At 56.6% G+C, this 55,997-nt stretch carries 56 protein-coding genes and 1 other RNA gene (2 of these 57 cut by a window edge); 26 read left to right on the forward strand and 31 right to left on the reverse strand.

Annotation, left to right across the window (positions count from 1 at the left end; genetic code table 11):
• The 9 genes from ftsW to SMB34_RS18015 form a co-directional block, all read right to left on the reverse strand.
• Positions 1-429 carry the beginning of a putative lipid II flippase FtsW gene (gene ftsW / locus SMB34_RS17975; protein WP_037992162.1) on the reverse strand. Its footprint begins 714 nt before the window's first position, so the window shows 429 of its 1,143 coding nt (coding positions 1-429); the start codon lies at positions 427-429; its stop codon lies beyond the left edge, outside the window.
• Entirely contained in the window at positions 426-1,835 is a 1,410-nt protein-coding gene (murD, locus tag SMB34_RS17980; RefSeq protein ID WP_037992164.1) for a UDP-N-acetylmuramoyl-L-alanine--D-glutamate ligase, read from the reverse strand. The genes ftsW and murD overlap by 4 nt, the downstream gene beginning before the upstream one ends.
• Positions 1,836-1,862: 27 nt before the next feature.
• Positions 1,863-2,951: a phospho-N-acetylmuramoyl-pentapeptide-transferase gene (mraY, locus tag SMB34_RS17985; RefSeq protein WP_037992165.1), complete on the reverse strand. Its 1,089-nt coding sequence runs from the start codon at positions 2,949-2,951 to the stop codon at positions 1,863-1,865.
• A gap of 24 nt (positions 2,952-2,975) precedes the next feature.
• Positions 2,976-4,406 carry a UDP-N-acetylmuramoyl-tripeptide--D-alanyl-D-alanine ligase gene (locus SMB34_RS17990; protein WP_037992167.1) on the reverse strand — a complete coding sequence of 477 codons (1,431 nt, stop codon included), beginning with the start codon at positions 4,404-4,406 and terminating at the stop codon, positions 2,976-2,978.
• Positions 4,407-4,471: 65 nt separating this feature from the next.
• Entirely contained in the window at positions 4,472-5,932 is a 1,461-nt protein-coding gene (locus SMB34_RS17995; RefSeq protein ID WP_037992168.1) for a UDP-N-acetylmuramoyl-L-alanyl-D-glutamate--2,6-diaminopimelate ligase, read from the reverse strand.
• A complete protein-coding gene (locus SMB34_RS18000; RefSeq protein ID WP_007089736.1) occupies positions 5,919-7,637 on the reverse strand; it encodes a peptidoglycan D,D-transpeptidase FtsI family protein in 1,719 nt (572 codons plus the stop codon). Before SMB34_RS18000 ends, SMB34_RS17995 begins: the two co-directional genes overlap by 14 nt.
• Positions 7,634-8,077 carry a cell division protein FtsL gene (ftsL, locus tag SMB34_RS18005; RefSeq protein WP_007089735.1) on the reverse strand — a complete coding sequence of 148 codons (444 nt, stop codon included), beginning with the start codon at positions 8,075-8,077 and terminating at the stop codon, positions 7,634-7,636. The genes SMB34_RS18000 and ftsL overlap by 4 nt, the downstream gene beginning before the upstream one ends.
• Positions 8,074-9,057, reverse strand: a complete 984-nt coding sequence (gene rsmH, locus SMB34_RS18010) for a 16S rRNA (cytosine(1402)-N(4))-methyltransferase RsmH (protein ID WP_051682406.1) — start codon at positions 9,055-9,057, stop codon at positions 8,074-8,076. The genes ftsL and rsmH overlap by 4 nt, the downstream gene beginning before the upstream one ends.
• Positions 9,057-9,593, reverse strand: a complete 537-nt coding sequence (locus SMB34_RS18015; protein ID WP_037992169.1) for a division/cell wall cluster transcriptional repressor MraZ — start codon at positions 9,591-9,593, stop codon at positions 9,057-9,059. The genes rsmH and SMB34_RS18015 overlap by 1 nt, the downstream gene beginning before the upstream one ends.
• 615 nt (positions 9,594-10,208) lie before the next feature.
• Between SMB34_RS18015 and SMB34_RS18020 the strand changes: the two genes are divergently transcribed.
• Both SMB34_RS18020 and corA read left to right on the forward strand, forming a co-directional pair.
• On the forward strand, positions 10,209-10,874 hold the full coding sequence (locus SMB34_RS18020; RefSeq protein ID WP_174441862.1) for an EF-hand domain-containing protein: 666 nt from the start codon (positions 10,209-10,211) through the stop codon (positions 10,872-10,874).
• A gap of 152 nt (positions 10,875-11,026) precedes the next feature.
• The gene (corA, locus tag SMB34_RS18025; RefSeq protein ID WP_037992170.1) at positions 11,027-12,070 is read left to right on the forward strand and encodes a magnesium/cobalt transporter CorA; all 1,044 of its coding nucleotides are present in this window, start codon (positions 11,027-11,029) and stop codon (positions 12,068-12,070) included.
• Here corA and SMB34_RS18030 read toward each other — a convergent pair.
• Complete coding sequence (locus SMB34_RS18030) at positions 12,067-13,062, reverse strand: GlxA family transcriptional regulator (RefSeq protein WP_037992171.1); 996 nt, start codon at positions 13,060-13,062, stop codon at positions 12,067-12,069. The two genes, corA and SMB34_RS18030, sit on opposite strands and share 4 nt — an antisense overlap.
• 99 nt (positions 13,063-13,161) lie before the next feature.
• Here SMB34_RS18030 and SMB34_RS18035 point away from each other — a divergent pair, with 99 nt between their 5' ends.
• The gene (locus SMB34_RS18035; RefSeq protein WP_037992172.1) at positions 13,162-13,734 is read left to right on the forward strand and encodes a cysteine hydrolase family protein; all 573 of its coding nucleotides are present in this window, start codon (positions 13,162-13,164) and stop codon (positions 13,732-13,734) included.
• Between the two features lie 70 nt (positions 13,735-13,804).
• Positions 13,805-14,425 (forward strand): pyridoxamine 5'-phosphate oxidase family protein, encoded by a 621-nt coding sequence (locus SMB34_RS18040; RefSeq protein WP_037992174.1) that lies wholly within the window; start codon positions 13,805-13,807, stop codon positions 14,423-14,425.
• A 54-nt stretch (positions 14,426-14,479) separates the two neighbouring features.
• Here the strand turns inward: SMB34_RS18040 and rnpB are convergent.
• Positions 14,480-14,875: RNase P RNA component class A (gene rnpB, locus SMB34_RS20805), an RNA gene on the reverse strand.
• A 199-nt stretch (positions 14,876-15,074) separates the two neighbouring features.
• Between rnpB and SMB34_RS18050 the strand changes: the two genes are divergently transcribed.
• A complete protein-coding gene (locus tag SMB34_RS18050; protein WP_167332784.1) occupies positions 15,075-15,887 on the forward strand; it encodes a substrate-binding periplasmic protein in 813 nt (270 codons plus the stop codon).
• Here the strand turns inward: SMB34_RS18050 and SMB34_RS18055 are convergent.
• From SMB34_RS18055 to SMB34_RS18075, 5 genes are all read right to left on the reverse strand, one after another.
• Complete coding sequence (locus tag SMB34_RS18055; RefSeq protein ID WP_037992177.1) at positions 15,881-16,600, reverse strand: N-acetylmuramoyl-L-alanine amidase; 720 nt, start codon at positions 16,598-16,600, stop codon at positions 15,881-15,883. The two genes, SMB34_RS18050 and SMB34_RS18055, sit on opposite strands and share 7 nt — an antisense overlap.
• A gap of 6 nt (positions 16,601-16,606) precedes the next feature.
• Positions 16,607-17,479: a DMT family transporter gene (locus tag SMB34_RS18060; protein ID WP_007089723.1), complete on the reverse strand. Its 873-nt coding sequence runs from the start codon at positions 17,477-17,479 to the stop codon at positions 16,607-16,609.
• 156 nt (positions 17,480-17,635) lie between these two features.
• A complete protein-coding gene (locus SMB34_RS20950; protein ID WP_063094751.1) occupies positions 17,636-17,818 on the reverse strand; it encodes a hypothetical protein in 183 nt (60 codons plus the stop codon).
• 93 nt (positions 17,819-17,911) lie between these two features.
• Entirely contained in the window at positions 17,912-19,744 is a 1,833-nt protein-coding gene (locus tag SMB34_RS18070; protein ID WP_037992270.1) for an ATP-binding cassette domain-containing protein, read from the reverse strand.
• Between the two features lie 129 nt (positions 19,745-19,873).
• Positions 19,874-20,686, reverse strand: a complete 813-nt coding sequence (locus SMB34_RS18075) for a TerB family tellurite resistance protein (protein ID WP_007089721.1) — start codon at positions 20,684-20,686, stop codon at positions 19,874-19,876.
• A 367-nt stretch (positions 20,687-21,053) separates the two neighbouring features.
• Between SMB34_RS18075 and SMB34_RS18080 the strand changes: the two genes are divergently transcribed.
• Both SMB34_RS18080 and SMB34_RS18085 read left to right on the forward strand, forming a co-directional pair.
• Entirely contained in the window at positions 21,054-23,018 is a 1,965-nt protein-coding gene (locus tag SMB34_RS18080; RefSeq protein WP_051682407.1) for a methyl-accepting chemotaxis protein, read from the forward strand.
• Between the two features lie 136 nt (positions 23,019-23,154).
• The gene (locus SMB34_RS18085) at positions 23,155-23,679 is read left to right on the forward strand and encodes a winged helix DNA-binding protein (RefSeq protein WP_007089717.1); all 525 of its coding nucleotides are present in this window, start codon (positions 23,155-23,157) and stop codon (positions 23,677-23,679) included.
• Between the two features lie 77 nt (positions 23,680-23,756).
• On the opposite strand, the gene SMB34_RS18090 is transcribed toward SMB34_RS18085, so the two are convergent.
• Positions 23,757-24,506 (reverse strand): SDR family oxidoreductase, encoded by a 750-nt coding sequence (locus SMB34_RS18090; protein WP_037992181.1) that lies wholly within the window; start codon positions 24,504-24,506, stop codon positions 23,757-23,759.
• Between the two features lie 258 nt (positions 24,507-24,764).
• On the opposite strand from SMB34_RS18090, the gene SMB34_RS18095 reads away from it, so the two are divergent.
• From SMB34_RS18095 to SMB34_RS18130, 8 genes are all read left to right on the forward strand, one after another.
• A complete protein-coding gene (locus SMB34_RS18095; protein ID WP_037992183.1) occupies positions 24,765-25,739 on the forward strand; it encodes a TRAP transporter substrate-binding protein in 975 nt (324 codons plus the stop codon).
• A gap of 126 nt (positions 25,740-25,865) precedes the next feature.
• Positions 25,866-26,378, forward strand: coding sequence for a TRAP transporter small permease (locus SMB34_RS18100; protein WP_037992184.1), 513 nt, complete (start codon positions 25,866-25,868; stop codon positions 26,376-26,378).
• Between the two features lie 10 nt (positions 26,379-26,388).
• On the forward strand, positions 26,389-27,690 hold the full coding sequence (locus SMB34_RS18105; protein ID WP_037992186.1) for a TRAP transporter large permease: 1,302 nt from the start codon (positions 26,389-26,391) through the stop codon (positions 27,688-27,690).
• Between the two features lie 68 nt (positions 27,691-27,758).
• Positions 27,759-31,412 (forward strand): hydantoinase B/oxoprolinase family protein, encoded by a 3,654-nt coding sequence (locus SMB34_RS18110; RefSeq protein WP_037992188.1) that lies wholly within the window; start codon positions 27,759-27,761, stop codon positions 31,410-31,412.
• A 184-nt stretch (positions 31,413-31,596) separates the two neighbouring features.
• The gene (locus tag SMB34_RS18115) at positions 31,597-31,881 is read left to right on the forward strand and encodes a toxin-antitoxin system TumE family protein (protein WP_037992189.1); all 285 of its coding nucleotides are present in this window, start codon (positions 31,597-31,599) and stop codon (positions 31,879-31,881) included.
• Positions 31,878-32,246, forward strand: coding sequence for an HVO_A0114 family putative DNA-binding protein (locus tag SMB34_RS18120; protein ID WP_037992190.1), 369 nt, complete (start codon positions 31,878-31,880; stop codon positions 32,244-32,246). The genes SMB34_RS18115 and SMB34_RS18120 overlap by 4 nt, the downstream gene beginning before the upstream one ends.
• A 60-nt stretch (positions 32,247-32,306) precedes the next feature.
• Complete coding sequence (locus SMB34_RS18125) at positions 32,307-33,986, forward strand: FMN-binding glutamate synthase family protein (RefSeq protein WP_007089709.1); 1,680 nt, start codon at positions 32,307-32,309, stop codon at positions 33,984-33,986.
• Positions 33,987-34,019: 33 nt separating this feature from the next.
• Positions 34,020-34,373, forward strand: coding sequence for a VOC family protein (locus SMB34_RS18130; RefSeq protein WP_037992192.1), 354 nt, complete (start codon positions 34,020-34,022; stop codon positions 34,371-34,373).
• On the opposite strand, the gene SMB34_RS18135 is transcribed toward SMB34_RS18130, so the two are convergent.
• Together SMB34_RS18135 and SMB34_RS18140 are read right to left on the reverse strand one after the other, a co-directional pair.
• Positions 34,364-35,275: a hypothetical protein gene (locus tag SMB34_RS18135; RefSeq protein ID WP_037992194.1), complete on the reverse strand. Its 912-nt coding sequence runs from the start codon at positions 35,273-35,275 to the stop codon at positions 34,364-34,366. The two genes, SMB34_RS18130 and SMB34_RS18135, sit on opposite strands and share 10 nt — an antisense overlap.
• Positions 35,276-35,315: 40 nt before the next feature.
• Complete coding sequence (locus SMB34_RS18140; RefSeq protein WP_037992195.1) at positions 35,316-35,840, reverse strand: hypothetical protein; 525 nt, start codon at positions 35,838-35,840, stop codon at positions 35,316-35,318.
• 333 nt (positions 35,841-36,173) lie between these two features.
• On the opposite strand from SMB34_RS18140, the gene SMB34_RS18145 reads away from it, so the two are divergent.
• Complete coding sequence (locus SMB34_RS18145) at positions 36,174-36,557, forward strand: hypothetical protein (protein ID WP_037992196.1); 384 nt, start codon at positions 36,174-36,176, stop codon at positions 36,555-36,557.
• 65 nt (positions 36,558-36,622) lie between these two features.
• Here SMB34_RS18145 and SMB34_RS18150 read toward each other — a convergent pair whose 3' ends face one another.
• The 4 genes from SMB34_RS18150 to SMB34_RS20790 form a co-directional block, all read right to left on the reverse strand.
• The gene (locus tag SMB34_RS18150) at positions 36,623-36,991 is read right to left on the reverse strand and encodes a DUF4870 family protein (protein WP_037992274.1); all 369 of its coding nucleotides are present in this window, start codon (positions 36,989-36,991) and stop codon (positions 36,623-36,625) included.
• Positions 36,992-37,295: 304 nt separating this feature from the next.
• A complete protein-coding gene (locus SMB34_RS18155; protein WP_037992198.1) occupies positions 37,296-37,772 on the reverse strand; it encodes a GNAT family N-acetyltransferase in 477 nt (158 codons plus the stop codon).
• A 233-nt stretch (positions 37,773-38,005) separates the two neighbouring features.
• Complete coding sequence (locus tag SMB34_RS18160; RefSeq protein WP_037992199.1) at positions 38,006-39,004, reverse strand: sensor domain-containing diguanylate cyclase; 999 nt, start codon at positions 39,002-39,004, stop codon at positions 38,006-38,008.
• Positions 39,005-39,095: 91 nt separating this feature from the next.
• Positions 39,096-40,517 carry a branched-chain amino acid ABC transporter permease gene (locus SMB34_RS20790; protein ID WP_156962712.1) on the reverse strand — a complete coding sequence of 474 codons (1,422 nt, stop codon included), beginning with the start codon at positions 40,515-40,517 and terminating at the stop codon, positions 39,096-39,098.
• Positions 40,518-40,702: 185 nt separating this feature from the next.
• On the opposite strand from SMB34_RS20790, the gene SMB34_RS18170 reads away from it, so the two are divergent.
• On the forward strand, positions 40,703-41,410 hold the full coding sequence (locus SMB34_RS18170) for a TIGR00266 family protein (protein ID WP_037992200.1): 708 nt from the start codon (positions 40,703-40,705) through the stop codon (positions 41,408-41,410).
• Here SMB34_RS18170 and SMB34_RS18175 read toward each other — a convergent pair.
• Positions 41,407-42,306, reverse strand: a complete 900-nt coding sequence (locus SMB34_RS18175) for a LysR substrate-binding domain-containing protein (RefSeq protein ID WP_037992202.1) — start codon at positions 42,304-42,306, stop codon at positions 41,407-41,409. The genes SMB34_RS18170 and SMB34_RS18175 overlap by 4 nt on opposite strands.
• A 244-nt stretch (positions 42,307-42,550) precedes the next feature.
• On the opposite strand from SMB34_RS18175, the gene choX reads away from it, so the two are divergent.
• Together choX and SMB34_RS18185 are read left to right on the forward strand one after the other, a co-directional pair.
• A complete protein-coding gene (gene choX / locus SMB34_RS18180) occupies positions 42,551-43,507 on the forward strand; it encodes a choline ABC transporter substrate-binding protein (RefSeq protein ID WP_240478870.1) in 957 nt (318 codons plus the stop codon).
• A gap of 197 nt (positions 43,508-43,704) precedes the next feature.
• Positions 43,705-45,108: an FAD-linked oxidase C-terminal domain-containing protein gene (locus tag SMB34_RS18185; RefSeq protein ID WP_037992205.1), complete on the forward strand. Its 1,404-nt coding sequence runs from the start codon at positions 43,705-43,707 to the stop codon at positions 45,106-45,108.
• 82 nt (positions 45,109-45,190) lie between these two features.
• Here SMB34_RS18185 and SMB34_RS18190 read toward each other — a convergent pair whose 3' ends face one another.
• From SMB34_RS18190 to SMB34_RS18195, 3 genes are read right to left on the reverse strand one after another with little or no spacing between them, the layout of a single operon-like run.
• Positions 45,191-45,880, reverse strand: coding sequence for a lipid A deacylase LpxR family protein (locus tag SMB34_RS18190; protein WP_240478871.1), 690 nt, complete (start codon positions 45,878-45,880; stop codon positions 45,191-45,193).
• A complete protein-coding gene (locus SMB34_RS21485; RefSeq protein ID WP_051682410.1) occupies positions 45,795-46,097 on the reverse strand; it encodes a lipid A-modifier LpxR family protein in 303 nt (100 codons plus the stop codon). Before SMB34_RS21485 ends, SMB34_RS18190 begins: the two co-directional genes overlap by 86 nt.
• Positions 46,094-47,002: a LysR family transcriptional regulator gene (locus SMB34_RS18195; protein ID WP_037992206.1), complete on the reverse strand. Its 909-nt coding sequence runs from the start codon at positions 47,000-47,002 to the stop codon at positions 46,094-46,096. The genes SMB34_RS21485 and SMB34_RS18195 overlap by 4 nt, the downstream gene beginning before the upstream one ends.
• A 166-nt stretch (positions 47,003-47,168) precedes the next feature.
• Between SMB34_RS18195 and SMB34_RS18200 the strand changes: the two genes are divergently transcribed.
• Positions 47,169-48,080 (forward strand): DMT family transporter, encoded by a 912-nt coding sequence (locus SMB34_RS18200; RefSeq protein ID WP_037992207.1) that lies wholly within the window; start codon positions 47,169-47,171, stop codon positions 48,078-48,080.
• Positions 48,081-48,197: 117 nt separating this feature from the next.
• Here the strand turns inward: SMB34_RS18200 and SMB34_RS20800 are convergent, their stop codons facing one another.
• Complete coding sequence (locus tag SMB34_RS20800) at positions 48,198-48,563, reverse strand: hypothetical protein (protein WP_051682411.1); 366 nt, start codon at positions 48,561-48,563, stop codon at positions 48,198-48,200.
• A 423-nt stretch (positions 48,564-48,986) separates the two neighbouring features.
• On the opposite strand from SMB34_RS20800, the gene SMB34_RS21580 reads away from it, so the two are divergent.
• The 4 genes from SMB34_RS21580 (at position 48,987) to SMB34_RS18225 (ending at position 50,415) form a co-directional block, all read left to right on the forward strand.
• On the forward strand, positions 48,987-49,157 hold the full coding sequence (locus SMB34_RS21580) for a DUF3309 family protein (RefSeq protein ID WP_167332785.1): 171 nt from the start codon (positions 48,987-48,989) through the stop codon (positions 49,155-49,157).
• A 212-nt stretch (positions 49,158-49,369) separates the two neighbouring features.
• Positions 49,370-49,567, forward strand: coding sequence for a hypothetical protein (locus SMB34_RS18215; RefSeq protein WP_007089689.1), 198 nt, complete (start codon positions 49,370-49,372; stop codon positions 49,565-49,567).
• A 117-nt stretch (positions 49,568-49,684) separates the two neighbouring features.
• Complete coding sequence (locus SMB34_RS18220) at positions 49,685-50,065, forward strand: hypothetical protein (protein ID WP_007089688.1); 381 nt, start codon at positions 49,685-49,687, stop codon at positions 50,063-50,065.
• A gap of 131 nt (positions 50,066-50,196) precedes the next feature.
• Positions 50,197-50,415 carry a hypothetical protein gene (locus SMB34_RS18225; protein ID WP_007089687.1) on the forward strand — a complete coding sequence of 73 codons (219 nt, stop codon included), beginning with the start codon at positions 50,197-50,199 and terminating at the stop codon, positions 50,413-50,415.
• A gap of 35 nt (positions 50,416-50,450) precedes the next feature.
• On the opposite strand, the gene SMB34_RS18230 is transcribed toward SMB34_RS18225, so the two are convergent.
• Positions 50,451-51,185, reverse strand: coding sequence for a Crp/Fnr family transcriptional regulator (locus SMB34_RS18230; protein WP_037992278.1), 735 nt, complete (start codon positions 51,183-51,185; stop codon positions 50,451-50,453).
• Positions 51,186-51,344: 159 nt separating this feature from the next.
• Between SMB34_RS18230 and SMB34_RS18235 the strand changes: the two genes are divergently transcribed.
• Positions 51,345-51,584 (forward strand): hypothetical protein, encoded by a 240-nt coding sequence (locus tag SMB34_RS18235; RefSeq protein ID WP_007089685.1) that lies wholly within the window; start codon positions 51,345-51,347, stop codon positions 51,582-51,584.
• 154 nt (positions 51,585-51,738) lie between these two features.
• On the opposite strand, the gene SMB34_RS18240 is transcribed toward SMB34_RS18235, so the two are convergent.
• Positions 51,739-52,119, reverse strand: coding sequence for a hypothetical protein (locus tag SMB34_RS18240; RefSeq protein WP_007089684.1), 381 nt, complete (start codon positions 52,117-52,119; stop codon positions 51,739-51,741).
• Positions 52,120-52,299: 180 nt separating this feature from the next.
• Positions 52,300-53,136 carry a DUF2189 domain-containing protein gene (locus tag SMB34_RS18245; protein ID WP_007089683.1) on the reverse strand — a complete coding sequence of 279 codons (837 nt, stop codon included), beginning with the start codon at positions 53,134-53,136 and terminating at the stop codon, positions 52,300-52,302.
• Between the two features lie 402 nt (positions 53,137-53,538).
• On the opposite strand from SMB34_RS18245, the gene SMB34_RS18250 reads away from it, so the two are divergent.
• Positions 53,539-55,997, forward strand: the 5' portion of a protein-coding gene (locus tag SMB34_RS18250) for an AsmA family protein (protein ID WP_037992210.1). Its footprint extends 1,141 nt past the window's final position; the window shows 2,459 of its 3,600 coding nt (coding positions 1-2,459); the start codon lies at positions 53,539-53,541; its stop codon lies off the right edge, out of view.

Genomic DNA, 55,997 nt, shown 5'->3' on the forward strand with positions numbered 1-55,997 from the left:
GACGGCAAAGGCCGGTTTGAGGAATTCGGAGGGTTGCAGGGTGATCCCGGCCAGATGAATCCAGCGCACCGCCCCCTTGATCTCGGAACCCACGAACGGGGTGATGATCAGAAGGCAGATGACGCCCAGAAACATGATCGAGGCCAGACGCCGCACCCATTTGATCGAGAGCAGCGAAATGCCAAAGGCGCAGATCGCGGCCAGACCGAGAAACACGAACTGGCGACGGACGAAATGGAAGCTGTCGACATTGATGCGGTCCGCCACCGGCGGGCTTGCCGACATGACGAGCAGTGCGCCGATCCCCATCAGCAGGATCACGGCGGCCAGCATCCAGCGATCAATCGTCCACCACCAGATGCCAAGTACCGAGGTATCGGCACGTGAAAAGGCGATGTTGCTGTTGCTGTTGCCAAACAGGGATTTCATGGTTTCTCCTGCCCGGCGGTATTGGCCAGTGCGATAAACAGATCGCGGAAGGCATCGCCGCGGGCTTCGAAACTTTTGAATTGATCGAACGATGCGCAGGCCGGCGAGAGCAGCACGACCGGCATATCGACCGCACGCGACTGGATGGCGTCCTTGGCATCAAGGAAGGCCGCCGCCGTGGCGCGATCAAGGGTTTCGCATTTCTGCCATGGCAGATCATTGCCGAATGTTTCGGCAAAGGCATCGGCGGCCGCACCGATCAGATAGGCCTTTTTGATCTGCGGATAAAACGCCTGAAGGCCGTCAATGCCGCCTTCCTTGGGCTTGCCACCCAAAATCCAGTAGATGTCGCGATAGGCCGAAAGGGCCTTGGCGGTGGCTTCGGCGTTGGTGGCCTTGCTGTCATTCACAAAGGTGACGCCATCGACCATGCCCAGCCGTTCCTGCCGATGGGCGAGGCCGGGGAAGGTCATGATGCCTTCGATGATCTGGGATGCCGCCACCCCGCGCGCCCGGCAAAGGGCATAGGCAAACGCGATATTTTGCCAGTTATGGACGCCGGGCATATGGGCAACCGTGACCAGATCCATGATCCGGGTTTGTGCGCCCGTGAGGTCATCGATCAGCCAGCCATTTTCAACGTAAATGCCATGCGGGGTGGGTTTATGGACCGAGACCTCGATCACGCGCCGACCACCTTCGCGGGCGAGTTCGACCGCCATGCGCGCGCACGGATCATCATCGACCGAGATCACCGCCCATTTCGGGCCCTTGTTGCGCGCAAAGACAAGGCGTTTGGCCCCAATATAGCCATCCATGCCGCCATGCCGATCCAGATGATCGGGGGTAATGTTGAGCAAACCACAGGCATCGAAACTGGCGTCATGAAGCAGTTCGAGCTGATAGGAGGAGAGTTCAAGCACAAAGCAATCGTCCGCACCGGCGGGATCAAAGCCCAGGGCCGGATTGCCGAGATTACCACCCGCCTGGGTCTTGATCCCGGCGTTCGACAGGATATGGGCGGTAAGGGCCGTCGTGGTTGATTTGCCGTTGGTGCCGGTGATCGCGATGCTGGGCACGTCGGGAAGGGCGGTGCAGAGCAGTTCGACATCACAGATGATCGGCTTGCCCGCACGGCGGGCCTTTTCAGCCGCCGGGTGCGGGGTCGGGAAGGTGGACGGGATGCCGGGGCTGATGACCAGCATGTCGGGTTCGGTCCAGTCACATTCCGCCAGATTGATCGGGGCGAGGCCAAAGGCCTCCAGCTGGCCACGGCTTTCGGCATTGTCATCCCACGCCCAGACGATGGCCCCGCCATTGACCAGTGCCTTGACACTGGCCAGGCCGGATTTTCCCAGACCCAGAACCGCGATGGTTTTGCCGCGCAGATGTGACAGGTCGATCAAGGCGGGGTGTCCTTAACTTAACGGAGTTTAACGGAGTTTAAGTGTGGCCAGCCCGACAAGGGCCAGAATGACGGCGATGATCCAGAAGCGGATGACGATGGTCGGTTCCTGCCAGCCCTTTTTTTCGAAATGGTGATGCAGCGGCGCCATGCGAAATACGCGTTTGCCGGTCAGTTTGAACGAGCCGACCTGAATGATCACCGACAGGGTTTCAAGGACAAACAGACCGCCAATGATGGCAAGGACCAGTTCGTGTTTGGTGACAACCGAAACCGCACCGAGCGCACCGCCGAGGGCCAGCGACCCGGTATCGCCCATGAACACCATCGCAGGTGGGGCGTTATACCACAGGAAGCCAAGACCCGCGCCGACAAGGGCACCGAGGAAGATGGTCAGTTCGCCCGATCCGGCGACATAGTGGACCTGTAAGTATTCGGCAAACTGGATGTTGCCGATCAGATAGGTGATGAGCGCGAAGCTGGCCGCGGCAATCATCACGGGCACGATGGCAAGGCCATCAAGGCCGTCGGTCAGGTTGACGGAGTTGGACGCGCCGACCATGACAAACATCGCAAAGGGCACAAAGAACCAGCCGAGATCAAGCAGGTAGTTTTTAAAGAACGGGAAGGCCAGTGCGGTCGAGAGCGGATCGGCGGTGTTGGTGGAAATCCACCATGCAGCCGCCGCAGCAATGGAAAATTGCCCCAGCAGTTTCAGTTTGCCCGGCAGGCCCTTGGTGTTTTTCTTCGATACTTTCAGGAAATCATCAAGGAAGCCAAGGAAGCCATAGCCGATGGTGACCAGCAGCACCGCCCAGACATAGGCATTGGACAGATCCGCCCACAGCAATGTGCCGATGGAGGTGCACAGCAACAGCAAAAGGCCGCCCATGGTTGGCGTGCCCTTTTTGGTCAGAAGGTGGCTTTCGGGGCCGTCATCGCGGATCGGCTGGCCTTCGCTTTGTTTGGAGCGCAGCCAGTTGATCAGGGACGGGCCCAGCACGAAGGCCAGAATAAGGGATGTGATAATCGCCCCGCCGGTCCGAAACGTGATGTAACGAAACAGGTTGAAGATCGGAAACTGGTCGGCCAGCGGATAAAGCAGATTATAGAGCATCGCCCCGGGGGTTCCTTCTGCGTCTTAGTTTTTGGATGCGGCGCCAGATGCGCCATCCGATGATTTTAAGGCCGAGACAATTTTCGAAACGTAAATGCCAAGCGATCCTTTGATCAAAACCACGTCACCGGCCTGCAAATCGGCCTTGATCGGCGCGATTGCGTCTTCGGCGGTGTCAAAATGGCCAGCAAGAAGGTCGGCAGGCAGGGTTTCCGTCAGGTTGGCCATTAACGGGCCGACCGTATAAACACGTTCGATGCCAAGGGCAACCAGCGGCTGATGCAGGTCTGCATGCAGTTTTTGCGCATCATCGCCCAGTTCGCGCATATCGCCCAGAACCGCGATTTTGCGCCCCGATCCTTCGGGTTTGCTTTGGGCCAGCACGCTTAAACCCGCCATCATCGAGGTCGGGTTGGCGTTATAGGCATCGTCAATCAGGGTATAGGTGCCATCAGCCCCATTGGGCAGCGGCAGAATGTGGGTTTCGCCGCGGCCGGCGGGCGGGGTGAAATCGGCCAGATCCTGTGCGGCGCGCAGCACATCGCCGCCGATTGCATCAACGCAGGCGAGAACCGCAAGCGAGTTCATGACCCAGTGTTCGCCGGGGCAGCCGATGAAATATTCGATATCGCGGCCCCCAATGCGGGCGCGCACGGCAGAACCATTGGCGACAATGTTGGCTTCGAACAGGCGGTAATCGGCCATGGCATCGGTGCCAAAGCATTTGATGTTTTTAATGCCGAGTTCCTTGGCGCGCCGCGCCAATGCAAAATAATGCATGTTGTCGCGGTTGAGGATCACGGTGCCGTCGGTATCCAGGCCATCGAAGATTTCAGCCTTGGCCTGCGCGATTTCGGCCTCGTCCTTGAAGAATTCGGTATGCGCGCCGACGACCGTGGTGATCAGGGCGACCTTGGGCCGGACCATTTTCACAAGCGGGCTGATTTCGCCGGGATGGTTCATGCCGATTTCAAACACGCCATATTCGGCTGCCACCGGCAGGGTGGCGAGGCTCATGGGGACACCCCAATGATTGTTGAAGCTGGCGGGGCTGGCGTGGGTCTGGCCCTGTTCGTTCAGAACGTATTTAAGGGCCTCTTTGGTGCCGGTTTTGCCGACAGAGCCGGTGATCGCGACGATTTTGGCGGTGCTGCGTTCGCGCCCGGCAAGGCCAAGGCGGACCATGGCATCGAGCGTATCATCGACCACAAGGGCCGGTGCGCCATTGCCAAGGGTTTTGGTGTCCGACACCATGGCGGCGGCACAACCGTTATCAAGGGCGGCCTGGGCGAATTTGTGACCATCGAAATTGGGGCCTTTGAGCGCGATAAACAGATCGCCCTTTGCGGCCTTGCGGCTGTCAATTGATACGCCGGACGCCTGCCAGTTGCCGGTTGCCTTGCCCCCGGTGGCTTTTTCGGCGTCTTTTGCCGTCCATAAAACAGCCTTGGTCATTTTTGGGTTTCTTTCGTATCCGCATCCAGCACGATCTTTGGCGTCGTGGCTGGTTTTAAAATCAATCAGTTACCGCCCAGAAGGATGTTGCGCGCGACCGCGGCATCATCGAACGGCAGAACCGTATCGCCGACAATCTGGCCTCTTTCATGGCCTTTTCCGGCAATAATAAGAATATCGTTGCGTTGCAGAATGCCGATGCCGCGTTTGATCGCCTCGGCCCGGTCACCGATTTCAACCGCACCGTCGCAGGCGGCCTTGATCGCAGCGCGGATTTTGGCGGGGTCTTCGCTTCGGGGGTTGTCATCGGTGATGATGGCGATATCAGCGTTTTCCTTGACCACGCGGCCCATTTCCGGGCGTTTCCCGGTGTCACGGTCCCCGCCTGCGCCAAAGACGCAGATGATGCGGCCCTTGGCATGCGGACGGACAGCCTTGATCACGGTTTCAAGCGCATCAGGGGTGTGGGCGTAATCGACAAAGACCGGCGCGCCGAAGCTGGTTTTGCCAACCAGTTCCATGCGGCCCCGCACACCTTCGAGCTTTTCAAGGGCGGCAACCGCATCATCGACATCAGCCCCCGACGCAATGACGATGCCAAGGGCGGCAAGCGCGTTCATCACCTGGAACGAACCCATCAGCGGCAGATGCACACCATATTCGCCCTTTTCGATGGCGAGCTTGAGCTTGGTGCCGGTGGCATCGGGCTTGGCTTCGAGCAGTTTGATGTCATCGGCGGCCAGGCCATAGGACATCACCGAAATGCCGCGTCCTTCGCACATCGAGCGCAGGATTTTGAATTGCGGGACATCGGCATTGAGAACTGCCGTGCCGTTTTCGGCCAGAAGATCGGCAAACAGGCGGGCCTTGGCGGCGAAGTATTTTTCGAAATTGCCGTGATAATCAAGGTGATCACGGGTCAGGTTGGTAAAGGCGGCAACCGTGACTTTCACCCCGTCAAGACGATGCTGATCAAGCCCGTGCGAGGAGGCTTCCATCGCGACGTGGGTGACACCGATTTCAGCCATTTCATTAAGGCTTTGATGGAGTGCCACCGGATCGGGCGTGGTCAGCGAGCCGGGGATTTTGGCCCCGGCGGCACGAATGCCAAGGGTTCCGATGGAGCCCGACATATTGCCCATGATGGTCCAGAGCTGTTCGGTGAAAACGGCGGTGGAGGTTTTGCCGTTCGTCCCCGTGATCGCCGCGATATTGGCCGGTTGTTTGCCATAAAAACGCGCGGCCAGCTGGGCGTAACGCTGTCGCGGGTTTTCCACCGGGATCAGCGGAACCGTTGCGGCGACGGGTTTGGGCGTGCCGTCCTTTGCCAGGATGGCGGCCGCACCAAGACGGATCGCATCGTCGATATATTTCGATCCGTCGGTTTTGGCACCAGACAGGGCGGCAAACAGATAGCCATCCTTCACGGTGCGTGAGTCTGCTGTCAGGCCCGTAATGTTCGGGTCCTGTCCGTCGGCATGTTTAAGTGCCGCTTGATCACCTGCCATGAGTTCAGAAAGACGCAAGTTTGCGCTCCCCCTTGCGAAGGTCGATCTGCAGCGCTTGCTCAATCTCCGGCGCCTTCGCATTCGCCGGTTCAATGCCCAGAAGGGGAGCAATACGTGTCACAACCTTGCCTACTGCCGGGGCGGACACCCAACCGGCTGTGGCAAATCCATAGGTTTCTTTTGTGCCTTTGGGCTCGTCCAGCGTCACCAGAACCACATATTTCGGGTCCTGCATCGGGAAGGCGGCGACAAAGGTCGACATGCGGGCGTTCTTGACATAGCGCCCGTTCACGAGTTTTTCCGACGTCCCGGTTTTACCCCCAAGGAAGTAACCCGGAACTTCAGCCTTTTTGCCCGATCCATCGGTCACGACGAGGCGCATCAAACGCCGCATCTTGTCCGAGGTTTGCCGGGAAATAATACGTTCGCCCGCCGGTGCACCGTCCTGTTTGAGGATCGTTGCCGGGCGCAAAATGCCGCCATTTGCAAGGGCGGAAATGCCGCTGACAACCTGAAGGGGTGTCACGGCAAGACCATGACCAAAGGAAATGGTCATGGTGTTCACTTCGCGCCACGGATTGGGCACAAGCGGGGAACCGACTTCGGGCAGCTCGATTTTCGGGGTATCGAGAATACCGAATTTCTTGAGATATTTGCGCTGGGTCTCGGTCCCGAAATCAAGGGCGATGCGGGCCGACCCAATGTTTGACGAATATTTGATGATTTCGGCGACCGACAACCAGCGGTTTTCGCCGCGATAGTCGCTAATCGCGAAGCGCCCGACGCGGATCGGCTGGGAGGCGTCATACATGCTTTGCAGATTGACCGTACCGGTTTCAAGCGCAATGGCGGTGTTAAACAGTTTGAACACCGAGCCCATTTCATAAACGCCCAGCGTTGCGCGGTTAAAGCGCGCGTCGGCGGGGGCCTGACCGGGGCGGTGCGGATCAAAATCGGGCAGCGACATCATGCCGAGCACTTCGCCGGTATAGATATCCATGACCATGCCGGTCGCCCCGACCGCATCATAGGTTTTCATCGCGCTTTCGACTTCTTCCTCAAGCGCGTATTGAATGCGGGTATCAAGGGAGAGTTGCAGCGGGCCGTTATTGATGCGCAGTTCGTTATCAAACTTGCGTTCGACACCGGCGATGCCGTTATTGTCGATATCGGTAAAGCCCAGCACATGGGCAAACAGGCGACCATGCGGATAGACGCGGCGTTCTTCGCGCTGGAAATTAAGCCCCGGCACGCCCAGCGAGTTGACGGCATATTGCTGTTCAGGCGTCAGATTGCGCCTGATCCAGACGAAGGCCTTTTGCGAGCTTAAATGACGGATCAGGGTATCGCGATCGAGTTCGGGCAGGACGGTCAGCAATTGATCAGCCGATCCGACCGGGTCCTTGATCACGCGCGCATCGGCATAAAGCGAATTGGTCGGAAGATCGGTCGCAATCAGCATGCCGTTGCGATCAACGATATCGGCGCGTTCGGTTTTAAGTTCGCGGGTATCCGATCCCGATGCCATTTCGGGTTCGTTGCCCTGACGCAGAACGGTGGCATCGACCAGACCCGCCGTGATCCAGACAAAGCCAACGGCAAACATCGCACCGGTAATGAAGATGCGGTTGCGCGCGGTTTCAATCGCGTGACGTTCGCGTTGGTCGGGGCTGAGTTCCGGGCGGTCACCGCGCAGCCAGTATGAGAAACGATGGAAGCTCATTGTCCGCCCTCCTGCGCATCGGACCGGGTTGCGGCAAGGGAGGGGGCATTGATGATCATGGCTTCGGCGGCCTCGTCCGGGGCCAGTTCATCGGGGCGCGCACGCGGGACCGGCAGGAAGGCGACGGCCTCGCCGAATTTATCAAGACGGTATTGATGCAGATCGGCGTCTTCAGGCAGGTCATCGATGCTGGCCATCTGAAGCGGGGCGATCTGATCGAGTTTAAGGTAAGTCTTGGCCAGGCTTTCGATGCGTTGCGGATTGTTCAGGTAGCTCCATTCCGCTTCGAGGACGTGGATGCTTTCCTGTTCATTGAGGATTTCCGACTGAATGGCGGAATAGCGTTTTTCAAGGCGTTCGACTTCGTGCGACACCCAATAGGTGCCAGCCCCAATAACGATGGTCAGAAACAGTCCGATAAAGGTCATGGCGCGGGTCATTTGCGCCCCCCTTGAGTTGCTGGCTGTTCATTGCGGGCAACCGCGCGCAGTTTGGCCGAACGCGCACGCGGATTGGCGCGCAGTTCATCTTTTTGCGCGGTCACGGCCTTGCGGGTGAGGGTGGTGAAGGTCGGGGTTGCGACCTCTGGCTCGCCCGGAAGGCGGCGCGACATTTTCGACGGATCGCCGGACCGTTCCTTCATGAAGGTTTTGACACTGCGGTCTTCGAGCGAATGGAAGGTCACGACCACCAGACGGCCACCGGGTTTGAGCAGGTTTTCAGCCGCCTGCATGGCGCGTTCGAGTTCGCCGAGCTCGTCATTGACGTAAATGCGAAGGCCCTGGAAGGTGCGGGTGGCGGGATCAATGCCGTCCTTGGATTTGCGCACGACCGACCGCACCGCGCGGGCCAGTTGCAGGGTGGTTTCAAACGGGGCCTCGGCGCGCATTTCAATGATTTTATGCGCGACCTTGCGCGATGCGCGTTCCTCGCCATAGCGATAGATGACGTTGGCGATGTCTTCTTCGTCGGCGGTGTTGATGAAATCAGCCGCCGTCGGGCCGGACATCGACATGCGCATATCGAGCGGCCCGTCTTCGCGGAAGGAAAATCCGCGGTCGGCCTGATCAAGCTGCATGGAGGATACGCCGATATCAAGGACGATGCCGTCAACCTGATCAACGCCAGCAGCGGGCAGAAGGGTGCCCATATCGCCAAAGCAGCCTTCGAGCATGTGGAAGCGATTGGCATAATCGGCTTCCATTGCTCTTCCGGTGGCAACGGCGGTCGGGTCGCGGTCAATGGCGTAAAGTTCGCAGTCCGCATGATCGAGAATGGCGCGGGAATATCCACCCGCGCCAAAAGTGCCGTCCACCATGATCTCGCCCGCCCTGGGGGCCAGGGCATCGAGAACTTCGCGCAATAGCACCGGCTTGTGCGGGCCATCGCCTGTGGCGAAGCTGAGGTCATGGATGCTCATCACGCGCTCCCCCCATCATCTGGTCCCTCTTCATCCGGGGCGATTTCGCCGGTCGGGGCAGCGGGGCGGCTGCCCGGCGCGAAATCGGATGCCGGTTTGAGTTTGAGGGTCGATCCGCGATTGAAGGTGCGGGTGCGGCTGGCGTCCTGCAGCGGTTTGAAGATTTCCGGGTTCCAGATGCGGAAGGTGCGGCCACGGCCGACAAAGGCGACCTGATCTTCGATGCGGGCGAATTCGATCAGTTCCGGGGGCAGGATGATGCGGCCTTCGCCGTCAAACGGCAGCATGTGGGATGCGCCAAGAATGGTATCGGCAAGGTCGTCGGCCTCGTCCGAGAACATCGCGAGTTCGTCAATCGACGCGGCAATGCGGTCCATGTGGCTTTCGCCACAGCCTTCAAGGGCGGCTTCCTTGTGGGATTGATACAGATAGATGCCAGCGAAGGTTTCGCGTTCCAGGGTCGCGCGGAACCGCTTGGGCACGGAGACGCGCCCTTTTCGGTCCAGCTTGTGAATGTGCGTTCCTGTGAACAGCACTTCGCCATTCCCCTGATCAAAAAACCATTTCGAACCGCCAGAGAGTGATCAGTTTCCGCGCCGAAATGGATATGCCCCGCATGACACCGTAAATGTGCCTAGTTATGGGGTACCATGGGATTTGATGGGGGTCAATGGGAATTGATGGGATCAAATAGGGTGATAATGTGGTTTCCTGCGGCTTTGCGGCAGATCGTAATGGGGTGAAAATGGGCCAAAAGTAACCGTTTTCCGGGTGATTTTTACCTGTTGCCCATGAAAGCCCATAGATGCCCCCACGCGCGCCCATGCAAATCCATTCGCAGACCTTTTTTGATCGGCATGGGATTTGACGGGATGACGGAGAGGCATTTCACGCAACATGGCGATGATCCGGTTTGGGGGCCGATCCCGGCTTCGGGGATTGGCATTTGATCGTTAATCGGTTTTGATGGGGCAATGTTGCCCGCGATCTGGTCCGTGCTGATATGCTATGATGGTGATCCTGATGCGGGGCGGCGTCAGGACAGGCGAAGGGAACGAGTGTTGCGGAAAAAAGCTGCCATATTGTTAATGACGTGTGCCGTTGTGGCGGTTTTGAGCCTTCGGGGGCCGGTGCATGCCCAGAGCCTTCAGATGGATAAGGGTAGTGCGACAATTTCGCCCGAAGTCACATCGCCGGAAATGCGCCAGTTATTGCCACTGATCATGAAGCAGTTGCAGAATAATCCGCAATTGATGGGGCAGTTCGGGCTTGGCGGCTTGGGCGCGCTTAACGGATTGGGCGGGCTTGAGGATGGCGAGGGTCTGCCGACGGGGACTGGCACCAACGGCACGGGTGCGGCGGCAATCCCCGGGCTTGAGGATGCGATTGCCAAGGCGCTGGCCAATCAGAATGCGGCGAGTGCCGCCGCGACCGGCATCCCCGAACAGGTAACAATGTATCGCCAGCAATATCATCCGATCGATATGGATCATGACGGGCGGATCAGTGCGGATGAGGCGGCGGCCTATGCCAGTTGGATGTTCCGGCGGCGTGATATCAATGGCGACAGTGTTCTGGTGGGGCGTGAATTTGCCGCGGTCGAGGCATTGCCGGGCACGGCGGAAGCCAACCGCCAGCGGTTGCGGACCGAAAGCCGACGGCTCGAATTGCTGTTTGGCAGTGTTGACGCCAATTCTGACAAAATGATCAGCAAGGATGAGTTCCTGACCTATGCCAAGGCGCAGTTTGATGAAAAACGCGGGAACGATGCGGATATTGATCCGTTTGCGTTTCAGACGGTTCTGCCGTTTCAATAGCGCGATGATGTGCCTTGGCGGTGTTTAACCGATTTGTCATGGCTTGGCGCGTGACAGAACGGGGCCTTCGGGCCTATGACAGGAAGCGCACAAGCCCGAAATAGACCGGCACCCGGCAATGTCCGGTCAACCGGCGCGGATGGAGAGTGACCATGGACAGCAACGAATTTTTTGCCCCGGCCCGGACCCCGTCCGACGATACCGCCGCACCGGCGGATGATGCTGCATTGGTCAGTAGCGACGATGCTGTTGATGGCGAGGTTAACAGCGCGGGAAGTGTGGCAAAGCCGCCAAAGGCGGAGCGCACGCCGGTCTGGATCGACCTTTTGAACCCGTCCGATGATGAAATCCACGAGATCGAAAAACGGTTCGATATTGAAGTCCCGACCCGCGAGGAAATGCAGGAGATCGAGCTTTCATCGCGATTGTATGACGAAGACGGCGCGCTTTTCATGACGGTATCGGTGCTAAACAAGGCCAATAGTGACGAGCCGGAAACCACCGCGATCACCTTTATCCTGGTCAAGAAAACCCTGATCACACTGCGTTATGCCGATCCGGTGCCGTTCAAGACCTTTATCCGGCGGGTCAATCGCAGCCCGTCGCTGGCATCGAGTGCCGAGGCGGTTCTGTTCGGGTTGCTGGAACAGATTGTTGACCGGCTGGCCGATATCATGGAACAGGCGGCAGCCGACCTTGAAGGGTTGTCAAACATCGTTTTCGCCAATCCCGATGACCCGGCCCATGATCAGGATCACCGCGCGGTTTTGCGCCGCATCGGGCGGGCTGGGAACCTTTCGGGCAAGGCCAAAGACAGCTTGCTGAACCTGCATCGGTTGGGGCTGTTTCTGTCAACACAGACGCGGCTTAAAAAGGATGCCAAGACGCGGCTTAAAACCATTTCGCGCGATATCGTGTCGATCACCGAACATGCCAATTTCATCGCCAACAAGGTGACATTCCTGCTTGATGCGACGCTGGGCATGATCAATCTGGAACAGAACAATATCATCAAGATTTTCTCGGTCGCCGCCGCCGCCTTCCTGCCGCCGACCCTGATTGCCAGCATTTATGGCATGAATTTCAGCGTCATGCCGGAGCTTGACTGGCAGTTTGGTTATCCGCTGGCGATTGGCCTGATGGTGCTGTCGGCTGTTCTTCCGCTTTGGTATTTCAAGCGGAAAGGGTGGCTTTAGGTGGTGGCTTTGAACCGTTCGCGATAGTCGCTGGGTGCCACGCCCAGATGTTTGACGAAGCAGCGGCGCATGCGTTCGTCATCGCCAAAGCCGCAATTAAGCGCGATCTTGCTGATGCGTTTGTCGGTTTGTTCAAGGGCCGTTCTGGCGGCTTCGAGGCGCATCAGTTTGACCGCGCGCGCCGGGCTTAGGCCGGTGGCGGATTTGTAAGTGCGTGAAAAGTTGCGCGGGCTCATGCCCGTCTGTTCGGCGAGGTCTTCGACCGAAAGGCGGGTTTGAAGGTTTTGCGTGATCCAGCCATGCAGGGCATCAAAGCGCCCGGTATTGTCATTGGCCTGATGTTCAAGCGGCAGGCTGAATTGTGATTGGCCGCCGGGGCGGCGGATGAAGACGATCAGGCTGCGCGCAACGGCAAGGGCCGCGTCCCGGCCAAGATCCTGTTCGATCATCGCGACCGCCATATCAATCCCGGTTGTTACCCCGGCCGAGGTCCAGACCGGGCCATCGCGGACAAAGATCGGATCGGGGGCGACACGGCTTTGCGGGAACATGGCTTGCAGGCGGTCGCACCAGCGCCAGTGCGTGACACAGGCTCTATCATCAAGCATTCCGGCAGCGCCGAGAATAAACGCCCCGATACAGACCGACCCGATGCGGGCAATTTTACCCCGGTATTTTTCAAGCCAGCCGATCAGATTGGCATCGCCAAGGGCATCAAGCATTTCATCGGACCCGGCGGCGATCAGGGTGTGGATTTCACCCGGATCAAGATCGGCAAGGGCGACGGTATCAAGCGCGATGCCGGTATCGGTCATGACCGGGCCGCCGTGGCTTGAGGCCAATATGGTGCGATAAAGCGGGGTGCCGGTTGCCGGATCGCGGGCCTCGTGAAATGCCTGTAAGGGGCCGGTGACATCGAGCATCACGGTTTGCGGGGTGAGGATGAAAACGATGAGGCGCGGGAGCCGGGGCGGATTGGGTAGACGGGGCATCAAGGGGCTTTGTCCTGAAATGAGGGCTTATTGTCATTTATGCCATTTGGCGATCGGATAATCTAGGGCCAACAGACACGCAAACCGGAGAGATGGATAATGACCGAAACCAAAACCGCAAATACCGCCCTGATCCTGATTGACTGGCAGCAGGGTTTTGCCGATCTGGATTATTGGGGGCAGCGCAATAATCCAGGGGCGGAGGCCAATGGCGCGGCGCTTCTGGCGCATTGGCGGGCAAAGGGCGCACCGGTTATTCATGTGCGTCATGATTCAACAACCCCGATATCGCGCCTGCATCCCGATCATCCGGGGCATGAATTTATTGAGTTTGCCACACCGAAGGATGGTGAGCCGGTTTATGGCAAGCAGGTCAATTCGGCGTTTATCGGAACGCGCCTTGAGGCCGATTTGCGGGCGCGCGGGATCAACCGGATCGTTTGTTGTGGGATATCGACCGATCATTGCGTGAATACGACAACGCGGATGGGGGCGAACCTTGGCTTTGAGGTGACGATTGTCAGTGATGCCTGTTTTGCGTTTGAGCGCAAATTGCCCGATGGGCGGGTGTTTGGTGCCGATCTTGTGCATGATGTGGCACTGGCGAGCCTGAATGGCGAGTTTGCCAAGGTTTGCACGACAGATCAGGTGATCGGGGGGGATTGCGATTGACTTGCATCTGGGTTTGTCGCAGTTTTGCCGCCCGTCACCATGATAATCGTCCCCTGAAAAGGTTTGCCCCATGACCAAGATCGATACTGCCGAGAAGCTGCGCGAGATTTACGGAATGCCGATGGAATTGGCGGTTGCCAAGGCATTGACGAAACTGGACCCGCATTGCCGGCATTTTATCGAACTGGCACCCTTTGCGGTGATTTCATCGGCCGATGCCAAGGGCAATGCCGATGTCAGCCCGCGCGGCGACGGGCCGGGCTTTATCAAGGTGCTTGATGACAATACGCTTCTGATGCCGGATCGTCCGGGCAACAATCGCGTTGATACGTTATCGAACATCATTGAAAACCCGAATGTCGGGATGCTGTTTTTCGTGCCCGGTTTCAACGATACGCTGCGTGTGAATGGCACGGCGGAAATCCATAATGATCCGGCATTGCTGGCGCATTTTGCCGATACGCCAAAACCGCCGATCACGGTGATCAAAATCCGGGTCGCGGAAGCGTTCCTGCATTGTGCGAAATCGTTGATGCGGTCCAAACTCTGGAGCATTGATAGCCAGGTGGATCGCAAGGTGATGCCGACCCTTGGCAAGATCATCAAGGATCAGACGGCAGCGAGTTTCGACGTTGGCACCCAGGAAGATGCCGATAAGTATTTCGCGCAATCCATCGCCGAACGCGGTTAAGGCATTCACGGCGGGGCATGTCCCCGCCGATGTCATATCGGGCAAAAAAGAAAATAAACCAGATGGCCTGTAAGCCGGGTTCTGTCCATGCGGCGAACCGCACTGGATGGCCATTCATCTGGGACGCCCGTCGCCGGACGCCTCCTGCAACCAACCCGAATGGTGGCGCGGAAACCCGCCTGCCGACAATGCCGAAGCATCCGGCCGACCATTCCTATTAGGTTTTGCTCCCGGTGGGGTTTACCATGCGTCCCGCATTGCTGAAGGACCGGTGCGCTCTTACCGCACCCTTTCACCCTTTCCTGATGGCTTGCGCGATCAGGTGGTTTGCTTTCTGTGGCACTTTCCCTAGGGTCGCCCCCGCCAGCCGTTAACTGGCACCGTATTTCCATGGAGCCCGGACTTTCCTCCCCCGTTCCGAAGAACAGGGGCGGCCATCCGGCCATCTGGTGGGCGTGATGTAGGTGACATTGACCCCGTCGTCAAGAAAAAGCAGTTTGTACAGGGACTTATACGATCGTTATCCGAACCATGCCAAAAACGCATGGAAGCCCGGAAATCTGCGGGTTTGCCATATCCCTCTTAAGGGGGTATGTCGTGTTTTCAGGCTCATATTGATGATGCCGGATTTTCATTTGAAGGATTGGCCATGCGTGCGGCGCTTTGGATTTCAGGCGCAATATTGATCTTTTGTGCTGTGTCTTTTGGGGCGCAGGCGAAAGACGTGCGTCTGTGCTATGACGACTGGCCGCCTTATGCCTATGACGATCAGGGTGTTGCGCGCGGGCTTGCGGTGGATCTGGCGACCCGGTTCCTTGAAAATGCCGGGCATTCCGTCAGTTTTGTCGCGATGCCGATGGCGCGGTGCCGTTTCTCGCTGCGGCAGGGGGCGGTGGATGGCGTTTTGCTTGATGATCTTGCCAAGGCTGATGAAACCGGGCTTGTGATATCGTCCCAGTCCCTGGTTAGCAAGGTGACGGTGGCCGTGGTCAATTCGGGCTTTTGCCTTGGGACCTATCAGGGGGTGCGCAGCCTTGATAACACCAACTGGCTTAAAGTGATCGGGCAGTCCTATCCGGCGGAAATCCTTGCCAACGAAACCATGCATCCGGTGGAAGTTGCCGAATATGCCAAGGGGTTCGAGATGCTTAAACGGCACCATGTCGATGTGCTGTTTAGCGATCTGGCCTTTCTGCGTTTTGCTGGCGGGGATCAGAAAAGCCTGACGGGGTTCAAGGTGCTTTTGCCTGCGGTCGAGATTGAGGAGCGGTATTTGAGCCTGCGGTCCGATCTGGCGCCGGTGCTGAACGATTTTGACCGTGAAATGGCGCGCGGGCTTCTGACCGGGGTGGTGGATGGTATCTATCACCGGCATCTCGGCTTTAGCCGGGTCGGTTTTGCCCGCTATGTCGGGTTATCGGATGTGCCGATTGCCAATCCGGGCGGGCTGATCGTTCAGTAAAGTCCGGCTTTATCGAGCAATGCGCGCAGGATTGCGGCGCATTCACCGTCCACCTTCCCCGAAATATCGGCAGGCCGCCAGTGACGCTGAAAGGCGATGCGGCGTTTAAGCGCGTCATTCGGGCCATATCCCAGACGGTCGAGCATCGCATCGAATTCGGTTTCGGTGCAGGCTTCATCGCCCTTTGTGATATCGGGCGTTGCCCATAATCCGATGCCGTTCGCGGCCAGCCTGTCCCACGGGAACAGTTCGCCCGGGTCTTCCTTGCGGTCCGGGGCCATGTCGGAATGGGCGATGATGCGATCCGGTCGGATATCGTGGCGGGTCAGGATATCGCGGCATAGTGCGATGACGGCGTCGATCTGGATGTCGGGAAAGGGACGATAACCGAATTCATGGCCGGGATTGACGATTTCAATGCCGATGGAACTGGAATTCACATCATCGCATTCCTGCCACTGACCGCGCCCGGCATGCCATGCGCGTTTATCCTCGTCCACCAGACGGAAAATGGTGCCGTCTTCCTCGACCAGATAATGGCTTGAGACCGAGGCCGCCGGATCACACAGGCGATCAAGGGCGGCCTTACCGCTTTGCATGCCGGTATAATGCAGGACGAGGATATCAATCGGTACGCCATCGGGCCTGTCGCCGTAATTGGGCGAGGGGCGGGCGATGATGCGGTTCTTGAAATCCGTGTTTCCAGCAGACATCTCGGGTCAGTCCATTCCCTGTTCCTGTTGCTGCGGCGGTTTGCGCAGCATGATCACGCCAACCCCGGCCAGAACCGTCAGGCCGCCGATGATTTTAAGGGTGCTGATCGGTTCGTTAAAGACAATGAACGATCCGGCAACACTGATCACCGGGGCCAGCAACGACCACGGCACCACCACATTCACATCCTGCGTTTTCAGCAAATGATACCAGAAGCCATAGGCCACGATGGACGACATCACGACGGTGAAACTCGTATTGGCCCATGCGACCCAGCTTGCATTGAACACCGCCTCAACCGCAGCCGGTTCGAGGAACAGCGAGAGGATCAGCAATTGCGGGGCGGCCATCAAAGCCATCCAGCCATTGAGCTGGAAGGTGTCGATATTGCCGAGTTTTTTGATCATGACATTGGCAACCGCCCACATGAAGGCGGCAAACACCACCAGCAACAGGGGCAATTGCAGGTCGGTCATGGTCGGGTCCCAGAACATGATCATCACCCCGACAAAGGCCAGCGTCATGCCCGAAAGCCGTTTCCAGCCCAGCCGGTCATTGAAGAAATAGGTCGCCAGCATCGAGGAGAACGGCACGCCAAGCAGAACGATAATCGCCACCGGCCCGGCATCAAGCATCGAGAGCGCAAAGAACAGCACGCCGAAATGGCCGGTGCCAAAGATGACCGACAGAATGGCGAGACGGCCAAAGCGGCCAGACGGCATTTTGGTGAAGGGCAGCAGCAGGATCGCAACCGATCCAAAACGGATCGCGGTCAGCATCAGGGGCGGTATTTCACTGACCGCGCCTTTGACGGTCAGCATATTGACGCCCCAGATCACGGCAACGGACAGGGCCATCAGAACGGCTTTGAGGGGCATGGCAGGGGCTTTCGGCAAAGCGCATCGGCGCTGGTGGCGCGTTTGCGGGTTTATCGGTATGCCCCTTCATCGGATGGAAAGAGCAACCCGACAAGTGAATTGTTTTCAGTTGTCGGGTAAATTGTGACCGATCCGAATAGTGCCGTAAAGCATTGGTTACCAAGAGTTAAGCTTGGCCCTTACTTGGTCCATGTCATGGCATTTGCCCGATGCGATGTCATCCTGCCCGCAGCGGATATTTTTCAGCACGTAAAGCTGATACATGATGTCATCCATGCTGGCATCATCGGGAAGCCTCGAAATCGCGTCGATTGCATCCTGTTTTACCGTGCCGCGCATACCGATTTCCCCGTAATGTTCCGTCAGAAGATTACGGTTTCAGTCGAAAAGCTGCAAGTGGTGTGGGCCTGCCTTTGGGCGGCGGTCCCGGGCTTATGACAGCCCGAGTTCCTCGCGGAGCATTTCGAGTTCGAGCCAGCGTTCTTCGCCCGCTTCGAGTTCGGCGCGGGCCGCTGCCATGCGGTCGACCTTTTTCTGGAAGGCATCCGGGTCCTTGGTGAACAGGCTGCCATCCGAAAGGGCGGCTTCGATTTCGGCAATCTCGGCCTCAAGCTTGGCGATCTGGCCGGGCAGATTGTCGTATTCGCGCTGGTCCTTGTAGCTCATCTTGCCGGTTGGTTTGGGCTTGGCGGCCTGTGACGAGACGGATTTTTTGCCGCCTTTGCCCGATGTGCTGCCCAGCTTTTCCTCGGCGACAGCCGGGGCGGCGGACAGTTTGCGTTGGGCGATATAATCGGAATAGCCGCCGGGATATTCGGTGGCGATGCCGTTGCCTTCCATCACGATGGACGAGGTCACGACGCGATCAAGGAAATCACGGTCGTGGCTGACAAGAAGCAGGGTCCCTTCGTAGTCGGCCAGCATTTCCTGCAACAGATCAAGCGTATCCATATCCAGATCGTTGGTCGGTTCGTCCATGATCAGAAGGTTGGTCGGCTTGGCAAGCTGTTTGGCGAGAAGCAGACGGTTGCGTTCGCCACCCGACAGGGCACCGACAGGGCTGCGCGCCTGTTTTTCGTCGAACAGGAAATCGCGCAGATAGCTTACGACATGGCGCGGATTGCCGCGCACCATGACCTGGTCGCCGCCGATATCGCACAGCGTATCCCACAGGGTCATATTGTCATCAAGGGCCGCGCGTTTCTGATCGAAATAGCTGGCATTCAGATTGGTGCCGATCTTGATCGTGCCGCTATCGGGTTCAAGTTGCCCGGTCAGCATTTTAAGCAGGGTGGTTTTGCCCGCCCCGTTCGGGCCGATGATGCCGACCTTGTCGCCGCGCAGGATGCGGGTCGAGAAACCGGTCAGGATCGTTCTGTCGCCAAAGGATTTGGTGATGTCGGTGGCCTCGATCACGACCTTGCCCGATGTGCTGCCGGCGTCAGCCGCCAGCGACACATTGCCGATGCGTTCGATCTGCTGCGACCGGGTTTCGCGCATGTCCCACAGGCGGCGCAGACGGCCCTGGTTGCGTTTGCGGCGCGCCGAGATGCCCTGCACGGACCAGACGGTTTCCTGGGCGATCAGTTTATCAAGCTTGGCGCGTTCTTCGGCTTCCTTGCGGAAGATTTCCTCGGACCATTCTTCGAATTTCGAGAAGTTCTGATCGGTGCGGTGCATGACGCCGCGATCAATCCACAGGATGCCGGTTGAAATCGCGTTCAGGAAGGCGCGGTCGTGCGAGATGACGACAACCGCACCGCGGAAGTTTTTGATTTCGCCCTCAAGCCATTCGATGGTCGGCAGGTCAAGATGGTTGGTCGGCTCGTCGAGCAGAAGGACCTGCGGATCGGCGATCAGAGCGCGCGCGATTGCCGCCCGGCGGCCTTCGCCGCCCGAGAGTTTGGTCGGGTCGGCCTGCGGATCGATATTGACCGAGTCCAGCAGCATATAGACGCGATAGGCATAATCGATTTCATGCTCGTCGAGCGCGGACAGAACATATTCCTCGACCGTCGCAAAGCCGTCGAATTTCGGTTCCTGATTAAGATAGGCGATCTTGCAGCCCGGCTGAACGAAGCGTTCGCCGCCATCGGCTTCGATTTCGCCAGCGATGATTTTAAGCAGGGTCGATTTCCCGCCGCCATTGCGCCCGACAAGGCACAGGCGATCCCGATCCCCGATGGCAAAGGAAACATCGGAAAACAGATCGTTGCCGCCAAAGGTCAGACGGATATCGTTTATATTGATCAGCGGTGGCGCCATGGAAAAACCGATAAGCTTGAGGTCATGAAAACTGGCCCCCTGCAAACCGCAAATCGCGGCATCTTGCAAGGGAAATCATTACATGCAGGGCAGGGGTGCGTCGCAAGTGGCTGTTATCAGGGCGTGACCCTAGCGGATATTGCGTTCCTTGCGGATCTGATCCCAGGCGGCATTGATGCGGGCCATCTTGTGATTTGCCTGTTCGATGAATTCGGGCGGCATGCCCTTGGCGATCAGGGTGTCGGGATGGTTTTCGCGCGACAGTTTGCGATGGGCGGCCTTGAGGTCATCGTCGCTGGCATCGCGGCCCAGCCCAAGCTGTTCATAGGGATCGGGGCCGCCGGGGCTGGTATAGGCGTGGTGCACGCGATCAAAATCAATATCGGCAAAGCCGAAAATGGTTGCGACCTTGTGCAGGAAGTCCTTTTCGGCCGGGTGCAGGGCACCATCGGCCAGCGCGATCTGATACAGCGCTTCGAGGATGCCTTCGAGCAAAGCACGTTCGCCGCGGAACAGAAGGGCGATCTGCCGGGCGTAGGGTTCAAAGCCGTCGGATGACTTGCGCGCCATGTCAAATAGGCGGCCGACATTCTTTTCCTCGCCGGGCGGGATGTGGAAAACGCGCTTGAAGGCGTTGATTTCATCACGCGACACCACGCCATCGACCTTGGCCATCTTGGCCGAAAGCACGACAACGGCGGTGGCAAAGGCGACCTGACGCGCATCCTGCCCGCCGGGGAAGCTGCCCTGTGTACTGCCGCTATAGCCGCCAATGCGGGCGGTGCGGATATTGTGCTTGATCCTGTCGACGACATGACCAGCCGCCGCCCCCAGAATGGCGCCAAGCGGCCCGCCAAGAGCAAAGCCCGCAGTGCCGCCGATGATTTTACCCCAGATGCTCATACTTCTGATCAGGCTCTTGGTTGCGAAAAGGACATTCATTTATCGCCGTATCGGCCAGATGCCGACAGGCAAAGCGCATTAGATAGTACAGGTGAAGCAGGAAGCCAGTCTTTTCATTCAGGGAATCGTTGCAGTGTACCGGACGCGGTGGCGGCAGGGGGTAAATGTCGCGTCCTTTCAAGGGTCTGAGGCCTTGGCAAGTGGCGTCTTTCCGTCCGGCATGCACCATTGTAATAAAACAGTAACCCAACCGGAGATGAAAACGCATAGGTGCAGCCCAAGATAGCACTCATGCATCAGATGCAGGGCAATAGGGCGGAAAACGCGTGACCTACTATACCAAAGTGTATAGTACTATACCTAGGGTTAGTTTCCTGTTGAATATAAGTCTCTTGGGAGATTCGTAATGAGCTTTTTGTCGCGCATGAAGCTGATCTATCAGATTTCGTTGATAGGTTTAGCTGCGCTTTCTATTTTTGCGATCGTTGCCGTGGTTCTGTTTGTCGCGGATTATCAGCGTCAAACTGCGGAAATGACTGCTGAGGAAGCCGTCGATGACCGATTGATCGTTGACGGGATCGCCCGGGAATTTCTGAACGCCCGGAGGCGTGAAAAAGACTTTCTGCTGCGGTTGGATGAAAAATACGCCGCCGACCACGCGGAAACGGTTGCGATTGTTCAGGCCGGTTTGAAAAAGCTGGCCAATGATTCGGCCCTTGATCCGTTTGATGATGAAATTTCGTCCATCGAGACTTCGTTTGACAATTATGCCACTGAGTTCCAGACGATTGCCAATCTGCAACGCGAAATCGGTCTGAATGAAGAAAGCGGCCTGCTTGGCAGTCTGCGCGCGTCCGTTCACAATGTCGAGGAAGCGCTGGACCAGTACAAAGCCGACAAGCTGACAATCATCATGTTGATGATGCGCCGCCACGAGAAGGATTTCCTGGCGCGGATTGATCCGAAATATGTTGCGCGCATTGATGACCGTCTGGCGGAATTTGGTCCGGCATTGACCGCCGCCGACAGTATTCCTGCTGCGGAAAAGCAAAAGATTGCCGATCTGATGAAATCCTATGTGACGGATTTCAAGGCGCTGGCGGCGGGGATCCTTCAGCGCGAGGAAGAATTGGGCAAGCTGAGCGACTATTACGCTGCGGCAGAACCGGTTCTGGAACAGCTTAGTGCCGATATAGCGGCCATCGCAGCCACGAAGAAGGCGGAGGCAAACGCCATTTCGCAGCGTAGCCTGATCACGACGGTCGTGATGTTTGTTGTGGGGGCGTTGGCGTTGCTGGTGCTGTCCGTATTGCTATCAAAAGCAATTGTGCGCGCGATCGCCGGACTGACGACAAAGATGACGCGGTTGGCGCATAACGACTTTGATGTCGACATCAATGAAGTCAATCGGGCCGACGAGATCGGCGAGATGGGTCGGGCGGTTCTGGTGTTCCGTGAAAACGGGATCGAACGCGTCAAGCTTGAAGCCGCCCAGCGCGAGGCGGATGAACGCCGCCGTAAACGCCTGGAAACCCAGGAGCGGTATATCCGCGAGTTTGATCAGGCGGTGGTGGCCGTCATGGCCGAGGTTGGCGGTGCCGTTGACCAGCTGCATCAAGTGTCAAATGTGCTGCGCAAAAGTGCGGATACTGCGGCAAACCAGTCCCTGGCGGTGTCATCGGGGACCGAGGAAGCATCGGCGAATGTGCAGCTTGTCGCGACGGCGGCGACCGAGCTTGCGGCATCCATCAACGAGATTTCCGGTCAGGTCAGTGAAACATCGAACATGGCGCAATCAGCGACCGAGCGTGCGCGCCATACCAATGAAAACATTCAGGGGCTGAATGATGCCGCGCTCAAGATCGGGGAGGTCATTGGCCTGATCAGCGATATCGCCGGGCAGACCAACCTTCTGGCGCTTAATGCCACCATCGAGGCCGCACGTGCCGGTGATGCCGGCAAGGGGTTTGCGGTTGTGGCAAGCGAGGTCAAGAACCTTGCCAACCAGACGGCCAAGGCCACCGATGAAATCACCAGCCAGATTAACGGTATCCAGCAGGCGACCGGATTGGCGGTTGAGGCGATTGACGAGATCGTGCGGATGATTTCCGACATCAGCGAACGGGCATCGGCCGTTGCCGCCGCGGTCGAACAGCAGACGGTCGCGACCAGCGAGATTTCGCAGAATGTCGAGCAGGCCGCCGCCGGGACCGAGGAAATATCCGCCGCCATGCAGGGCGTATCGGCAGCAGTTGCCGAAACCAATGTTGCCGCCAATGACGTGCATGGTTCGGCCGATAATCTTAGCACGCAAAGCGGCAATTTGCGCGGTCAGATTGACGGGTTCCTGGAACGCATGCGATCACTTTGACGGTGAAATGTCGACATTAATGTGCAGCCCGGCCTTGTCCGGGCTGCTTTTTTTGCGATAAAATCCCGACAAAGCGTATAAGTGAATGCCGCAAAGCGCATCGCGAAAGTTAACACCGGGATTTCAGGAACGCCGCATGACCGACACACCACGGACCGACAAACCACGTATCGTATCATCGTCACATCTTGTATCGGAACGCGCGGCCGAGCTTTCCGAGCTTGAATTTGCCCTGATCCTGTCGGGGAATGCGTTTAACCGCTGGATGGTGCGGTGCATGCGCGCGGCGGGCATGCCCGATGTTTCGGTGCTGGATATCCTTGTTCTGCATAACGTCAATTCACGCGAACGGGAAAAAAGCCTGTCGGAGGTCTGTTTCGTCCTGAATGTCGAAGACAGCCATCTGGTGAATTATTCGCTTAAGAAACTGCGTAAGCTGGGGCTGGTTGACGGGATCAAGCGCGGCAAGGAAGTGCATTATTCGACCACCAAGGACGGCCGCGCGATGTGCGAGAAATACCGCGAGGTCCGCGAAGCCTGTCTGGTGGAGACGTTCCAGCGGCTGGGGGTCAATCACGAGGAAGTCGGTGATGTGGCCAAGACGCTGCGCGCGATTTCGGGCGTGTATGATCAGGCATCGCGCGCGGCGAGTGCGATGTGATTGACTTCCAGAGTTTCTGAAGAACAGACAAAGGGCAGCGCGATGGGTATCGGGGCTGCCTTTTTCATGTCTGCGTTTTAGGGCTGCGGCAGAAGGGTTCGGTTATGGGTCGGGGACATGATGATTTCGTTGAAGCAAACCCGTGCCGGGGCAGCGACGACATAGGCGACCATATCGGCCAGATCGTCGGGTTTTAGCATCAGGGCGCGTTCGTCTTCTTTGATCGGGACGGGGCGTTGGTCAAGGATCGGGGTGGCGACTTCGCCGGGGCTTATGCAGCAGCAGCGGATATTGTTGTGCATTTCTTCCTGATTGATGCTGTGCGACAGGTCGACAACGCCGCGTTTGGACGCGACATAGGCCGGGCCCGCGACGGGGAATTCATGCTTTGCCGCCCATGACGCGATATTGATGATCAACCCGTCCTGTTGATCACGCATGAAGGGCAGGGTTGCGCAAACCGTGTTCGCCACACCATTGAGATTGACCGCGACGATGCGGTGCCAGTCGGCAATATCAAGATCGCGCCAATGCCGTTTGGGGGTGTTCATGCCCGCACAATTGATCAGGACATTGATTTTGCCCAAGGACGCCTGAATGTTGCGCGCGGCGTCCGCGACCTGATCGCTGTTGCTGATATCAAGCGGGTGGATTTCGACCTTGCCGCCCTCTGACGTGATTTCGTTTGCGACCTTTTGGAGCGTTTCTTCGCGCCGTGCGGACAGGGCGACATGTGCGCCTGCCGCGGCAAGCGATTTTGCGATTGCCTCGCCAATGCCGCTACCGGCACCGGTGATCCAGACTGATTTCCCTGAAAGATTCTGCATTCGCTTTTTCCCGTTTGTGATTTGGCGGGAGCCTAGCATACGGCCATAAATCGAGGAATATCATATTGATGGCGCGCACTGGCGGGGCAATGCCGATAAAATATCCTGCGTCGTTTCCCGTATTATGCATATCAGCCATGAAATAACATTGACAATTTATCAGTAAAATGTGACCGTTCTGTTGGGAGGCTACTTCGGAGTCACGAGATGCGCGAAAAAATGCATGTCGGCCTCATCACACACAGGGAGACTTGACTGATGCTTAAAAAGGCACTTTCCACCGTCGCAGTTGCCGCAATCACGATGTCGGCCGGTTTTGCCATGGCCGCCGAAAAATGGGATATGGCGACCCCGTATCCGGACGCGACATTCCACACCCAGAACATCATCGAATTTGCCAAGGACGTGAAAGAAGCGACCGGCGGTGAGCTTGACATCACCGTTCACTCCGGTGGTTCGCTGTTCAAGCACCCGGACATCAAGCGTTCGGTGCAGCGCGGTCTGGTTCCGGCCGGTGAAACCCTGATTTCGCTTTTGTCGAATGAAGACCCGGTTTACGGCGTTGACGCGATCCCGTTCCTCGCGACCAGCTATGACGAAGCCAAAAAGCTTTGGGAAGCATCGCGCCCGGCGATTGAAGAAAAACTGGCCGGTGATGGCCTTAAGGTCCTTTATGCGGTCGCATGGCCGGCACAGGGTCTTTATACCGCCAAGCCCGTCAGCACGGTTGATGACCTTAAAGGCATGAAGTTCCGTGCCTATAACTCGGCAACGTCGAAACTGGCGGATCTGACCGGCATGGTCGGCACCCAGGTTGAAGTGCCGGAAATCCCGACCGCCTTTGCGACCGGCATTGTCGAAGCGATGATGACCTCCCCCTCGACCGGTGCGAATTCCAAGGCATGGGACTTTGTCGAAAACTTCTATGACGTTCAGGCATGGCTTCCGAAAAACATGGTGATCGTCAATGCCAAGGCATTTGACGGTCTGTCGCCGGAAGTACAGAAAGCCGTCATGGACGCAGCCGCCAAAGCCGAAACGCGCGGCTGGGAGATGAGCATGGCCGAAACCGATGCGCAGAAAAAGGTTCTTGCCGATAACGGCATGAATGTTGCCGCACCGAGTGACGAACTGAAAGCCGGTCTTGCCAAGGTTGGCGAACAGATGGTTGCCGATTGGCAGGCAGAAGCCGGTGATACCGGGGCTGCCATCATCGACGCCTTCAAGAAGTAAGCGCGAACCAACTTTTCCGATCCGGGTGAAACCGCCCGGATCGGGACGCCCCGCCGAAATTCATGATATGACTGTCCGTATTGTCAGCCACCACTGGGAAATCCCGCGGGCGGAAAGGGGACTGCTGTGCGCAGATCATTAGATTATTTGTTCAAATTCAGTGCGGGGTTAGCAGCCATTTTTCTGGTTGCCATCGCATTGCTGATCCTGGCCTCGTCGCTGGGCCGGTTTGTCGGAATTGCCGTGCATGATGCCAACGAGCTTGCCGGTTTCTCGCTTGCGGCGGGGACGTTCCTCGCACTTGGTCCGGCGCTTCGGGCGGGCACCCATATCCGGGTTCTGATCGTGTTATCGCACCTTAAGGGCGGTTTGCGCCGGGGGATCGAGAGCATCACCTTGGCGGCAGCAAGTTTCTTGGGCGGGTATTTCGCCTACTGGATGGCGGTTCTGGCCGAGGAAAGTTTTTCATATGGCGATACGTCGCCCGGTGTTCTGGCCTTTCCGCTTTGGATACCGCAGGCCGCCATGGCGTTCGGGCTGATTGTTTTTACCATCGCCATGCTTGAAGCATTGTTTGATGTGGCACGTGGTCGTGCGCCCGGCTTTGCATCGCGTGAAACCAGCGAACTGACGGAATAGGGGGACGGTCATGGAAGTACTTGAAATCGGCCTGATCCTTATGGGGTTGATGTTCCTGTTTCTGGGGGCGGGGCTTTGGGTGGCATTGTCGTTATTTGCGGTCGGTGTCATCGGACTTGAATTTTTCACCAGCGCGCAGACCGGACCGATCATTGCGACAACCGCTTGGTCGGGGCTTGCAAGCTGGTCGCTGGCGCCGCTGCCGCTGTTTATCTGGATGGGGGAAATCCTGTTTAGGTCGCGGTTGTCCGAGGATATGTTTACCGGCTTGGCACCTTGGCTGAACAAGCTTCCGGGGCGGTTGCTGCATGTCAATATTCTGGGCTGCGGCATTTTTGCCGCCGTATCGGGTTCGTCGGCGGCGACGGCGGCCACGATTGGCCGGATGTCGATCCCGGAACTGCGCAAGCAGGGCTATGCCGACAGGCTGATCCTTGGCACGCTGGCCGGGTCGGGGACGCTTGGGCTTCTGATCCCGCCATCGATCATCCTGATCGTGTATGGCGTTTCGGCCGAGCTTTCGATTGCGCGTCTGTTTATTGCCGGCATTCTGCCCGGTGCGATGCTGATCATCCTGTTCATGGGCTTTGTCATGATCTGGGCGACGGCGAACAAGGACAAGATGCCGCCTGCCGGGCCGGATATGGGCTTTATGGAAAAGGTCCGGGCGTCTGGCCGCCTGATCCCGGTGATTGTGCTGATTGCCAGCGTGATCGGGTCGATCTATGGCGGGATTGCCACCCCGACAGAGGCCGCGGCCTTTGGCGTGGTTGGTGCGCTGATCCTGTCCGCCATCAGCGGGTCGCTTAACCGGGCGAGCTTTATCGACGGCCTGATGGGGGCGACGCGCACATCGTGCATGATCGGTTTCATCCTTGCCGGGGCGGCGGTTTTGACCGTCACCATGGGCTTTACCGGCATTCCGCGCGAGCTTGCGGCATGGATCGCGGAAATGAACCTTTCGCCCTATGCGTTGCTGGCCGCGCTGACGGTGTTCTTTATCGTGCTGGGCTGCTTCCTTGACGGGATTTCGGTGGTGGTTCTGACCACATCGGTGATCCTGCCGATGGTGCAGGCGGCCGGGATCGATCTTTTGTGGTTTGGCATCTATGTGGTGCTGGTGGTCGAAATGTCGCAGATCACCCCGCCGGTCGGTTTCAACCTTTTCGTTCTGCAAGGGCTTACGGGCAAAAACCTGTTTTCCATTGCACGGGCTTCCTTGCCGTTCTTCTTCCTGCTTTTGCTGGCGGTTTTGCTGATTACGGTCTTCCCCGAAATCGCCACCTGGCTTCCGCAGAAAATGAACGGCTGACCCGCGCCGTTTAACGGTCGGCGCATTCGCAAGATTTGTTTGAATACGATGCTGAAGGAGTAAGCATCATGGCTTCGCACACCCAAAATTCGCCCGCTTCGCAGACTACTGATCAGACGACTGGACAGCCGAAATGGCAGTTCTGGATCGACCGTGGCGGCACATTCACCGATATCGTCGCGCGCAAACCCGATGGCAGCCTTCTGACGCACAAGCTGCTGTCGGAAAACCCGGAACGTTATGCCGATGCCGCCATTCAGGGCATTCGCGAGCTGCTTGACGTTCCGGCGGGCGAGAAAATCCCGGCCGAGAAAATCGAAGCCGTCAAGATGGGCACGACGGTTGCGACCAATGCGCTTCTGGAACGCAAAGGCGACCGCACGGTTCTGGTGACCACGACCGGTTTCCGCGATGCGTTGCGTATTGCCTATCAGAACCGCCCGAAGCTGTTTGATCGCAATATCAAGCTGCCGGAAATGCTTTATGAGCGCGTGATCGAGGCCGATGGCCGCTTTGACGCGCAGGGCGCGGAACTGACAGCCCTTGATCGTGAGAACCTTCGCCGTGACTTGCAGGCCGCCTTTGATGACGGCATCCGGGCATGTGCCATCGTGTTCATGCATGGCTATCGTTATACCGCCCATGAAAATGCAGCCGCCGAAATCGCGCGCGAAATCGGCTTTACCCAGGTTTCGGTCAGCAATCAGGTCAGCCCGTTGATGAAACTGGTATCGCGCGGCGATACCACGGTTGTTGATGCCTATCTGTCGCCGATCCTGCGCCGTTATGTTGATCAGGTTGCGGGCGAGCTTGGCGGTGTGAAGCTGATGTTCATGCAGTCCAATGGCGGGTTGACCGATGCCGCGAAGTTCCAGGGCAAGGATGCGATATTGTCCGGCCCGGCGGGCGGTGTTGTCGGCATGGTGCGGACCGCCGAAATGGATGGCTTTAATCAGGTCATCGGTTTTGATATGGGCGGCACATCGACCGACGTTTCGCATTATGACGGCGAATATGAACGCGATTTCGAAACCCAGGTTGCCGGTGTGCGCATGCGCGCCCCGATGATGAAAATCCATACGGTTGCGGCCGGTGGCGGGTCGATCCTGCATTTCGATGGCGCGCGTTTCCGGGTGGGCCCGGACAGTGCCGGTGCCAATCCCGGACCGGCGGCCTATCGCCGTGGCGGGCCGCTTGCGGTGACCGATATCAATGTCATGCTGGGCAAGGTGCAGCCGGAATTCTTCCCGAATGTGTTTGGCCCCGAAGGCAACGAGCCGCTTGACGCGGATGCGGTCAAGGCGGGCTTTGCCGACATGGCGCTCAAGATCAAGGAAGCCACCGGTCAGGTCAGAACCCCCGAAGAAGTTGCCGAAGGGTTCCTTCGCATCGCGGTTGAAAACATGGCGAACGCGATCAAGCAGATTTCGGTTCAGCGTGGCTATGACGTGACGGATTATGTCCTGCAATGCTTTGGCGGGGCCGGGGGGCAGCATGCCTGCCAGGTGGCCGATACGCTGGGCATGACGCGCGTGTTTGTCCATCCGTTTGCCGGTGTTCTGTCGGCCTATGGCATGGGGCTTGCCGATATCCGGGCAATGCGCGAACAGGCGGTCGAGGCGAAGCTTGAAACGTCTGCCCTTGCCGGGCTTGATGAAAGCCTTGATGCGCTGGCACTTGAGGCGCGTGGCGAGCTGCATGAGCAGGGCATTACCGATGCCAAGATCAGCATGCTTAAAAAGCTGCATCTGCGCTATGACGGCACGGATAATCCGTTGATCGTTGATTTCGGTGATGTTGCCTCGATCAAGGCGCAGTTCGAAGAACAGCACAAGCAGCGTTATGGCTTTGTGATGGATGAAAAGCCGTTGGTGGTCGAAGCCGTCGCGGTCGAGGCGATTGGCGAAACCCAAGGCCTGCCCGATGCCGAAACCGAAGTTGCCAAGGATGGCGTCAGACCCGATCCGCTTGCCACCCGCAAGGTGGTGTTTGATGGCAAATCCGAAGATACGCCGTTCTATAAACGCGAAGATTTGAAACCCGGTGCCACCGTGCGCGGCCCGGCGGTGATTGTCGAGCCGGTCGGCACCACGGTGCTTGATCCGGGCTGGGAGGCCAAGGTCAATGGCCGGGATCACCTTGTGCTTACGCGTGTTGTGCCGCTCAAACGGTCGGAAGCGATTGGCACGCAGGCCGATCCGGTGATGCTTGAGGTGTTCAACAACCTGTTCATGAATATTGCCGAACAGATGGGGGTCACCCTTGCCAACACGTCATACTCGGTCAACATCAAGGAACGGCTTGATTTCTCGTGTGCGCTGTTTGATCAGGAAGGTCTTCTGATTGCCAACGCACCACATATGCCGGTCCATCTTGGATCGATGGGTGAGTCTGTTCGGGCTGTCATGGAAAACAATGCCGGAAAGATGAAATCCGGCGATGTTTATATGCTCAACGATCCCTATAACGGGGGTACGCACCTGCCCGATATTACCTTGATCACGCCGGTGTTTGGTGATGATGGCAAGGAAATCCTGTTCTATGTCGCATCGCGTGGCCACCATGCCGATGTGGGCGGGATCACGCCGGGCTCGATGGCGCCAAATTCCCGTATTCTTGAGGAAGAAGGCGTTCTGATCGACAATTTCAAACTGGTTGATCAGGGCAAATTTGACGAGGCCGGTTTGACCGCGCTTCTGGAAGGCGCGAAATATCCGGCGCGTAACCCGTATCAGAACATCGCCGATCTGCGTGCGCAGATTGCCGCCAATGAAAAGGGCGTGCAGGAACTGCGCAAGATGGTCGATCACTTCGGGCTTGATGTTGTGCATGCCTATATGGGCCATGTGCAGGACAATGCCGAGGAAAGTGTGCGCCGTGTGATTGACGTGCTCAAAGACGGCGAGTTTTCTTATGAAATGGATAATGGCGCGGTGGTGAAAGCCAAGGTCACGATCCATAAGGAAACCCGTTCGGCGACGGTCGATTTCACCGGTACGTCCGATCAGCTTGATAACAACTTCAACGCCCCATCGGCGGTAACAAGGGCGGCGGTTCTTTATGTCTTCAGAACGCTTGTTGATGATGACATTCCGCTGAATGCCGGGTGCCTGAAGCCGGTCAATCTGATCGTGCCGGAAGGCTCGATGCTCAACCCGCGTTATCCGGCCGCCGTGGTTGCCGGAAACGTTGAAACATCGCAGCATGTCACCGATACGCTGTATGCCGCCCTTGGCGTGATGTCGGGTGCGCAGGGCACGATGAACAACTTCACCTGGGGCAATGATACGCACCAGTATTACGAAACCATCTGTGGCGGGACCGGTGCCGGTCCGGATTATGACGGGACGTCGGGTGTGCATTCGCACATGACGAACTCGCGCCTGACCGACCCGGAAGTCCTTGAATGGCGCTTCCCGGTCTTGCTGGAAAGCTTTGGCATCCGCAAAGGGTCCGGCGGGGCCGGCAAACACAAGGGCGGGGACGGCACGGTGCGCCGGGTGCGCTTCCTTGAAGAAATGACCGCATCGATCCTGTCCAACCACCGTCGCGTGCCGGTTCAGGCCGTTGGCGGCGGGGAGCCGGGCAAGCTTGGCCGCAATGCGATTGAACGCACCAACGGCACGGTCGAGGAGCTTAAGGGCACCGACGGTGCCACCATGTATCCCGGTGATGTCTTCATCATCGAGACGCCGGGTGGCGGCGGTTACGGCAAAGCCTGATCATAACACTCAGAGCGACAGGACATTTGGGAACACCCGCCCCTCATTATGGGGTGTTCCCGACAGGATGTTACTTGTCAGACTTGCAGCCGCCGGGAAACCGGCGGTTTTTTTGTCCGCGAAATGCGCCGAAACGTGTTGGTGCAATTGACAACACTCCGCTTTTGTTGGTATAAACACCAACATGAAGGCCGAATTGCTTATGCGCGAGCGTCATCAGCTTGCACCCGACGCATTTGTTGAATTGCGGATCTGGCGGGTGCCGCAATCGGTGCGGGGCTCGGACCATATGTTCAAATATGCGCTGGCTTATGTCGTGGCCCGGGAATGTGTGCTTCGTTATGACAATGAGGCGGGCAAGGGCGACCACAAGCATATCGGTGATGTTGAAACAGCCTATGATTTTTCCAAACCGGCGCAATTGCTGCGTGATTTTTGGGCCGATGTCGATGGATGGAGGTGTCAATGACCACCAAAACCAGTTCCAAAACCAATACCGTTACCCTGTCGGTCGCATCGCGCGAGGACGTGACCAAGCGCGCGCTTGCGGCGTTTGAGGGCACGGCGCAAGGCGCGCATATTTCGTTCGCGTCGGTCGAATTGCTGTGGCAGACCATGACCGCCAAGCGGTGGGAATTGCTTAAGGCGATGACCGGGCAGGGGGCGATGAGCATGCGCGAGGCCGCGCGCCGTGTCGGGCGCGATGTCAAAAGCGTGCATGGCGATGTTCATGCCCTGCTGGATGCCGGTGTTCTGGATCGGGAGGAAAACGGCCAGATCATTTTTCCGTTTGATGCCGTGCATGTCGATTTCACCCTGACGGCGGCGGCATAAGCAGGTAGGATCGGGAACCGCATTCAACACTCCCCGCACCATTGGATGGGATAGATCACTGTGAAGTTTCTGATTTTGAATCAGCGTTATGCGGTTCTGGCCGGTGTGACGCTTTTGACTTTTGCCTCGTTGATCTGTGCCGCCGTGGTCGATGTCTGGTTCTGGGTGCCGGTGGTGATCTTTGGCGCGTTGATGGTGGTTGGCTGGTTTGATTTGCGCCAGACCCGGCATTCGATCCTGCGCAACTATCCGGTCAGCGGGCATATCCGGTTTATCCTTGAAAGTTTCCGCCCGGAAATCCGGCAATATATGATCGAAAGCGATCAGGATGAGGTGCCGTTCAGCCGCCAGTCGCGCGGGCTTGTCTATCAGCGTGCCAAGGGGGTCGAGGACAAGCGCCCGTTTGGTACGATTGAGGATGTGTATGGTTCCGGCTATGCGTGGCTGACCCATTCGGTCACGCCGACCAGCATCACCGATATCGATTTTCGCGTGCGGGTGGGCGGGGCGGCCTGCAAGCAGCCCTATGACGCCAGCCTTTATAACATTTCGGCGATGAGTTTCGGCTCGTTATCGGGCAATGCCATTCTGGCCCTGAACAAGGGGGCGAAAAAGGGCGGCTTTGCCCATGATACCGGCGAGGGCAGCATCAGCCGCTATCACCGCGAAGGTGGCGGGGATCTGATTTATCAGGTGGCGTCGGGTTATTTCGGATGCCGCAATGATGATGGCACTTTTTCCGAGGAACGCTTTGCCGAGACCGCATCCGACCCGCAGGTCAAGATGATCGAGGTGAAGCTGAGCCAGGGGGCCAAGCCAGGCCACGGCGGCATGTTGCCCGCCGCCAAGATCACCCCGGAAATATCCGAGGCACGCGGCATCCCGATGGGGATCGATTGCATATCGCCGGCCGCGCACAGCACGTTTTCCACCCCCGTCGGCCTGATGGAATTCATCGCCAAGCTGCGCGATCTTTCGGGCGGCAAGCCGGTCGGCTTCAAGCTGTGCATCGGGCATCGGCGCGAATTCATGTGCATCGTCAAGGCGATGCTGAAAACCGGTATTCTGCCCGATTTCATCGTGGTCGATGGCAAGGAAGGCGGTACGGGGGCAGCTCCGGTTGAATTTGCCAACCGGGTCGGCATGCCGATGCGCGAAGGGCTGACATTTGTTCATAATGCCCTTCGGGGGGCGGGGGTGCGTGATCAGATCAAGATCGGGGCGGCGGGCAAGATCGTTTCGGCGTTTGATATCGCGCAGACATTGGCGCTGGGGGCCGATTGGTGCAATGCGGCGCGGGGGTATATGTTTGCGCTGGGCTGTATTCAGGCGCAGTCATGCCATACCAACCATTGCCCGGTCGGCATTGCAACCCAGGACCCGCTGCGCCAGCGGGCGTTGAATGTGGGTGACAAAAGCGACCGGGTGGCGCGGTTCCATCACAATACCATGCATGCGCTGGCCGAAATTACCGGGGCGGCGGGCCTGACCGATCCGCGCAATTTCATGCCCTATCACTTCATGGTGCGCCAGAAGGACAACGAGTTTCTGGATGGCAACGAAGCCTATCCCTACCTGCCCGAAGGGTTCCTTGTGTCCGGCGGGCCGGAGATCGAGGGGCTGCATGACTGGTATTCGCGCTGGGACCGGGCATCGGCGGAAACCTTTGCGCCCAAGGAAATCCCGTTCGGGCCGTTCAAACGCCATGCGAATATCGCAGGGGAGCGGGCAGCACAGTAGCACAGTAGGAGGCATTAAGGCAGGAGGCATCCCATGGCCGTCAAACGCATCGTTTCGAACTTTGCCGTCGATGATATCGCAAAGGTCAGGGCGTTTTACGAGGATGTCCTTGGCCTTGATTGCGTGATGGATCACGGCTGGATCGCGACCTTTGCCGCCGAAAGCCAGAATGTCATGCCGCAGGTCAGCTTCGCGACCGAAGGCGGTTCCGGCACCCCGGTGCCCGATCTTTCGATAGAGGTCGATGACCTTGAGGATATGCTGGCGCGCGTGAAGGAAGCCGGGATCGGCATCGAATACGGCCCGGCGGTCGAGCCTTGGGGTGTGAAACGGTTTTATGTTCGCGACCCGGCGGGCAGGCTTTTGAATATTCTGTGTCATGGTTGAATAGGCATTGGTACACCTACTGGCCTTCTTGGTAGATATCGAGCAAAAGCCACTCCGCCTCCTAGGAACCATCCAACGAGGCTGAGCAGGGCAAAGATGATGTGGATCAGCACATCGATGCCTTTGCCGATCTGCAAGATTGCAGGTTTGTTGTTTTGAAGCAGAACAACACCAATCAGGACAAAGAGCATGATGCCGATTTCGTCAGATGCGTCCGCCTCTGTGCCGAAATAGGCCAGTGCACCCATTGAGGCCGCGGCGGCAACCGTGCCGACCTGACTTGCGATGAAGCTTGCCTTGTCGGCGATGGTTTGGGTTTTTTGCCATTCAACCCGCAAGGAACCATGTGCGAACCAGCCCGCGATCCAGAGAACAAACTGCGTCGCCATTCCGGCGATGTTTACATACAGTTCGGAATGGTTGTCCTGTTCGCCGACTGCGGTGGCGTGCCATGTCAGGAAGGCGACGGCAATGGCAATTGCGCCTTCGAGGCTAAGTGCGCTGCTGACCAGAAGCAGCCGGAGCATCAGAAACACATATTTGACGAAATCAGTGCATGACAGGCCATAACCGGGATCGGTGATATCGACTTCGTTGGTTGCGATGTCGATGTTCGGGCCGCCGCTATGCACATGCCGGGCATAGGCATAGAAGGTGGCCTTGATCAGCGACAGAACCTTTGGCCCGGTCGTCATGTCAGGGAACCTGAGATTGTATCCAGCCTGAACCGTTGCAGGCAGGTCAGCAATCATATCCTTCAGGATATTAAGTAAATCGGTGCCGGGATTGTTACCCGTCAGACCAAAGCCATTGGTGTTATTATCGCGTTGCCATTTTGCGATTGCCTTGATCAGGACTTCGGTGTCGGAAATGACGACGTCTGTTCGCTCAACATATGGCATTGCGATCTCCCGGGGAAATAGATGGGTATTGTGCCCTTGGTCAACGGAACTGCGCGGCAAAACCCGCGAGCCACGCCTCGAAACTGCTGGTGTCCACGGCCAGAAGGTCTTCCTTCGATCGGATGATTGTTTTGGGTGGCGGAAGGTAGTTCTGGCCATTTGCAAACAATATCGAGTTCGTGAGGTTTAGCATCGACGCCAAAAGTTTCTGATCGAGTTCGGACTGGACTTTGTCGGTTGCAAAAAGGGCCTTTTGTTCGACAAGGGCCTTGTTGTTTATGAAAGTCTGCCTTTCGCGTCGGAGGCTTGAAAAAAGCTGTTCCAGCGCGTTAAGAGACAGTTCAACCGCCGAGGTGGCCTGTGCCAGCGTTTTTGCTGCCTGTTGGGGGGAAGGCAATGCTTTGCCGTGGGTGGCTGCGGATGCATTGTCGAGTTCCGTCATCTGTGTCGACAGGCTGGCAAGGTTGCTATCGACACGCTTCTGCATGTCTGAAGTGAACAATTTCGTCGCAGAGCTTTTATAGTTGCCAACGATTGTCTGGAATGAGGTCGTCAGGTTCGGCATGACTGCGTATCCGTGAAAAATATCTGCTTTTTCCCAGACGATGGCAGGGCCAGAGTGTGAAAACAGAGAACGAGGCTCAACGTTCTCGTTGCGGGCGTGTTTTACATCAAAAGAAAATTCACCGCAAAGTGATCACTGTCACTGGGATCATCAATCATTGAGGGTAGGGATCGACATGTTCCGTCTGACGCAGTTTGCCGAAGCGGAAGATGTTTTCACTACGTGCAGAGTTTTGGTGAAATGGTGCAAAGTCGAGTTTTATTGTTTCGTGTGGCAGCGATTGTTTGTCTGTCTGTTCTGGTTTCGGCATGTGCCCGACAGAGCGCGCCTGACTTGGACTTAACCGCAGGTCCGATTGCCGAGGTTACGTCAACGCCGGTAAACGTTTTCTGGCAGGGTGAAACCGGACGTCCACATTCGTTGGCGTCCGTGTCGTTCGATTTCAAATGTTATGAAAATTTCGACGATCTGACATTGCAGGAACGTGCCGATTTGTCAGCAGAAAATGCCAAGGTCGTCAAACGCAAAGCGACGCAGTTTCTTGTAAACCAGTATGTGAAAAATGACTGGAAGAGAGATATCGACATGGTGAGTGTTGAGAAATACGGTTGCGAAGCCAGAAACGTCAATTTCAAGGAAGAAACGCGACTTGAGAATGTCGTGAATGCCTTTCTTTTTGTCTACCCGGAAGCCTATGAAGAAGCAAAGAGCTGGTAAGTTTTTGCTTGAAGTTCAAAAAAGCCCACCGGTGACGACCTGCGGGCTTTTGAAGTTGGCTATAACTAGAACATCCAGCTGGTCGGTGAGGGGTGCGATGTTCCCGTGCTCAAGGACGATAGTCCTTTAACCATGCGGATGATGAACCAAACCAACGCGGCAATAAGGATAAACCAGCCAATGATGATCATCGACGTGATGGATCCAATCACGAGGAACAGCATGTAGATCCAGAAAGTTCGAATGAGAAACTGATAATGGGTTTTGGCCCATTCCGGTGCATCGCCCTTTTTGACATAGGCAAAAATCACACCTACGAGCCCTACGAGCGGCATGATGATACCGACAAGATATAAAATGTAGATCAGGCGGATGTTGCCTGTGAAACCTTCATCGTTATTGGTTTCGATGCTTACACTGTTTGCGTCCGTCATAATATTTTTCCGTTGATTGGTTTTGGTACTAACAGGCTGATAAGTCGGAAAATATATTATAAGTGTATTCGAAATCACAAACTTATATTTTAGATTGCTAAAGAAATTTAGAGACATTTTTTAAGTGAAAAAAAAGAGGTGTATTCATTCTTGAGTAAAGCCCCTCTCTTTGTTCAAACCTGCGTGCAATTTTATCCGGTTAATAATCCGGTTGGGTTCTGATTTTTCTATTGCGACGCGGTTCTGCAGATTCGTCGTAATGTTCCGCGCGTGATGTGATAGGGCGGGTTAGCTGATCTCTGGCTTAAGCCGCCCGCTGCATTTCCACGGTCGGGATATCGCGCCCCGGGATCGGGCCGGTGACGAGGAAGCCGAATTTGCGGTAGAACGCCTTGGCGCGTTCGTTGTGCGCGACGACGGAGAGTCTGACGGTCGCATGCGGTTTGCGTTCGGCCAGCGCATCAAGGGCTGCGATCATCAATGCCTTGCCCGCGCCCATCCCATGTGCCGCCGGGTCGACCATGATCCAGTCGATTTCGGGATTGTCATGTATGACAATGACATAGCCCAGCAGGTTGTCGCCCTGGGTTGCGACGATGACGCCGTGATTGTCGCTTGAAAGCGCGTTTTCAAACACACCGGTCGACATATCGACATAGCGGGCAACCGTTGCGGTCGCGGCATCGCCCATGCCTTCGATGAAATAGGTTGAATCGGTAGCGCGTTTGGTAAGGTCGCGGATGAAGGGGAGGTCGTTGGCCGTGCCTTTGCGGATCTGCATTCGTGGCTCGTTGTCTTTTTATTGTTGCGTCTTTTCAGGCGATAGTCGGTGCCCGGAACATGCGGGTTTTCGGGCTGTTGTCACGTTTTGAGTCTGATCCTGACTTTCGTGGGAGGCTCATACCAAAGGTGTGTTTGAATGTCACCACAGCACAGGTTGAACTTTGGGTGAAAGTCGCATTTTTTGAGGTCGCGTGCAGTGATGTGGCACACAAGGGACTGTAAAAAGACGATTTATTTTTTGCGGTTTTTGTCGCGATACATTTCGCGGTCGGCCATATCCATCATTTCTTCGAGGCTTTCCTTGACCGGTTCGAAAAAGACCGAGGCCCCGGCACTTATTTTCGGGGTTTCGTGGATCGGTTTTTTTGATCCCGGTACCGAAATTCTGGTCGTTTGCAGCACATTGCGGATGCGGGTAATGATGGTGGTCAGATCGCCGCGATTGCGCACATAGCCCAGAATGGCAAATTCATCGCCGCCGATCCGCCCGCAGATATCGACCTCGCGTATGGAGGCGGTGATGGCCGCGCCCACGGCCTTGAGTGCGGCATCCCCCGCGGCATGGCCATAATCATCGTTCCAGTGTTTCATGTCATCGAGATCGATAAAGATCAGGCCGATATGATGGTGATAGCGTTTGGCGATGCGGATTTTCTGCTGGGCCAGCATTTCAAACCCGGCGCGGTTGTTAAGTCCGGTCAACGGATCAGATAGCGAGATGCTGCGCATGATCTGGAACTGTTCATAGAGCCGAAGGTCGGCTTCGATCAGGTCGCGGATGGTTTCGATCAGTTTTTGCAGCGTGTCGGAATATTGGGTGGGTTTGCAGTCAAACACGCAGATCGTGCCAAATATCGTGCCGTTCGACCATGTGACCGGCACCCCGAAATAGGAACAGAAGCCGTCCTTGGTCAGTTCCGGGTTATCGGCCCATTCGGATTTGCCGCGCGCATCGGGTTCGTAAAAACTGCCGCCCTGCGCGATGACCTGTCGGCAGAAGATGTTGGTGTCAAGGCCGGTGACGGTGCTGTCGCATCCGGCATAGGGATTGGCGTCATTGGTGCTGGTGATCGCGGCGCGGTAACCCAGCCGGTCATTATATTCGACAATGAAACCGGCACTGGCACCGAGAAGTTCGGTCATGAGATCGACCGCGCGCTGCCACTTTTCAAGTGACGGCGCGATGGCATCATCATCGGCAAGCCAGTCGCGGGTCTTGAACTGCACCATATCCTGACGCCCCCGGTCCCTCCATTTCCCTGACGGTTCCGGTCTTTGCGCCCCAAGCGACGTGACCAGACGTTTCAGGGGTCCGTTCCTTTTATATTTGTCCGTTTCGTGCGGAGAACAAGCTGTCATGTCTGTCATTTATCCCCAAAATCCCCTGAGGGCGCAGCACGAGGATCGCCGCCAGAAGCCCGAAAACCGCCACATCGCGATAGGCCCCGCCGAAATATCCCGACCATAATGTTTCGGTCAAACCGATCAATAACCCGCCCAGCCACGCACCGCGCATCCGGCCAATTCCCCCGAGGATGGCGGCAGTCAGTGCCTTGAACCCGAAAAGCGTACCACTGTGAAAATTAATGACACCATAACGAAGGGCCAGCATTGCACCGGTCAGACCACATAAAAATCCCGCCAGAACAAAGGATTGGGATTCGGTCCGCGAAAGCGACACCCCGCAAAGGGCGGCCCCCAGACGATCCTGGCTTATGGCGCGCCAGTTCCGGCCAAAGGCGGTTTTGCCCATGATCCAGACCAGAACGCCCGCGACCAGAACCGCCCCGCCAATGGCGAGCATATCGAACCCGTGCAGGCGGACGACGAAATGATCACCGCGCAGAAGGGGCACGGAAAACTGCCAGATCGGCGGCAGATTGAAATTGCGTGCTGATATGACAATCCGGATAAATTCCTGAATGACCAGCACACAGCCAAGTGATGCGACAATCATCGCCCGCCCGCCTGCTGCCTTTCGGCCAAGGGGCCCGAACACATTGCGCCATGTCAGGTGACTTAACCCCGATCCGATAAAGGCCGCCATCACGACCGATCCGACCACCATCACCGGGATCAGCCAGCCGACCATGCCTGAAATCCACAGGCTTGTGATGATGGTGCCAAGGGCGGCGGTCATCACCACCTCGCCAAAGGCAAGATTGATCCGCCCGATCAGGCCATAGATCAGGGTAAAGGACAGGGCCAGCAGGCCATAGATCGCGCCGCGTGCAAGGCCGCTTAGCACCAATTGGGTGGCATAGGCCGCAGGCAGGCCGATATCGGGCACATCGGCGCGCAGGCCGTGGCTTTCAGGATCGATGTAGTTTTCAAGGGCGCTGTGCCCGACCCGTTCAATCCAGAATCGTTTCAGCAACACCATATGCGCATCGGACACCGGGCCAAGGCGGGTTGTTTCAATCGCATAAAGGTTGGTGGGGGTATTGGGTTTGGTGGCGTCTTCGAAATGGCAGGTGATGGTGTGCGTTTCGGTGGAGGGCAGCGGGATTTCACCGGGGGCGAGCAACTGATAGCGCAGCGTGATCGCATTGCCGTCAGAGGTTTCGTCAAACCGGGTGACAAGGCGGATCTGTCTGTCTTCATCCTCGATCCCCGGCAGGGCGAGGCGGCAGATATTGAACTGATAGGGATCGCGCGGGGCGCAGGAAGACAGGAGTGCGGCCAGCCATGGCAGCAGCCAGAAGACGCGGTGAAGATGCCTTGAGCCTGATCTGGTGTTCACCGGTTGCTCCAGCTTGCCCTTGATCACCTTATCCTCGTGCGATTTGGCTGTTTTTACAAGTGCTTGGTGTTGATGTGATGGCAGGGGACGAAATTTTGCCCCTTTTGGTTGCGATCAGGGGGCGGTCATGCTGAACTTGATCAATGACGAAGATTTAACCAAAGCCCGAAGATGGAGACGCCCGAATGGCAGACGTGATCGATTACAAAATCCATGGCGAGGAAATGCAACTGGTCGAGATCGAACTTGATCCTGGCGAGGGGGTGCGCGCCGAAGCCGGGGCGATGATGTATATGTCGGACGGCATTGCCATGCAGACCGGTACGGGCGGCGGGATTTTTTCCGGCTTCAAGCGGATGCTGACCGGCGAGGGGTTCTTTATCACCAGTTTCGTGCATGAAGGGTCGGGCAAGGGGCATGTCGCCTTTGCTGCCCCCTATCCGGGCAAGGTGGTGCCGATGAATTTGCCGGAACTGGGCGGCGAGATCATTTGCCAGAAGGACGCGTTTTTGTGTGCGGCGTCGGGCATTGATATCGATATCGCCTTTTCCAAGAAACTTGGTGCCGGTCTTTTCGGCGGCGAGGGTTTTATCCTTCAGCGGCTGCGCGGTGACGGGCTGGCATTTGTTCATGCGGGCGGGACGATCATTCGCAAGGATTTGCAGGCAGGCCAGACATTGCGCGTTGATACCGGGGCATTGGTGGCGATGACGCCATCGATTGATTATTCGATCAAATTCATTGGCGGTTTTACCAATGCGCTTTTCGGCGGGGAGGGGCTTTTTGTCACGACCCTTGAAGGGCCGGGGGTGGTCTGGTTGCAGACATTGCCGTTTGCAAGGCTGGCCGACCGGATTGCCGCAGCCCTGCCGAAGGATCGCAACAAAGGTTAGGCGGCGGTTTGCGCAACCAGTTCGCGCATCCAGCGTAGAAACGCATTGATCTGTTCCTGCCGGTGGGTGTTTGACCGGCAGGACAGGACATATCCCCGGTCCGAGCCCAGCGTGACATCGCCAAGGGTGACAAGCTGCCCGGTTTTAAGGTGCTGCTGCAACAGGGCGGTCCAGCCGAGCGCCACCCCCTGCCCCGACAGGGTGGCCGAGAGGACGAGCAGATAGGTATTGAACCGGTGGCCATAAAGCGGGCCGGTTTCCCGGACCCCGGCGGTGCGCAGCCAGCTTTCCCAGTTAAACCAGCGATGGTCGATTTCATCATCGAGATGGATCAGCGGATAATGGCGCAGATCGGCGATGTTTTTCGGATGGCCGCGGGCCTCAAGCAAGGTGGGGCTGCACACCGGTGTGACCTGTTCGGGGATCAGCATCACGTCTTCGGGGCGGTGATGATCAAACGAGATTTCGATATCGATATTCTGGTCGGCGGTAAAACGCCCGGTCTGGTTGGTGACGACATTGACCTCGATATCGGGGTGGCGGGCGATGAATTCCGGCAGATGCGGCATCAGGATAAAGGAGGCAAAGGCAAAATCGGTGCCGACACTGAGCCGGGCCGAGCGCCTTGTCTTGATGCGTTCCACCGTGCGGTCGATCTGCCCGAATGCGACCGAAATGCAGTCAAACAGTTCCTGCCCGGCACGGGTCAGCGACACGCCGCGATGTTTGCGGCGAAACAGCGGATGACCAAGTTGTTCTTCAAGGGCGGTGATCTGATGGCTTACGGCGGGTTGGCCCACACCCAGTTCGCGCGCGGCCGCGGTGAAGCTTGCGCAGCGGGCGGCGGCTTCGAACGCGATCAGGGCATGCGGCGAGGGGATGTGATGGAATTTCATGATATGAATTATATTGATACCAATGATCGATGCAAGCGGCCTTCACACAGGAATTCCGATAGGCAAGAATTGGCGATATCCATCCATGACGGCGATACCTATCATTTCTGTGAATGCCAAGGGCAGATCGCGGAACTTGCTGTGTGATCCGGCGTTTGGAGCAAGTGCCGGTGGACCAGGTGCGGGTGGATCAACTGCGCGGTGGCGCGGATCGAAAACCAATTATAATAGTCAGGAGAATTTCATGAGTTTTGCGGGACGACGGGGAATGATGGCGGCGGGGGCAACGGCCATTATTCTGGGCGGCATTGCCATGACGGGCGCGGCCCATGCGCAAGAATGCGATACGGTGGTGTTTTCCGATCCGCAATGGACCGATATCACATCGACCAATGCCTTGACCGGTGTGGTTCTTGAAGCACTTGGTTACGAGCAGAAGGTTGAAACCATTTCCGTGCCGGTGACCTTTGAAATGCTTGGTGCCGGGGAAGTGGACGTGTTTCAGGGCAACTGGATGCCCGCCCAGCAGAAATTTGTCGATGCGGCCAATGAAAAGGGCGGCATTGAAAATCTGGGTGTGAACCTGAAGGGGGCGAAATTCACGCTTGCCGTGCCGGAATATGTTGCCGCCGAAGGCATCAAAAGCTTTGCCGATCTGGGCAAGCATGGCGATGAATTCGATCACAAGATTTACGGGATCGAGCCGGGCGCACCGGCCAATCAGCTGATCCAGAAAATGATCGATTCCGGTGATTTCGGTCTTGAGGGCTGGGAACTTGTCGAAAGCAGCGAACAGGCGATGCTGGCACAGGCCAAGCGCCTTGAGCGCGGCAAGGACTGGATCGTGTTCCTGGCATGGGCACCGCATCCGATGAACAACCAGTTTGATCTGACCTATCTTGAAGGCGGGGATGAGTATTTCGGCCCGAATTACGGCGGGGCGGATGTCTATACGCTGGTGCGTGGCGACTTTGCCAAGGCCTGCCCGAATGTCGGCAAGTTGCTTGATAATGTCAGCTTCACCCTTGATATGGAAAACACCATGATGGGGCTGATCATCAATGACGGCATGGCACCCAATGATGCCGCGACCAAGCTTCTGAAAGAAGATCCGTCGGTTCTTGATGCGTGGCTTGAGGGGGTGACCACCAAGGATGGCGGTGACGGACTGGCCGCGGTCAAGGAAGCACTTGGCGTCTGAGACAGGCGGATATCGTGACCGGATTTGCAAAACCGCCCGTGACGTTACGGGCGGTTTTTTGCATTTCGCGGCAAAAGGTAATACCAATTTTGAATGTATCGGATTAGGCTGGGGCCAGATTTTGACCTGCCGGGCATGCGCCCCGTTTGATACCGCGTGATAGCGGCAGGCTGCCACCAAAGACCAAGAGGAACGTCATGTCCCATCGTCAATATGACCGCATTGAAACCCCCGAAAGCCTGATCGCGAGCTTGCGCGATTTGCTGGGGGATCGCCTGTCGACTGCTGCTGCTGTTCTGGAACAGCATGGCAAGGATGAAAGCTGGCACGCGGCGTCCCCACCCGATGCGGTGGTGTTTGCCACCTCGACCGAAGAAGTCGCGAAGGTTGTCAGCCTTTGCGCGCAGTATGAAGTTCCGATCGTGCCGTTTGGCACCGGATCGTCGCTTGAGGGGCATGTCGCGGCCCTTCGCGGCGGGATTTGCATCGATCTTTCGCGGATGGATGCGATCCTTGAGGTCAATAACGAGGATCTTGATTGCCGGGTTCAGGCCGGGGTGACGCGCGAACAGCTTAACGATCATCTGCGCGATACCGGTCTGTTTTTCCCGATTGATCCGGGGGCGAATGCCTCCATCGGCGGCATGACGGCAACCCGCGCATCGGGCACCAATGCGGTGCGCTATGGCACCATGCGCGATAATGTCCTGAACCTGACGGTGGTGACACCGGATGGCAAGATCATCAAGACCGCCAACCGGGCGCGCAAATCATCGGCGGGTTATGACCTGACGCGCCTGTTTGTCGGGTCCGAAGGGACACTTGGCGTGATTACCGAAATCGCCTTGAAGCTGTATGGCATCCCCGAAGCGATGTCGGCAGCCGTTTGCGCCTTCCCAAGCGTTGATGCAGCGGTCGATACCGTGATCCTGACCATTCAGGCCGGTATTCCGGTGGCGCGCATCGAGTTTCTGGACGAGATGCAAATCCGGGCGATCAACAATTATTCCAAGACCGATCACAAGGAAGCGCCGACCCTGTTTTTCGAATTCCATGGCACCGAAGCCGGTGTGAAGGAACAGGCGGAGTTTGTGCAGTCGGTGGCCGAGGAATTCGGGGCGGAGGAATTCCAGTGGGCCACCCGTCAGGAAGACCGCAACAAGCTTTGGGCCGCACGCCACAAGGCCTATTATGCGTCGCTTCAGCTTGAACCGGGCAAGGCCGGGATGCCGACCGATGTTTGCGTGCCGATTTCAAAACTGGCCGAGGCAATCCGCGAAACGCGGGCAGATTGCGATGCCAGCCCGCTGACCTGCACGATTGTCGGCCATGTCGGCGATGGCAATTTCCATACCCTGATCCTGCTGGACCCCGAAGATCCGGCACAGATGGCCGAAGCCAAACGCCTGCATGATCGCATGGTGGAACGTGCGCTTAAACTGGGCGGGACATGTACCGGCGAACATGGCATCGGTTATGGCAAACTTGATTTCATGGAAGCCGAACATGGCCCGGATACGATTGCCCTGATGCGCGCCATCAAAGGCGCCATTGACCCCAAAGGATTGATGAATCCGGGCAAGCTTATTCCGGGGCTTTGAGGTCGTCCGGTCAATCTGTCAGATACATGCAAAACGGGGCCCAAGAGGCTCCGTTTTTTGTGCGGTAATATCGGGTATCGGATCAGAAACGGACGGACATGGACAGCGATCCGAACTGATCGCCCTTGTCCTGGCCTTCGAATTCGGCGGTACGATAGACGTGGGTGTAGGTAAAGCGCGCCTGACCGACAATGACGGCAAAGCCGATTTGCAGATCGCCAACCAGCGGTTCCTTGTCGATGGAATTGCTGTCGCGGAACGTGTTGCCATCAAGGGTGATGTCACGCAGCACCCAGCGACCGGCAGCCCCGGCAAACAGATAGCCGCTGACGGGGAAGCCGCGTGTGTCGGGGACAAAGAAATCCGAACCCGGCAGGCTGGGGCGGATGCGCGGCGGGCCGTAATCGCCCGGCAGGTCAAAGCCCAGCCGGAACATGGTGCCAAGTTCAGCATTGGTATAGGCATTGCCCAGCATGAAACCGGCATGCGGGGTGGCGTCATATTCAAGACCGAGAACATCGCCTTCGAACCAGCTTCTGTATTTGCGTTCATAAGCCAGATTGACGATCGGTTCGTTGTGGATCTGGTTGTCCCAGCCTTTGGGGTCGGGGCTGTCGATCATTTCGTGAACGACTTTCTGGGTATTGTCGGCAAAGGATGCAGGCCCGACAACGCCAAGGGTCAGTTCAAGGGTGTCGATCCGCGAATAGTTGCTGTCGTCGTCGCGTTGCAATCCGGTATCGGACAGAAGCCCGACACTGCCATACAGCAAGCCGGACACCGTTGGTGTAATGCTGGTCCTGATTGTTTTTGGTGAACAGATCGTTTTCAACCGATAGCGACACCCCCCATTTATCATCGGGGGTGCGGGTCGATTGCGGACCGGATGCGGTGTTTTGCTGGGCATGGGCGATGTTTGCCATGGTCAGAACACCAAGGACGGGCAGCGATGCCAGAAGACGTTTCGAAATGGTTTTGGGCGATGTCATCGAATGCTCTGATCATTATTGACGCGCAATTTCCGGACCATGAAATCGATCACGGTTCTGATTTTACGCAGTTTATGACGTTGCGGTGCACATATAGCATAAAGGCCCAGCTCGCGCGGGGCGAAATCATCCAGAAGACTGACAAGCCTGCCATCTTGCAGTAAATCGTCGACAACCAGACGCGGTGTCAGCGTGATGCCGCAACCTTGCAGCAGTGCGTCACGCTTCGCAAGGCTGCTGTTGACATAAAAGCGGCCTTTGACCTGAACGCTGCGTTCATGTTCACCATCAACGAAGGTCCAGAAACCCGGGCGGCTGTCATTGGTGTAAACAAAGCAGTTGTGGTGCAACAGATCCTCTGGCCGGGTTAGCGGGGGTGATTTGGCGATATAGGCGGGGCTTGCGCATAAGACTCTGGAATAGCCGCATAATCGCCGGGCAATAAGGCTTGAATTGGGCAGCGATTCACTGACCCGGAGGGCGATATCAAATCCTTCGTCCACCAGATCGACGACCTTGTCATTGAGTTCAAGTTCGATGGTCAGTTCGGGATAGGCATCGATCATTTCGGCAATCATCGGGGACAGTTGCCGGATGCCAAACGACATCGGGGCGGCGATGCGCACCCGTCCGCGCGGCCCGTCGTTAAGATCGCGCACGGTTTCATCCGCATCGGTCATGTCATCCAGAATGACGGTAATCCGCGCGAGATAGGTTTCGCCCGCCTCGGTCAGGCTCATGCGGCGCGTGGTGCGCGCGATCAGCTGCACGCCAAGCTGATCTTCAAGCGCGTTGATATGCTTGGTCATCGAGCCGGGTGTCATGTTGAGTTCGCGGGCGGCGGCGGCAAATGTGCCACGTTCGGCGATTTTACGAAAACATTCCAGTGCGCGCAGACGGTCCATTCCTGTTCCCCGTATTCCGGTCAAACAACCCTATAATTTCCATACTGGAAATAAACTACGATCAAATAGCGGCAAGATCGACTGGTAATGTTGTGTTAGTTTCACCAAAATTGAAATTGCCTGCGCGCCCCACATATCCGCGCAGGCCCGAGGAAGGATCACGACCATGAGCGCCACCTGGCTCAAACCTGTTTTATTGCTGATTGGTTCCGGAACGATGGGCGGCAGTTCGATCCTGCTGTCAAAGGTTGCGGCACAGGAAGGTATTCCCGCCCTTTCCTATCTGTTCTGGCAGTGCCTTGGTGCCGGATTGATTTTGGCGATATTGTCGGTCGGGCGGGGTGGTTTGCCGCCGTTGCGGGCCAGGTATATCCGGTATTATTTTGTGGCCGGTCTGGTCAGTCTCGCGATCCCGATGGGGCTTGGTTATTTCATGGTGCCCTATATCGGGGCATCGATGGCCGGTGTGTTTACCGCCCTGCCGCCGCTGATGACATACCTGATTTCGATGGGGATCGGGATTGAAACCGCGCAATTCAAGCGCCTGATGGGGTTGATGGTCGGTTTTTGCGGTGTGCTGTTTTTGTATGTGCCGCAGATCAGTGCACCCGATAGCACCCTTCTGGTTTACCTGCTGGTGGCGGCCCTGATCCCGGTCAGTCTGGCGGTTGGCAATGTTTACCGGACCGTGGCATGGCCCGCGGGGGCGTCGCCGCTGACGCTGGCGTCGGGGATGATGCTGGCCAGTGCGATCCTGTGCCTTGGGTTCGAAACCGGACGGGACCAGTTGCATGTGCCCGATTTCGGCAATGGCATGGCGTGGCTGATCATCGGGGTTCAGATGGCGGTCGCCAGCATGATGTATATCTGCCATTTCGAATTGCAGCGCGTGGCAGGCCCGGTATTCCTCAGCCAGATCGGCTATGTCATGGCGCTAACCAGTCTTGCGGGGGGTACGTTGCTTCTGGGGGAAACATTGCGCCCGGAACTGATCGTGACACTGGCTTGTGTGGTGGCGGGGACGTTCCTTGTCCGGCCCGCACGCCCATCGGATCGTCGGGCTTCGGCGACCAGTTAGGGGCTCGATGCCTGCTTTGAGCGCGCCCTTGAGCAAAGAAAACCACCGCCCGTATCGCCGGGCGGTGGTTTGTATTTCGGGGTATCTGGCGGTGGGGCGGATCGTGCCGTTGTGTCCCTATTTACGGGGCGTCATGCCTTCGTTTTCGCCTCTTTCAATTGCCAGTTTGTCGACGCGCGACATCATCGATGGCGCGTCTGACAATTCGGTTTCCTCGGCACATTGATGGCGATCACGAAGCACGGCAAGGTCGAAATCGCGCGGGTCGATATTGAATATTTTGGGTTCAATGATGGTGGTTGCCGTGCGGATCATATGCAGCGTGGTTCCGGTCCGCTTGTAGGAAACGAAAGACAGCCCTTCGAGCATTTCTTCTTCGGTTTCAACATTGTACGAGCCCGCCGGGAAACTGTGATCGAAGCCTTTCAGGTGGAAAGGATGGTGGAAGGCGTATGTTTTCTGGATGGTTCTGATGGTCGTCATGTCATGAGGCTCCATTTGCGGTGGCCCCGGCAAAGACCCTGTCCGATGGTGCGCGGGACATTCGGCGGGGAGGGCAAAATCATTTTACGAGCGCAGCGGATATCCTTCGTCCGGCTCTTTTTTTGGCAAGGGAGCCGGTGTGCTGAACGGACAGCCTTCAAGCGGAAATTCTGATTGTGCCGTGGATATGTGAAGTATCCTGTTCGAAGATGTTTTCATTTCATTTCACATGTTTCATTTTGTTTTGAATATTATTGTACGCTGATCCGGTTATTTTATCGAATGTTCTATTTTTGTTTTTTGATGGATAAATAAACACAGATCAGTGCACGGGTTTCAAATTTGTATAATCATGAAAGAATGAATTTTTTCCGTTTGGATAGGTTCTTTATCTTGGCGGCCACTCGATTGAACGAGGGCATCATGTCGCTTACATTCCTGATACTGATGATTTTGGGATCGATATTTGTCGTGACCATGCCAATCTGGTCTTTTAGCCGCAGGTGGGGCTATTACCCATGTTCGATAATACTTGTGATGATTGTCGTTATTGCGGGCGTATCATTCACAAATGATGTGAAGCTGTTTTTCTAATGTAATGCCAAGATAAAAACTTTGCCGGATACAAACACAGGTTAGTTCTGTGCTTTGGAATTTCGGTTAAAAGTCATCATGAATGCTGAATGTTCAGTTATTCAAATTCGGTTTTTTCAGGGCAATACTTGTCGCCCACAGTCGGACCCCCGATGCTCAAGACAAGTCCCCCTATATTGCCCTCATGAAATCAAGACTTAAGGTCAATGGCTATGAAAGAACAACAGAGTTCAGGGCAGTCCGCTGCCGAGAAAATGAAGACTGTCAAGGCTGCCTGGGACAAGGCACCTTCCGGTCCGAAAAAAGAAGCGGCGTTGAAGCATTATCAGGCTGCCGAAACGGCCCAAAAGGCCAAAAACGATCCTGAATGTATCAAATCGCTCGACGCAGCGACCAAAGCTTTGAACTGAACTTTGATGTCCTACCCCTATTGACATCTTCCATCCCGGCGGTTTCGTCGGGGTGGTTTTTTTCAAACAGGCCATGACGCAACAGCAGGATTTCACCTGAGTACACAGGAGGCTTCCATGAGTGTCCGCACGATCAGCAATGTTTACCGTTTCAAGCATCCGTTCAATTTGACAGGCCGTACACGAAATCTGCCAGCCGGTACATATTGTGTAGAGACATACGAAGAGCTGGCGGAGGGCGATAGTTTCGTCACCTATCAGCCGGTCCTGTCGCTTTTGCATATCAATGGGACGCCGACTTCCGATGCGGCGCGGCTTTCGATCCTGGTCAGTCTTGAAGAACTTGATCTTGCGCTGGTGATGGACGAGATCGCGGAAGAAGAACTGGCCCTTCTTGATGCCGATATTTCCGAACAGGAATTGCATTTGGTGGGCGAAATACACCGTGCAAGCCGGGTTTCATCTGCCAGATCACCCTTTGCGATGGTTATTCGCTGACATCCCGATATCTGCGACCAAGGCATTTTGATCCGATCAACGGGCCGGGCGATATCGCCCGGTTTTCCCGGTTGATTTGGGCTATTCATTTCATTTTGAAATTCAATAATATCACAAACAGGAGAGTGTAAATGTTTGGTTTCCAGGGTGGCGAAACAGCCGAAGCCGTGACCCGCAAAAAGGGTTACCTCAGGGATGCGCAGAAGCATTGGAAATTCCTGACGCATTATGATCTTTCGACGATCCGGACCAAGGGGCAGTTTTGCAATATGATCAAAGTCCGCGCCAGCCTGTCCGAAGAGCAGGCGACAAAGGATGTCGATGCGTGGATGGCAGGCAAGGTTTTTTGATCGCACGGGGGTGATCGATGCCCGGTATGGCCGGATCAATGCCGGATGATGGGCTCGTCCTGATCAAGGTAGCCGACCTGAAAATCGGCAAGGGCGATCAGCTTTTCAAGATTGTTGAAATGCACGATCCCCTTCTGGAAGGTCATCAGATCCTGTTCGCGCAATTGGCGCAGTACACGATTGATATGGATCGCGCTTAGGCCCAAGGCATCGGCCAGAAGGTATTGTGACAGCGGGCAGGGGTAGCTGTTTGGGGTGCCGACCCCGATCAGATTCAATCTGGTCCCCAGTTCCAGCAGGAAGTGGGCCGTGCGCACAATCGCAGACCGGCGGCCGATATTTACCAGATGTTCGACAACCATCGCCTCATCGCGCGACGCTGCCCAGAGAATGGCACTTGCCAGACGGGGGGATTTCGCGAAGGTGGATTTCATGTTCTGGGCTGATATTTCAGCGATTGTGATTTCGGTTATCGCTTCGAAGCTGTGATCCGAGGTCCGCAGCAACAGGCTGCGCAGGCCGAGGAAGTCGCCAGGAATTTGAAAATCGATGATCTGGCGCGTGCCATCGGGCAGCAGTTTGTAAGACGCGACCCAGCCATCAAGCAGGATAAAGGCATTGTGTGCCCGCTGTCCTTCGTGAACAATTTCGCGCCCGGCGGAAAGTGTGATCAATCTGTGTGGTAGCGAAGAAAATGTAGAAATTTCATTATCGGTCAGATCGATGAAAGATTTCAGCTTTTTAACAACAAATTTTGTAGACGAAATCATGTGTTTTTCTTTCATGACAAAATAATAAAAATTATTATGCCAATATTTTCAAAATCCTGATCTGTGTTTACGCTGGTTGTGAAACATGATGATAAATCTTTTGGTCATATTTCGCAAGATAGATGCGATAAATTCAAGATTATTTAAAGGATAAATAAAATGGATGATCAATACAGCGTTCAAGGTGCTGCTGCCCTTTCGATTTGCGAGTCTCTCTTGCTTTGTCTGGGAGATATGGGCCTTATGACGGACAAGGATGTTATCGGTATTCTTGAAGATGCGGCCAGCGCGCATGTCACCGGCGAACCCGGGGTGGAAGTGGACGGCCATCATCAGGCCGTTCATGATCTGATCAAAGCAATCATCAAAGGTGGCAATTCGGTACGGCATCCCGCTTAGTCGGGCGTAACGGTTTTCGGCAAATGCTTTTCAGGCGGAAATATTCAATATCCCGACATGAAGGGGCGGAGATTCTGCATCGCGCAAAATCCCGCCCTTTTTTGTGATGCGTTTCGATGTCTGTGACATTGAAGGTCGTCAATGTTGTCAGATCTTATTTGTGCGCTTTATCGGAAACTTTTGTTTCCGGGGTGCCTTTGGGGACCTCGATCTGGCCAAAAAGGGACTGGGTCATTGCGATGATGGTGTTGGTCTGATCGGCGAATGCGGCATTGGTGTCTTTTAGCCAGGTTTGCTGCGCATCCATCAGGTCCGACCAATCCGTGCATTCCTGACACGTCTGGTAAAGCTGTACATTGGCCTTGATCCGGCCTGCGACAAATTCCCCAAGCTTTGCAGGAACGACCTGCATGCTATTGGCGATGGCTTCGGAATTGTTTTTAACCGTCGATGCAAGCGGTCCGTTAAAAACTTCGAGAAGGGGCGCGGGAATTGAGGTGGCCGTTTTGTCGGCTTCGACAGTTTTCTGTGTCATGCGCGTGTGCCTTAAACAAGGCTCGACGGAACTTCCGCCAAGCTATCGAAAGGTTTAGCACATGGGGCATCCGGGCTAGCTAACACGGGTTAGTTTTGCCGGGTTTCTTTTGGCAAAAACAAAGGCGCAAGGCTGCTTTCAGGCATCCTTGCGCCGATGTGAAATGCTATTTGGCGGGGGTTATGGCACCACACGCCGCAGGCGTCGGGCTTCGGCCTTTTCAGTGTCGATCAGGCCGCGATAGGCATGCCAGCTTGAATAGCCCAGAAGCGGCATCATGACCGCAAGACCCAGCAGGAAGACCACCATGCCACACGCCGCCATGACCGCAATCATGGCTGCCCACCCGGTCAGCACCCGCCAGTTTTTGCGAAACGCCGCAACACTTATGATCAGGGCGGTGATCACATCGATATCGCGATCCACCAGAAGCGGGATCGAGACGACCGTAATGGCAAACACCATCATCGCCAGCACACCGCCAAGGATGGTGCCGGTAATCAGGAAGGTGATGGCATCGCGCGAGAAGAAGGTTTCCCATACCAGCACATCAAGCGACGGGACCGAGCCATTGTAAAACAGCGCAAATAACAGCATGGCAATACGCGTCCAGGCCAGAAAGAACAGCATCAGGACGACGCCAATCGCGCCAAGCTGACCCGGATTGCGACGGAAACCGTTCAGGCTGTGCCACAGGGTGACATTTTCACCCATTTCAAGGCGGCGGCTGGTTTCATAAAGGCCAACGGCAATCACCGGTGCCAGAAGCATGAAACCGGCACCCAGCGGCAGGGTCAGATAGGGCTGACCCGATTGGAACAGGCTGAGTAGAATAAGATAACCGGCAATGACGCAAAGCCCGCCATAGGCAAGACCGATGGCGGGGGTACGTTTGAAATCGCGCCAGCCTGCTTCAAGCCATTTGCCGGACTGGTCACTTGTGACATCGCGGATGGCAATGCCTTGCGGAAGCCCGCCGATGGAACCTGTTGGTTGTTCGATTGTGGTTTCGGACATCTGCATCCTCCCTGCACCCTGTTGATCAGAATTGATCAAGGTGGCTGATACACAGGCTCAACGCCCTGATGGTGTGTTCTTTTTTGTTTATAGTATCACTTCGCAAAACAATTGCCAGTATCGGCTGTGTTCAATAGCACAGGTTTTTCATATGAGGATGCGGGGGCAGTTTTCCATAGGGGATGCTTGATTACCGCTGGTCTTGCTCACAAATTCATAGGTGAACCGGTAAAAGGGAAATGCGCGTACCGAAAACGTGCGGAAATGGTATCATCAACCAACTTATTGCCATTTTCTGTTGCGACGAGCGGTACGAGCCATATGCTACTGAGATAAATACAACATCGCACCGCGCAAACATGTCTGTTTCAGCGGTGCCGAGCAAAAAGCGGAGCCGGACTGTTGAAAAAGATCCTTGCCGTGATTGGCGCCATTCTGGTTGTGATCATCGCTGCCCTGTTGGTCATTCCTTCCCTGATTGACTGGAACGGTTACAAGCCACAGATCACCCAGGCAGTGCGTGAAGCAACCGGTCGCGATCTTGAAATTCGCGGCGATCTTTCGATGTCCGTTCTGCCGTTCCCGGCATTGTCGGTCGAGCAGGTGACGCTTGGCAACCTGCCCGGCGCGCAGGATCCCGACATGGTGTCGGTCAAGGAAGTCCGGGTTTCTGTCGCCCTGATGCCGCTTCTGACCGGCAATGTGCAGGTGACCGAGATCAGCCTGATTGATCCGGTGATTTCCATCGAGACATTTGAAGACGGCAGCAACAATCTGGTGTTTGATCCGGCACAGGCCGCACCAAGCGGGCCGGATGCCGGCACGATCACGACACCGCCATCCGCCTCCCCGGCACCGAATGGTGAACAGGCGGCACCCGATGCACAATCGGGCGGAAGCGACGGCGGATCATCCGATTTTGCCAGCACGATCCAGATTGACCGTCTGGAAATCGAAAATGCGACAATCCTTTATCACACACCGGGCAGCACGGAGCGGATCGAGGGGCTGACGCTTGGCGTTTCGGCCGACAGCCTGAAGGGGCCGGCAAAGGGCGAGGGATATGTTTTCTATCGCGGGATTCCGCTGACGTTTAATTTCAATGTCGGCGAAATCAGCCAGACCGGCCCGTTCCCGGTCGGCATGCAGATTGGCATCGACAAGGTCGATGGCGGTATCAATTTAAGCGGTCAGGTTGATCTTTCGGCGGAATATCCGGGCTTTAACGGCCAGATTGACGGCAAGTTTGATGATCTGCGCGAAGCGGCCCTTCGGATTGCAGGCGAAGGTGCCGATATTCCCGATATCGCCGCCAAGCCGTTCAATCTGGGCGGGCAGGTTGCCGCCAACGCCAAATCGGTCACGGTTAATGACCTGTCGATCCGATTTGGTGAAACCCGTGGATCGGGGGCAATTGCGATTGATCAGGACCCGAAAATGCGGGCCGATGTGGCGCTGCGTTTCAATCAGCTTGATCTTGATTCAATCCTTGTGCTGACGCATATGGGCGATGGTGCCAATCCGGACACGGGTGCGGGCAGCACGGGCGACAGCGGCATGGCGACCCCGGAAAATGGATCGGCGGGCGATGCTGGTGGGCAATCCATTCCGTCGCAGGGGGATAAGACATCGGGGGCGGCCAATGGTCCGATGATCCCGGCTGATCTGACGGCATCGATTGATTTCGAAGTTGAAACCCTGATCTATAACCAGACGCCGGTGCATAATGCGCGGATCAATGCCGCGATTGCCAACAGCAAGATCACATTGAACGAAGTTTCCGCCGGTTTGCCGGGGGGGACGGATTTCTCGGTGTTTGGCAGCATTTCGGGCGAAGGTCCGAAGCCGAGTGCGGCCCTTTCCTATGAGATGGCATCGGAAAACATTCGCGCGGTTGCGCGCTGGCTTGGGGTGGATGTTAATGGCATCCGGGCGGACCGGTTGCGTCGTTTCTCGTTGACCGGTGGGGTCAAGGGAACACCTGACAAGCTTGATATTTCCGATCTGGATATGCGGATTGATGATACGGCCATTCGCGGTGCCATCGTCGCCAATCTGAGCGGCGAGGGGCTTCCGGCACTTGGTATTGGTCTTAAGCTTGATCGTATCAATCTGGATCAGTATGTTTCGGCAGCACCAGCCGCCGGAAATGGCGATGCGGCAAGCCCAGCGGGCAACGATTCCGCAACAACGGATTCCGGCACGGCAGCGAACGGTTCGGATGCGGCCCCGTCGTCGGGACCCGCGGCGGGCGGTGATGCCATGGTCAGGATGATCAAGGATGCGCTGGCGCCGCTTGATGGTGTTGCGGCCAATTATCGGTTGGCGGCTGATGAAATCATTTCATCGGGTGTGTCGATCAAGGGCATTTCGATTGATGGCAGCCTGAGCGGTTCGCAGATCACGCTGAACAATTTTGCAGTGGCCGATGCGGCCGGGCTTTCGGCAAGTGCCAGCGGTGTGTTCCGTGGCGATGTGGCTGTTCCGGCATTCGAGGGGATCAAGCTTAAAGTCACGGCCAAAACGCTGGTGCCGTTGGCGAAGCTGACGGGTATGACGCTTCCGGCACCGGCCAGCGAATATAAAAGCATTCAGGCCAATATCGGGCTGAATGGCCCGGTGACCGGCCCGAACCTTGATCTTGATGTATCCAACCCGTTGATGCAGGTGGCATTGAACGGGGTGCTGAGCGACCTGTTCGGGGCAACACCGGGCATCGATGGCAAACTTGCGATGCAGGCATCAAGCCTGAACCGTGTGTTGCCGTTGCTGGCACCGACCTATGAGCCGTCGGGCAATCTGGGGCGTCTGGTTCTGGACAGCACGGTCAAGGGCAATGCCAAGAATATCGCGCTTGATAT

Origin of the sequence: Thalassospira permensis NBRC 106175 (assembly GCF_000714555.1) — a bacterium.
Classification (GTDB): Bacteria; Pseudomonadota; Alphaproteobacteria; order Rhodospirillales; family Thalassospiraceae; genus Thalassospira; species Thalassospira xiamenensis.

What these genes read in the sequence shown, in the direction of transcription:
- mraY (WP_037992165.1), bottom strand. Translation starts at nt 2,951, where the DNA reads ATGCTCTATAATCTGCTTTATCCGCTGGCCGACCAGTTTCCGATCTTC.
- SMB34_RS17990 (WP_037992167.1), bottom strand. Translation starts at nt 4,406, where the DNA reads ATGACCAAGGCTGTTTTATGGACGGCAAAAGACGCCGAAAAAGCCACC.
- SMB34_RS18000 (WP_007089736.1), bottom strand. Translation starts at nt 7,637, where the DNA reads ATGAGCTTCCATCGTTTCTCATACTGGCTGCGCGGTGACCGCCCGGAA.
- ftsL (WP_007089735.1), bottom strand. Translation starts at nt 8,077, where the DNA reads ATGACCCGCGCCATGACCTTTATCGGACTGTTTCTGACCATCGTTATT.
- rsmH (WP_051682406.1), bottom strand. Translation starts at nt 9,057, where the DNA reads ATGAGCATCCATGACCTCAGCTTCGCCACAGGCGATGGCCCGCACAAG.
- SMB34_RS18020 (WP_174441862.1), top strand. Translation starts at nt 10,209, where the DNA reads ATGGATAAGGGTAGTGCGACAATTTCGCCCGAAGTCACATCGCCGGAA.
- corA (WP_037992170.1), top strand. Translation starts at nt 11,027, where the DNA reads ATGGACAGCAACGAATTTTTTGCCCCGGCCCGGACCCCGTCCGACGAT.
- SMB34_RS18030 (WP_037992171.1), bottom strand. Translation starts at nt 13,062, where the DNA reads ATGCCCCGTCTACCCAATCCGCCCCGGCTCCCGCGCCTCATCGTTTTC.
- SMB34_RS18035 (WP_037992172.1), top strand. Translation starts at nt 13,162, where the DNA reads ATGACCGAAACCAAAACCGCAAATACCGCCCTGATCCTGATTGACTGG.
- SMB34_RS18040 (WP_037992174.1), top strand. Translation starts at nt 13,805, where the DNA reads ATGACCAAGATCGATACTGCCGAGAAGCTGCGCGAGATTTACGGAATG.
- SMB34_RS18050 (WP_167332784.1), top strand. Translation starts at nt 15,075, where the DNA reads ATGCGTGCGGCGCTTTGGATTTCAGGCGCAATATTGATCTTTTGTGCT.
- SMB34_RS18055 (WP_037992177.1), bottom strand. Translation starts at nt 16,600, where the DNA reads ATGTCTGCTGGAAACACGGATTTCAAGAACCGCATCATCGCCCGCCCC.
- SMB34_RS18060 (WP_007089723.1), bottom strand. Translation starts at nt 17,479, where the DNA reads ATGCCCCTCAAAGCCGTTCTGATGGCCCTGTCCGTTGCCGTGATCTGG.
- SMB34_RS20950 (WP_063094751.1), bottom strand. Translation starts at nt 17,818, where the DNA reads ATGCGCGGCACGGTAAAACAGGATGCAATCGACGCGATTTCGAGGCTT.
- SMB34_RS18070 (WP_037992270.1), bottom strand. Translation starts at nt 19,744, where the DNA reads ATGGCGCCACCGCTGATCAATATAAACGATATCCGTCTGACCTTTGGC.
- SMB34_RS18075 (WP_007089721.1), bottom strand. Translation starts at nt 20,686, where the DNA reads ATGAATGTCCTTTTCGCAACCAAGAGCCTGATCAGAAGTATGAGCATC.
- SMB34_RS18080 (WP_051682407.1), top strand. Translation starts at nt 21,054, where the DNA reads ATGAGCTTTTTGTCGCGCATGAAGCTGATCTATCAGATTTCGTTGATA.
- SMB34_RS18085 (WP_007089717.1), top strand. Translation starts at nt 23,155, where the DNA reads ATGACCGACACACCACGGACCGACAAACCACGTATCGTATCATCGTCA.
- SMB34_RS18090 (WP_037992181.1), bottom strand. Translation starts at nt 24,506, where the DNA reads ATGCAGAATCTTTCAGGGAAATCAGTCTGGATCACCGGTGCCGGTAGC.
- SMB34_RS18095 (WP_037992183.1), top strand. Translation starts at nt 24,765, where the DNA reads ATGCTTAAAAAGGCACTTTCCACCGTCGCAGTTGCCGCAATCACGATG.
- SMB34_RS18105 (WP_037992186.1), top strand. Translation starts at nt 26,389, where the DNA reads ATGGAAGTACTTGAAATCGGCCTGATCCTTATGGGGTTGATGTTCCTG.
- SMB34_RS18110 (WP_037992188.1), top strand. Translation starts at nt 27,759, where the DNA reads ATGGCTTCGCACACCCAAAATTCGCCCGCTTCGCAGACTACTGATCAG.
- SMB34_RS18115 (WP_037992189.1), top strand. Translation starts at nt 31,597, where the DNA reads ATGAAGGCCGAATTGCTTATGCGCGAGCGTCATCAGCTTGCACCCGAC.
- SMB34_RS18120 (WP_037992190.1), top strand. Translation starts at nt 31,878, where the DNA reads ATGACCACCAAAACCAGTTCCAAAACCAATACCGTTACCCTGTCGGTC.
- SMB34_RS18130 (WP_037992192.1), top strand. Translation starts at nt 34,020, where the DNA reads ATGGCCGTCAAACGCATCGTTTCGAACTTTGCCGTCGATGATATCGCA.
- SMB34_RS18135 (WP_037992194.1), bottom strand. Translation starts at nt 35,275, where the DNA reads ATGCCATATGTTGAGCGAACAGACGTCGTCATTTCCGACACCGAAGTC.
- SMB34_RS18140 (WP_037992195.1), bottom strand. Translation starts at nt 35,840, where the DNA reads ATGCCGAACCTGACGACCTCATTCCAGACAATCGTTGGCAACTATAAA.
- SMB34_RS18150 (WP_037992274.1), bottom strand. Translation starts at nt 36,991, where the DNA reads ATGACGGACGCAAACAGTGTAAGCATCGAAACCAATAACGATGAAGGT.
- SMB34_RS18155 (WP_037992198.1), bottom strand. Translation starts at nt 37,772, where the DNA reads ATGCAGATCCGCAAAGGCACGGCCAACGACCTCCCCTTCATCCGCGAC.
- SMB34_RS18160 (WP_037992199.1), bottom strand. Translation starts at nt 39,004, where the DNA reads ATGGTGCAGTTCAAGACCCGCGACTGGCTTGCCGATGATGATGCCATC.
- SMB34_RS18170 (WP_037992200.1), top strand. Translation starts at nt 40,703, where the DNA reads ATGGCAGACGTGATCGATTACAAAATCCATGGCGAGGAAATGCAACTG.
- SMB34_RS18175 (WP_037992202.1), bottom strand. Translation starts at nt 42,306, where the DNA reads ATGAAATTCCATCACATCCCCTCGCCGCATGCCCTGATCGCGTTCGAA.
- choX (WP_240478870.1), top strand. Translation starts at nt 42,551, where the DNA reads ATGAGTTTTGCGGGACGACGGGGAATGATGGCGGCGGGGGCAACGGCC.
- SMB34_RS18185 (WP_037992205.1), top strand. Translation starts at nt 43,705, where the DNA reads ATGTCCCATCGTCAATATGACCGCATTGAAACCCCCGAAAGCCTGATC.
- SMB34_RS21485 (WP_051682410.1), bottom strand. Translation starts at nt 46,097, where the DNA reads ATGACATCGCCCAAAACCATTTCGAAACGTCTTCTGGCATCGCTGCCC.
- SMB34_RS18195 (WP_037992206.1), bottom strand. Translation starts at nt 47,002, where the DNA reads ATGGACCGTCTGCGCGCACTGGAATGTTTTCGTAAAATCGCCGAACGT.
- SMB34_RS18200 (WP_037992207.1), top strand. Translation starts at nt 47,169, where the DNA reads ATGAGCGCCACCTGGCTCAAACCTGTTTTATTGCTGATTGGTTCCGGA.
- SMB34_RS20800 (WP_051682411.1), bottom strand. Translation starts at nt 48,563, where the DNA reads ATGACGACCATCAGAACCATCCAGAAAACATACGCCTTCCACCATCCT.
- SMB34_RS21580 (WP_167332785.1), top strand. Translation starts at nt 48,987, where the DNA reads ATGTCGCTTACATTCCTGATACTGATGATTTTGGGATCGATATTTGTC.
- SMB34_RS18215 (WP_007089689.1), top strand. Translation starts at nt 49,370, where the DNA reads ATGAAAGAACAACAGAGTTCAGGGCAGTCCGCTGCCGAGAAAATGAAG.
- SMB34_RS18220 (WP_007089688.1), top strand. Translation starts at nt 49,685, where the DNA reads ATGAGTGTCCGCACGATCAGCAATGTTTACCGTTTCAAGCATCCGTTC.
- SMB34_RS18225 (WP_007089687.1), top strand. Translation starts at nt 50,197, where the DNA reads ATGTTTGGTTTCCAGGGTGGCGAAACAGCCGAAGCCGTGACCCGCAAA.
- SMB34_RS18230 (WP_037992278.1), bottom strand. Translation starts at nt 51,185, where the DNA reads ATGATTTCGTCTACAAAATTTGTTGTTAAAAAGCTGAAATCTTTCATC.
- SMB34_RS18235 (WP_007089685.1), top strand. Translation starts at nt 51,345, where the DNA reads ATGGATGATCAATACAGCGTTCAAGGTGCTGCTGCCCTTTCGATTTGC.
- SMB34_RS18240 (WP_007089684.1), bottom strand. Translation starts at nt 52,119, where the DNA reads ATGACACAGAAAACTGTCGAAGCCGACAAAACGGCCACCTCAATTCCC.
- SMB34_RS18245 (WP_007089683.1), bottom strand. Translation starts at nt 53,136, where the DNA reads ATGTCCGAAACCACAATCGAACAACCAACAGGTTCCATCGGCGGGCTT.